Source organism: Methylobacterium symbioticum (genome assembly GCF_902141845.1).
GTDB lineage: Bacteria > Pseudomonadota > Alphaproteobacteria > Rhizobiales > Beijerinckiaceae > Methylobacterium > Methylobacterium symbioticum.
This window is the reverse complement of sequence record NZ_CABFPH010000038.1, coordinates 1-49342: the sequence shown is the minus strand read 5'-3', so window position 1 is coordinate 49342 and position 49342 is coordinate 1. Positions and strand designations below refer to the sequence as shown.

The following is a 49342-nucleotide window of genomic DNA, read 5'->3' as shown; positions in this document are numbered from 1 at the left end:
GCTGTTGCATGCGCCGCGCACCACTTCCGGGCGCCCTGTCCGCGGGCGGACGGGTCTTCACGGCGCACGGGCCGATCCGGCGCAGCAGTCCGTGAGGGCACCCGCATGAGGCCGCATTCTTCGCGCGCGAACCCAGCCTGACCGAGGAACAACCATGGCTACCGACACCCTCAATGGCCTGAAGGTCGCAATCCTGATCACGGACGGTTTCGAGCAGGTCGAGATGACCGAGCCGCGCCGGGCGCTCGACCAGGCCGGTGCTGAGACCCAGATCGTCTCGCCCAAGGACGGCGAGGTGAAAGCCTGGAACTTCACGGAGTGGGGCGACCGCTTCCCGGTGGACGTGCCCCTGAACAGGGCGCGACCCGAAGACTATGATGCCTTGCTGCTGCCGGGCGGCGTGATCAACCCCGACACACTTCGCGCGATTCCCGCAGCCGTCGCGTTCGCGAAGAGCTTCTTCGACGCGGGCAAGCCTGTCGCCTCGATCTGTCACGGCCCCTGGACCATCATCGAGGCGAGTGCTGCGCGCGGGCGACGCCTCACCTCCTGGCCCTCGCTCCGAACCGACCTCAGAAACGCAGGGGCCGATTGGGTGGATGAAGAGGTGGTGGTTGACGGGAACTTGGTCACCAGCCGCAAGCCCGATGACATACCGGCGTTCAATCGGGCGGTGATCACGCTGTACGCAGATGCACGCGGGGGCGTTCGGCCCGCATGAGCCGCGACAAACGCGACCGGGTCGCTCCACTCCGGTATCGCCGTCCGGCCCGCGGTTGACGCAGCCCGTCGCGCGAGCGAAGCGCTGCTCCTGCCGCCCCCTCCCCGGATGGCGCGTGCAACGGGAGGCGCCCGGCGGCGGTGCGCGATCACTCTGCGGCAGTCGCCCGTCTCCGCACCTCACCGAAAGTCCCGCGATAAGGCGGACCAAGGTCTGTGGCGGTCGGCTTGGCAGGCGTGCGGCTCATCCGGTCGGAGGTCCATGCTTACGGGGGAGCCCGCGAGCGGGCTTCCCGAGCGGCCCCCCTTGAGACCCGCGGAGGGCCGCGAAAGCCCCCACGGGTTGATCGCCCACAGCGGTCATCGATCGTCGAGATACTGCTGGAGGCGTTCGGCCGCCGGCCCGGACGAGGCCGGGTTCTGGCCTGTGATCAGCAGCCCGTCCCCAACCACGTAGGGCTGCCAGTCGGCGGCCTTCGAGAACACGCCGCCATTCCGCGTGAGCTCGTCCTCGACGAGGAAGGGGACGATGGCGGTCAGGCCGACCGCCTCCTCCTCGGTGTTCGTGAAGCCGGTAACGGCCTTGCCCTCGACGAGCGGCTTGCCGTCGGGTGCCTTGGCATGACGCAGCACGCCGGGGGCGTGGCACACGAGGGCGACGGGCTTGCCGGCCCGGAGCGTCATCTCGATCAGCCGGATCGAGGCAGGGTCCTCGGCCAGATCCCATAAGGGGCCGTGTCCGCCGGGATAGAACACCGCGTCGAAGCCCTCATGGGTGACGCCGTCGAGCCGGCTCGTGTTCGACAACGCGGCGTTGGCTTCGCCATCCGCCTCGAAGCGTCGGGTCGCGTCAGTCTGAGAGCCCGGTTCGCTGCTCTTGGGATCGAGCGGCGGACGCCCTCCCTTCGGCGACGCGAGGACCACCTCCGCGCCCGCATCCTTGAACACGTAATAGGGCGCGGCGAGCTCCTCCAGCCAGAACCCGGTCTTCCGGCCGGTGTCACCGAGCCGGTCGTGCGAGGTCAGCACCATCAGGATCTTCATCGTCGGTCTCCGGGGCCGGTCTCAACGTCGTTCGTTCTGGATGCCGTCATTGTCTTCTGGCGCGGATCGAGCCCGGCATCCGTGTCGACGCGGGGCCATCACGGATGCCGGGGGCGCTGGCCCTCGCCTTCCTGGGCGTCAAGCTCCTCTCGGAGGTACGGGGCCGTGCGGCTCGCCCGCGCGCTGGCCACCAGCTCGGGACGGCCGGCCGCAACGACAGTGCCACCCAGGTCTCCCGCTCCGGGCCCCACGTCGATGACGTGATCGGCCCCCGCGACGACGCGCATGTCGTGTTCGACCATGACGACCGTGTTGCCCGCATCGACCAAGCCGTTGAGCTGCAGCATGAGGCGATCCACGTCAGTCGGGTGCAACCCTGTCGTCGGCTCGTCGAGGACGTAGAGCGTGCCCCCGCGCTGCCCCCTCTGCAATTCTGTCGCGAGCTTGATGCGTTGGGCCTCTCCGCCGGAGAGCTCGGTCGCCGGCTGGCCCAGGCGCAAGTAGCCGAGGCCGAGATCCAGCAGCACGCCCAGCGGCCGCAGAACGGAAGGCTCGTCCGCGAAGACCTCGCAGGCGCGCTCGACGGTCAGGCCGAGCACGTCGGCGATGGTCAGCCCATTCCAGGTGACCTCCAGCGTCTCCGGCGCGTAGCGGGAACCGTGGCAGGTCGGGCAGGGGGCGTAGACGCTCGGCATGAACAGGAGTTCGACGCTGACGAAACCCTCGCCCTCACAGGCCGGGCAGCGGCCCTTCGCGACGTTGAAGGAGAAGCGGCCGGCGTCGTAGCGGCGCCGGCGTGCCTCGGGCGTGGCGGCAAACAGTTTGCGGACGGCATCGAACAGGCCAGTATAGGTCGCGAGGTTCGAGCGGGGCGTGCGCCCGATCGGCTTCTGATCGACCTTGACCAAGCGCCGGACCCCTTCCATGCCGCCGACGATGCGCCCCTCGCTTGGGCCTGGCGCGTCGTCGAGGGGATCCTCCGGCTCGTCGTTGGTGTCGACGGGTTTGCCGAGTCGGTCGCCGACGAGCTCCAGCAACGTTTGGCTGACGAGGCTCGATTTGCCGGAGCCCGAGATGCCCGTGACAGCGGTGAGACATCCCAGCGGGAACGAGGCCGAGACGCCGCGCAGGTTGTTGCGGACGATCCCCTCCAGGCGCAGCCATCCCGAAGGCTCGCGGCGCGGGCGCGGCGGCGGCTCGGCAAGTCCGAACAGGTGAAGGCGCGTGCGCGACGCCTCCACCTCGCGCAGCCCCTCCGGCGGGCCGCTATAGAGCACGGTGCCCCCGTGCTCGCCCGCCTCCGGGCCGACATCGACCAGCCAGTCGGCGCGACGCATCGTGCCGATGTCGTGCTCGACGACGAACAGGGAATTGCCCGAGGCGAGGAGCCCAGCAAGCGCATCGTGCATGGCATCGCCGTCGGCGGGGTGCAGCCCCGCGGTGGGCTCATCGAGCACATAGGCCACGCCGAAGAGTTGCGAGCGGAGCTGAGTGGCAAGGCGCAGGCGCTGCAACTCGCCCGACGACAGGGTCGTGGTCACCCGGTCCAGCGACAGGTAGCCGAGGCCCAGATCCGTCAGCGTCCCGATCCGTTCGATGAGATCGGCGGCGAGGCGCTGGGCGGCGAGCCGCTTCTCGATGGAGAGGTTTGGCGTCGCGCGCACGTCCGGTGCACCGGCATGGGCGGACGCCCCAGAGGCGGCACGCTGCGCTCGATCCCGCCGGCCCACTTCGCGATCGAGCGTCCCAGGGTCGGCGTTGGCGGCGGTCTCGTCATCGGGCAGCCGGTCCTCGGCGACCGGCCGCATCACCTCGGCGAGGCCGGACAGCGGCAGGCGCGACAAGTCGCCGATATCGAGCCCGGCGAAGGTGACCGAGAGTGCCTCGGGCTTCAGGCGCTTGCCGTGGCAGGCGGGGCAGTCCTCGCTGACGAGGTAGCGCGCGGCGCGGCGACGCATGAGCGCGCTCTGCGAGTTTGTGAAGGTGCCGAGCACGTGGCGGCGGGCGCTCGTGAACGTGCCCATGTAGCTCGGATCCAGGCGGCGCCGGCGGGCTGCCTGCGTCTGCTCCGGGGAGAGCCCGGCATAGACCGGCTCCTGTGGCTGGTCGTCCGTGAACAGGATCCAGTCCCTGAGCGCCCTCGGCAGATCCTTCCAGGGCGTGTCGACATCGACCCCCCGGCTCACCAGGATGTCCCGCAGGTTCTGCCCGCCCCAGGCTTGTGGCCAGGCTGCGACGGCGCGCTCGCGGATCGTCAGAGACGGATCAGGCACCATGGAGGCTTCCGTGGCCCGGTAGACCCGTCCGAGCCCGCCGCAGGACGGACAGGCGCCCTGAGGTGTGTTGGGCGAGAAGTCCTCCGCGTAGAGCATCGGCTGGCCCGGCGGGTAGGTGCCGGCGCGCGAATACATCATCCGCACGAGGCTCGACAGGGTGGTGACGCTGCCGACCGAGGAACGCGCGCTGGGTGTGCCGCGCTGCTGCTGCAGGGCGACGGCCGGAGGAAGCCCCTCGATGGCATCGACGTCGGGCACGCCGACTTGGTCGATCATCCGCCGCGCGTAGGGGGCGACCGACTCGAAGTAGCGACGCTGGGCCTCTGCGTAGAGCGTGCCGAAGGCGAGGGAGGACTTGCCGGAGCCGGAGACACCGGTGAACACCACCAGGACATCGCGCGGCAGCTCCACGTCGACGTCCCGCAGATTGTGCTCCCTGGCGCCCTTGACCGTGACGTAGCCCGGCCGTCCCGCCCCTGATCGCGCAATCCTGACCAGTTCTCTGGGCTTCGGCTGATCCATGGAGATCTCTCTCGACGCGCCCTTTCCCGCAGGACGCCGAGCGTTGCTGCGCCGACTAGAGGTTCAGCAGCGGGGGAGCTACCCCCCGCGGGATACTGTCGTCCGGCTGGAGCCGACCTCTCGCGCGACGAGGTGGATGGTCCGGAAGGGGCCAGGCGTTCGCACTCGCCTGGTCCAAGAGTCTCGCGATCGTCGCGCTCGGCTGCAGATTTCCCTTTTGCGGCCTCGGCCGCCCTCCGATGCACGCGCAGGTTGGTGCCATCGAGGAACACCGTGATACCGTCATCCGATGGGCCGGCTTGCGACGGTCGGCGGCTCCTAGGGCGCGAACACCGCGCGCACGCAGCCGTCCGTCTTGTGCTTGAACATGTCGTAGCCGTGCGGTCCGTCCTCCAGCGAGAAGCGGTGGGTGGCGAGGTAGGCCGGGTTGAGCTCGCCTTTCTGCGCATGCGCGAGCAGCCGGTCCATGTAGGCCTGCCCGTGCTGCTGGGCGCTGCGCACCGTCATGCCCTTGTTCATGATGACGCCCATCGGGAACTTGTCGATCAGCCCGTAGACCCCGAGCACCGACAGCGTGCCGCCCTTGCGGCAGGCCATGACGGCCTCGCGGAGCGCTTGGCCTCGGTCCGTCTCCAGGCGCAGCGCCTGCTTCACGCGGTCATAGGCGTATTGGGACCCGGTGCCGTGCGCCTCCATCCCGACGGCGTCGATGCAGGCATCCGGCCCGCGCCCGCCCGTCATCTCCTTCAACGCCTCCAGGACGCTGTGCACTTGCGTGTAGTCGATCGTCTCAGAGCCCGCGTGCTCGCGCGCCATCCGTAGCCGCTCGGGGAAGCGGTCGATCGCGATCACCCGCTCGGCGCCCATCAGGCGCGCGCTTTGCTGCGCCATCAGGCCCACGCCACCACAGCCCCAGACCGCGACCGTGTCGCCCGGCTGGATACCGCAGAAGTCGGCGCCCATGTAGCCCGTCGGTGCAGCATCGGAGAGGAACAGCGCCGTCTCGTCCGCGACACCATCGGGAACCTTGAAGCAGTCCACGTCGGCATGAGGCACGCGGATAAACTGCGCGTGGGATCCCGCATAACCCCCAAAGGCATGCGTATAACCATAGATGCCGGCTGTCGGATATCCGAGCAGCGGCTCTTGGAGTTCCGGCTTCGGGTGGGTGCAGTCGCAGAGTGAAAAGAGCTTCTGCTGGCAATACCAGCATTGACCACAGGCAATGAACGAGGGGACGACGACCCGGTCGCCCTTCTTCACCTGTTTCACCTCCGGCCCGACCTCGACAACCTCGCCCATGAACTCGTGGCCGATGACGTCGCCGGCTTTCATGCTCGGGATGTAGCCGTCGATGAAATGCAGGTCCGACCCGCAGGTGGTCGACAACCGGACCTTCAAGATGGCGTCGTGGGGGTTGACGATCTCGGGGTCCTTGACGGTTCCGACGCGCAGGTCGTTGACGCCGTTCCAGTAGAGCGCGCGCATGACTAGGCTCCTCAGCGGGGATCGCGCCGTGCCGCCGGCTGACGATCGGTGGTGGGAATCTCGCCTGTCAGGACAAGGCTCTTGAAAGCGTGCAGCGCTTTCGATGCGAGTTCCTTCGGCACGATGCCGTTGAAGAAGCGGGCGGCCACGTCGCCGAGCATGCCCCCGGGCGGATCGAAGCGGACGCGCAATGTGGCGATCGTGCCGCGACCGCCCGTCGCCGCGCGGAAGCGGACCTCGCACTCCGTCACGAGTGCGCCACCTCCGTCCGAGCTCATGCGGATCAGTTCGCCAGGCCGCTCTTCGGTGATCTGCATGACCCAGGTCCGGCTCTGGCCGAGCGGGCCGTCGGCACGCCACTCGCTCCGTCCGTCTCCGGCGGGGCGAATGTCGGCCAAGAACGCCATCATGCGTGGGAGGGTGGTCGGATCGCGCCAAGCCCGAAAGAGCTCTTCGGCGGAGCGCTCGATGGTGATGGAGTTCTCGACCTCGGGCTCCAGGCTCCAGCCGTTGGCAGCGCCGGTCCCTCCTGCGCGTCCTCGACCCGGCGGACCGAGCCGCTGCGCGCCGAGGACAGAAAGAGCAGCCACGCCTGTTGCAACGGCCAGCGCCCACCCGACGCCGCTGGAGCCGCGCCCGGCGTGCTCCTGCTCCGTTTGGCCGCGCGTTCTGCCGGTGCCATATCGATCAGCCATGGGTCATCCCCTTGGTCGGATTGCTGCGACGCACGGATTCGCGTGTTGGTCGGCGGCGGATCAAACCGCGCAGCCACCGGCTCCGACCAGCCGGACCGTTTCGCGGTTGGACAACGTCGGCTGGAGCACCTTCGCTTGTGGACCGCACAGGATGCGCAAGCCGTTGGTTCGCTCAAAGCTGCCTCAAGCGGAGGATGCACGCTGCGAGACTGCAGCGAGAGGCGGGGCGTGCCTCAGGTCGGGCGGTGTCTTGAAGTCCCGAGCAGCGCCCCGTGACCCCTGAACACCGCGCGGAAATCCACTGCGATCCCGGTAAGATCTTTTCCGGCCCACCCCACGGCTGTGTCGCGCCGTGCTGGCCTGGGCATCGATCAGGTCGATTGCCGTGATGCCGAGCAGCAGGGCCAGAGCGATCACGACATTGTCGCGCTTCGGGTTGTCCGACCGCAGCGCCGTCATCACCGTCGCGATGTCGAGACCATCGCCAGCGACCCGGCTCCAGAGGCCGAGATTCTTGTCGACCGACAGCGAGAGGATGCCGCTGCCGATCTCGCGAGCCCCGTAGACGCGCACCAAGGCTTCCTTGCCCTCCATCCCGAGCGCCCGCGTGATGCGCTGGGGAGCTAGGAGTTCGGTGAAACCAAGGCCCAGGCTGAACCAGCCGAGCCCCTTCGCGAGGCTGTCCGGTACGCCACGGGAGCTCGGCCCGGACCGGAGCACCTTCGGATCACCCTCGGAACGCGTGAGATTCGAGAGGCTCGCAATACTGGAGATGTTCGGCATGGTTTCTCTTTCTCTCGAAATGTCAGGGTTTGAGAACGACCTTGATGCAACTGTCCTGCTTGTCCCGGAACATCCGATACATCTCGGGTCCCTTGTCGAGGGAGACCTCGTGCGTGATGACGAAGGAGGGATCGATCTGCTCCTCCTCGATCCGACGCAGAAGGTCGGCGGTCCAGCGCTGGACGTGGGTCTGTCCCATGCGGAACGTGAGGCCCTTATTCATTGCGGCGCCCATCGGGATCTTGTCGGCCAAGCCGCCGTAGACGCCGGGAATCGAGATCAGGCCGCCGGGTCGGCATACATAGATCATCTCGCGCAGCACGTGCGGCCGGTCACTTTCGGCAAGGAGGATCTGCTTGGCGCGGTCATAGACTGTATCCGGCATACTTGGCGTCACGTGGCTTTCCATGCCAATGCAGTCGATACACTTCTCGGGGCCCTCGCCACCGGTCAGCTCATTGAGTCGTTCGACGACGTCCTCCGTCTTAAAATTGATGGTGATGGCGCCCCCTGCCTCGGCCATCTCCAGCCTCTCCGGCAGATGGTCGATGGCGACGACCTGCTGGGCTCCGAGGAGAACGGCTGAGCGGATCGTCATCTGGCCGACAGGCCCGCACCCCCAGATCGCCACGGTGTCGGTAGGCTGGATGTCGGCCTGCACGGCCGCCTGCCAACCGGTCGGGAAGATGTCTGAAAGGAAGAGCAGCTTTTCGTCTGGGATACCCATCGGCACCTTCTGCACCGTCGTGTCGGCGAATGGCACGCGTAGGTACTCGGCTTGGCCACCAGGATAGCCGCCGGTGAGGTGGGAGTAGCCGAACAGGCCCGCAGTGGTGTGGCCGAAGACCTTGTCTGCGAGGTGCTTCTTGCGGTTGCTCCGTTGGCACACGGAGAAGTAGCCGCGCTTGCATTGGTCGCACTCGCCGCAGACGATTGTAAAGGGCACCACGACCCGATCGCCCTTCTTCAGCTTGCTGTTAAGCCCGCGCCCGGTTTCGACGACCTCGCCCATGGTCTCATGACCCAAGACGTCGCCGGGGAGCATGGCGGGAATGAAGTTATGGAACAGGTGCAAGTCCGAACCACAAATCGCGCAGCTCGTGACTTTAACGATCACATCGCGCCCGTCTTCGATCTCCGGGTCGCTGACGGTATCACAGCGGATATCTTCCTTCCCATGCCAAACCAGGGCTTGCATTGCCGTCTACTCCCATCGGTTGAGAAGCGAGTGCTCAAGTCCGGGCGGCGCGTCGCTCCGGACTTGAGCACTCGCGGAGATGGTGGGTGGGATTGCAACGAAGCGAACCGAGCCGGGATGCGCCCCGTTCCTGCGGGCAATCCCCTAGGGAACCCCCGGCTTGAGCGGGTTCTTCCGGCCGTGTCATGCGCGTCGCGGGTCTGAAGGGCTCTCGGACCGCCCCCGAGACCGGCTGCGCCGACGGCGAGCCTTGACCTTCCCCTGAGCGCCCCGCCCGGCACGACCGCCGGGCGGGTCTTAGAGGCGGCAGGACGCAACCCGCCGTCGAGGCTTGGACTATCGCGTGCCTGATCCTGCGCTCTGGTCGCCGCTGCCTTGGCCGGGGGCCGCGTCGGACTTCGCCGAGCCGGCGTCCGTAGCGCCCGATCTGGAAGTGCCCGCGCCAACTGCGCCATTGAAGGACCCGGTCGTCTGCGGGTTCGGGTTGCCCGGCGTGTTCGCACGCGCCGTCATGCCGCCCATGAACTCGCCCCGCTCCCACCGCGACATTCCGACCGTGGCAAGCAGGTTCGTGGTCAGCGTGCCGGTGGGCTCAAGGCCCTGCGCTTGCTGGAAGTGCGTCGCGGCGATTGTCGTGTCATTGTTCCAATTGCCGTCGAGGTGGCCGGCCGCATAGCCCCGCTGATTCAGCACCTGCTGGATCTGGCGCACGCCGTCCGCATTCATCCAGATCGGCTCGCCGGGACTATCCGTGCGCTCCACCGCGATGCGCTGGTTGTCGACTTGCCGATCGCCTCCCGGGCCAGCCGCTTGTGTTGGCTGCGGCCGTGCCGCGTTGGCGGCTTGTGGGCCCGTGCCGTGACCAGCGGAGAAGATGGAATCGGTGAGGCCGAGCGCGGCGACGAGGCCGACTTCGAGCCGTCCCGTCGGCTCGAGCCCATGCGCCTGCTGGTAGCTGCGTGTCGCCTGAACGGTCGCGGGCCCCCAGCGTCCATCCACCTGCCCCGTATTCCAACCTTGCTGGTTCAGCGCCTGCTGAAGCTGCCTGACGCCGGCTGGGCTGACATAGAGCGGCGTGCCGCGGCTATCCGCGCGCTCGACGATGATACGCTGATTGTCGGCCTGCTTTGTCCCCTGATCGCCGCCTTGGCCGCCGCTCTGCCCACCCCGATTGCCGAAGACGATGTCCTGCTCGAGACCGAGACCGTAGACGAGCGGGATGGTGAGCGTACCGGTCGGCTCCATGTTCTGCGCCTGCTGGAAGCTGCGTGCCGCCGCCGCTGTCTGGGGATTCCAACGCCCGTCTACGGTACCCGTGCTATAGCCCTTCTGGGTCAAGGCCTGCTGGATCTGCCGCACGCCTGCCGAACTCACGAAGATCTGTGTCCCCTGTCCATCGGGCTGATCCTGGGTGACGCGTTGATTGCTGACAGACGATTGTTGAGCGTGTGCGTAACCACCGGCTAACGCCGCGACCATCGCGCTCACGAGGAAGATTTGTTTCAGTCTCATGAAGACCTCCTTGTATGGACATAGAGCGATACCACACCAGGATGCGCAAGTTTCCGCGGATGAACCCGTAGGAATTCTCCGGTATGAGCCGATTTCTTAGATCGAAGAATGAGTTATTGAAAAATCCGGTCGCATCCGCGTCGAACTAGGGGAGATGCCGGGATAGCGCAGCGAAGGCCCGACGTTGCCTTTCCGCGCTCGTAGCGGCCCGACCGGCCGCTGGTCCGGAGTGGTGCCATGATCGACGTCTTTTCAGATGCAGACCGCGATGCCTGCGCACGCGAAGCCGCGGAGGCTATCGAGGTTGTTCTCGATCAGCGGTGCCCCGACATGAAGATCGCCTTCTGGAGCGCCGTCGAGAGGCTCTATCGGCTGGATGCTCTGCCCGACGAGCCACTACCGGCAGCGCCAAGCCCAAGCCTGTACGCTCAGCCGCCCGCCCGGTCTCGATAGGAATTGTCCTAGGGACGTATCGCAGGAACGGGGTCCATAGCGGCGCATTCGCGACGAGGGGTGCCTGCGACGCATCGGGCCCTGCGATAGGTTTATGATGATGATGTCTGTCCTCGAACGCGCGTCAGGCGTCCTAGTGATGGGGGTTGTTCTCCTCGACATCTTCCTGACGGTTCTCTACGCCCGCATTGGCACCGGCCTGATCGCTGAGCGTGCCGCACATCTCACCTGGATGGCCTTTCGCCGCGCTGCCGAGGCAGCTGGGACGCAACGCGGGGTCGTGCTGTCCTTCTGCGGACCGGTCATCCTCCTCCTCTACGTCCTGCTCTGGGCCGTCGGGCTGACGCTCGGCGCCGGGCTCATCATCCATCCCGGTCTCGGGACGGGCGTGCAGGCAGGCAACGGTCCGACACCTACGGACATACTCACCGCACTCTACGCGGGGGGCAGCAGCATGGCGATCGTAGGGGCAAGCGACTTCAGGCCCGCGACCGATGCCTACCGACTGATCTACCTGGTGAATTCGCTGATCGGGATGTCGGTGACCTCGCTGGTCCTGACCTACGTGATGCAAGTCTACGGTGCCCTGCGACAGCGCAACGCGCTTGGCCTTCAGCTTCACATCCTGTCGGCGGAGACCTCGGATGCGGGTGAACTTCTGGCGCGGCTCGGACCGCGCGGGCAGTTTAGCGCCGGCTACAGCCATCTTATCGCGATAGGCGACGCGATGGCCGCGATGAAGGAGGCACACCATTTCTACCCGGTGCTGTTCTATTTCCGGTTCCAGCAACCGTACTATTCAGTCTCGGCGCAGGCTCACCTCGCCCTCGACACTGCGTCGCTGATCCGCAGCACGCTCGCGGGCGAGGATACGGCTTGGTTGAAGGAGGCTGCGGCGGTCGAGGCACTCTGGCGCGTGGCCCAGATGCTGGTCGTCACCCTCGAAACGACGTTCCTGACGGGTGATCCGCCATGCGCGAAGGCCGTCGATCCGCGCGAGCGGCAGCGCTGGCACGTCCATTGGGAGAGGGCCGTGTCCCGGCTTGCCGAGGCGGGCATTGCGATCGCCCCAGAGGAGGCGGCAGCGCAGTCCTATATCGACCTGCGCGCACAGTGGTGGCCGCACATCGCCCGACTTGCCCCGGCCATGGCCTATCGGAGCGAAGACCTCGAAGCGCGCTGATCGGAGGTGTCCTAAGGAACGGGCCGGATGTACGCGCCGCGTCGAGACAGGTGAATAGGGTCCCCATCTTGGAGCAAACCCAATGGAGACAGTTGTCCCGATCACCGTGATGGATCCCGCCATATCCGGGCGTGTTCGTCCACCGCGGCGCGCGGCTCGCGAAGAAGACGGCCCCATCTCAGCGCTGAGCCGCAAGCTCGATGGCTTCGCCCCGCTCGCGGAAACGGATAGAGCGGCGCTCGCTAGCCTGACCCGTTATGTCCGGTCCGTCGAGCGGCACACCGTTCTCGTTGAGCAGGAAGGCGTAACAGATCACGCCCTCATCGTCATTGCCGGGTTTGCCAGCCGGTCCAAGCGCCGCGCGTCCGGTCGGCGCCAGATCCTCGCCTACCTCATCCCTGGTGATCTCTGCGACCGCGGCGCGCTTCACGGATACCCCCTCGACCACGCGATCGAAGCGCTGACCCACTGCCGGATCGCCAAGGTGCCGCGCGCGGCCTATTTCGACCTGCTCGGTCAGCACCCTCGCATCGCGCTCGCGTTGCAGCGCGCGAAGCTCGCCGAAGAGGCGACAGCCCGTGAGTGGATGGTCAATATCGGCATGCGCTCGGGACCCGAGCGCATGGCCCATCTCCTGTGCGAACTGCTGGAACGCCTCGGGTCGATCGGTGCGGTGGCGGCTGGGCAATTCGATATGCCGTTGACCCAGATGGAGCTGGCCGACACCCTCGGCCTGTCGACCGTCCACGTGAACCGTGTTCTGCAAGCCCTGCGGCGCGACGGACTGATCACGCTGCGGAACCGTCGCCTGCAGATCCTCGCGCCGCGGCAATTGTGCGAGCTTGCCGAGTTCGAGGCGGGGTATCTCTAGAACATCATCCCGGGATGGGGCTGGCGGCCTTCGGATCGCTCCCCTCCCGGCTTCGGAGACGATGCACCAGTATTTGCCGCCGTCTCACGGTCCGGAGCGGCCTGAATTCTACCGTTCGCCGGACTGGACCGCCTCGCAGCCCTGCTCGGCGGGGCTCACCCCGGCGGCCGTCGCGATGAGGACGGCCTCTGGCAGGGTATGGGCGCCGAGCGTCTCCATGACCCGCGCCCGGTGAATCTCCACCGTGCGCGGACTCAAGCCCAGCGTGCGCGCGATGGTCTTGTTGGTGCCGCCTGCGAGCAATCCCTCCAGTACCGCGCGCTCGCGCCCCGACAGAGCTGCAATTCGATCCCGAGACTCGTCGTGTGCGCGTGTCCGCTGAGCAGCATCGCGGATTTCGGCGAGGGCTGTCCTCACCGCGAAGAGCAGCCCTTCCGATGTCCAGGGTGACTCAAGAAAATCGATCGCCCCCGCCTTCATAGCGCGAACACCGAAGCCGACATCGCCACCGCTCGCGCCAATCGCGACCACGGGCAGATGCGAACGGTAGGCCTTGAGCTCACTTGCAGCTACGAATCTGACGGCCTCCCCCAAGTCGAGCACGACGCAGCCTGGCATCAGAGAGCCTGCGATCTTGAGAAAGGCCTGATCGCTCGTGAAGGCCTGAACGGCGTACCCGCCGGCCTCCAGAGCACCGACGAGCTGATGCCGAGCGTCTGCCCGGCCCGCAACCACGTAGGCGCGCAGGCCGGTATCGATGCTGACATCCTGCGCGATCCCACCCACCAGGCGAATGCGGCCGTCCTCTGCCGGGACTGGGAAGAACGTATCGCGGATCCGGCGTACGGCCCCGTCCGACGCGCGCAGGATGCGGTACTCCAGAACCAGCGTCTCACCGCCGCCGACCCGCTCCAACGCTTGCGCCGCGGCGTCTCTGTCCTCCGGGTGGACGCTCGCGAGCCAGTTCGCGATATCCGGCATCTCTTCGGCCGGCATGCCCCAGACCTGCGTGAAGGCCGGACTGAGGTAATCGAGGCGCCCGCTCTCCAAGTCGGCGAGCCAGAGCACGTTCGCCGAATTTTCGGCATAGCGCCGGAATCGCGCCTCGCTTTCCCGCAGGGCCGCCTCGGCGCGCTTCTCCCGATCGACGTCCTGCGCCACCACGATGGCCTGCCGAATTCGTCCATCGCTTCCGCGGACCGGAATGCCGCTGATGCGCATCCAACACTCGTCGCCTTCCCCGGTCCTGTGCAGGAAACTCATGTTCTGCACGATTTCGCCCCGCATCGCGCGCGCGAAGGGGTAATCGTTCGGGCTCACAATCCGACCCTCCGAGTCGAAGCCGGTCCAGTGCGCCTGCACCTCTGAATCGAGGGAGGGTGGCCGGCCACTGGGAAGAAACTTCCGACACAGCGGATTGGTGAGCAGGGCCTGCCCGTCTGTCCCGAAGAGCCCGGCTCCAAAGGGGAGATGCTCGATCAGGGCATCGAAGCGCGCCTGTTGCGCCTCGATCTCGCGCAGGGCTGTTCGGAGCCGCTGCTCCGTGCGGATCCGGGCGGTTGTTTCGTGAACCTGACAGAGCACGCCCTGGACGCTGCCGCTTGCGTCCCGGATCGGCGAGTAGGCAAACGTCCAGAGACTCTGCTCCCGAGTGCCATGCCGATCCATCGTAACGGTGTAATCCTCCAGATAGCTTGCCTCACCCTGCAGGGCACGCTCCGCTACCGGTCCCACTTGATCCCAAGACTCCTCCCAGACGTCGGGGAAGGGGCGCCCGAGCGCCTCGGGCTTGATGCCAAGAATGGGCAGGTACGCGTCGTTGTAGAAGCTGATGAGGCCCGGTCCCCAAGCGAGGTAAGTGGGAAAGGCCGAGTTGAGCATGCTGCTCAGTGTGTATCGCAATGCGTCCGGCCACGCTTCGATCGGTCCGAGTGGAGTGGGCCTCCAGTCATGCTCACGGATGCGGGTCGCGACTTGCCCGCCACCTGTGAGAAAATCTCCGGGTTCCAAGTCGGCCTCCTAGGCTCGTGTCGAACCGGCGGATCGAGGTCGACCCTGGTGTCGGCTCGTCATCGTCCGTCACAGGATCGGATCCGAACACAGAGGCATAAAATCAAATAGGTTAGAAAGACGATCTTGGCATTGAAAAACGCGGTCTATGGCCAACCGCCCGATGAATGAGATCGTCTGCCAAGGTAAAGCAAGCTTGCTAAGCTTGGCATCGACCGTGATCTTGGTGATTAATTTCTTGAACTTAGATTGGAACTGTTTTCGAGCGCTCACCTGCTCAGACCTTGATCGCGCCGCGACGTAAGCGATTCGGCGCCCATCGCCTCGAAGCCTCGGATATTTCGAGCCGGGACAGGTTCGGCAACCAGATAGGGTTTGCTGAGAAGCAGATCACCGGGTTTCGACCAGATTGGCTACGATCGATTATCCTCTGGGCGTCTGGAGAGGTTGGATCTCCGCCGGTCTGCCTCCGAGACAGCGATCCATCGCACACCCGATGGGCTCTCAGATCGGCCCAGCTCCATCTTGCGGCGGCTCAGTCCGTCAAAGCCGAACAGTCGCCTACACATCGAGCTTTCCGGTGGGTCGCACACCAGCTGCGGTCGCAATGAGAACTGCTTCTGGCAGGGTGCGAGCACCAAGCACTTCCATGACTCGAGCCCGATGGATTTCAACCGTGCGCGGGCTCAGGCCCAGCGTCCGGGCGATGGTCTTGTTGGTGCCACCTGCGAGCAAGCCCTCAAGCACCTCGCGCTCGCGCATGGAAAGCGCCGCGATCCGGTTACGGGCTTCGTCCCACTCCCGAGTACGATCCGCCTCGGCATGAATCTCGGCAAGCGCAGTCCTCACTGCGAACAGCAGAGCTTCCGTTGTCCAAGGAGTCGCAAGGAAATCGACCACCCCCACCTTCATGGCTCGTACCCCGAGGCCAATGTCGCCCCTGCTCGAGCCGATCGCCACCACGGGTAGGTACGCGCGCGCAGCCTTCAGCTCGGCCGCAACGAACAGGTCCTCATCCTCCAAATCAAGGACGACACAGCCTGGCATCAGCGCCCCAGCCAGATCCAGGAAGGCTTGACCGCTCGCGAAGGCCTGCACCTCGTAGCCAGCGCTTCGTAGCGCGCCGATAAGGTCGCGCCGCGCGCTGTCACCGACCGCGATCACGTAGGTGCGCAGGCCGGCATCGGTGGTGACGTCCTGCGCAATCCCGCCCACAAGCCCGAGGCGCCCAATCTCTGCGGGGATCGGGAAGAAGGTATCACGGATGCGGCGCACTGCACGGTCCGAGGCGCGCTGGATGCGGTACTCGAACACCAGTGTCTCGCTATCGCCGGCACGCTGCAATGCACGCGCTGCGGCGTCGCGATCCTCTGGATGAACGCTTGCGAGCCAGCTCGCGATATCCGGCATGTCCTCGGCGGGCATACCCCAGACCTGCGTGAAAGCCGGGCTGAGATAGTCGAGCCGTCCGCTCTCCAGATCGGCGAGCCAGAGCACGTTCGCCGAATGCTCGGCGAAGCGTCGGAATCGCTCCTCGCTCTCATGCAAGGCGCGTTAGGCACGAGCGCGCTCCTCATTCTCCTGATGGCGCGAGATGATGATCGCGGCAGTCTGGGTGAGTGCGGCGGCCAGTTCGCGGTCGTGCGGCGTCGCTTCGCGCGGCTCGCGGAAGTACATGGCCAAGAAGCCGACCAGCGTTCCCGTTGCGGTCTCGACGGGAAAGGACCAGCAGCCGCGAAAATCGAACTCCCGCGCCATCCAACGCCATGGCGCCCATCGCGGCTCCTGCTCGACATCGGCCGTGAGGACCGGCTCCTTGAGCGCGGCCGCCAAGCCGCAGGATAGTGACTCGGCCGAGATCACGAAACCGTCCACGTGCCGGGCATAGGCCTCGGGCATGCCGACCACGTGCCGCAGCGTCTTGCCCGCGCCGTCTGCCATGTAGAAAGCGCACCTGCGCTCACTCTCGGCTTGCTCGATGGCTGTGAGGACGAGAATGCCGAGCGAAACCTCCAGCGGCGCACCGTTCATGGCAGCTCGGAACGCCTCGTTCTGCCCGGCGAGCCAGGCCTTGCTCTGGCGCAGCGCCGTACCGGCACGGGCCAGCTCGATCTCAGCCCAGGCGCGGTCGGCGAGAGCTTCGACGAAGGCAACCTCCTCGGGATGCCAGCGGCGTGCCGCAAGACCCTGGCTCGTGCTGAGGACCGCACGGAGTTTCCCGGCAACGAGGATGGGCACCGCAATGCCGGCCCGAAGCTCGCGCCCTGCCATCGCGATCTTCAACGATGCCGGGAAGCGCGGGTCGTCTTCGCTGTCATTGTACACGACCGAACGTCCGGCAAGGTGTTCTGCGCTGAAGAGTTCGTACGCATCGAAGTGCCAGCGCGTGGGATCGGCCTGCGTGCCGTCCGCGAGGAACACCCACTCGATGACAAACTCCCGCCGGTCCCAGTCGATGACGGCCCAGAGCGCGCGCTGGTTGCCGAGTTGCTCGATCAGAAGGCGACAAGCCGTTTGCGCGACCACGGCGGGATCGGAGACGCCTCGCACCGCGTCCGAGAAGCGCACGAGGAGTGCGTTGCGCTCTTCACGCCTCCGCAGGGCGGCACTCTCCGCCTTGGCGGCAGCCAAGCGGTGCTGGAGTTCTTCGATCCTCGCGTGGTCGTCCATTGCCCAAACAACGTTGGGACGAGCGACAACGTCACAGTCATGAGATACCCTTTTTTGAAATATCTTGCCGAGGTTGGCTCACCATCCCTGAGAGCCATTGCGTTCGTCCAGGACAGACGAGGCTTTCGACAATCGGCTTTCCATGGTCGCGAGCGGGCGTCACGAAGCCGTCCGCCCTTCCCTTGTCCCATCCAGAAGCGGTCGGGCCGATCGGGGGCCGTGCCACCGGCAACGGCTCTGATGGCTGCACCCAGGAGGGTTGCTCGCCTTCGGCCCTTTGGGTCAGGAAGGCTCGGCCGGGCCATCAAAAAAAATTCGGTCGCCCTGTGACCGGGGATGCTCCGGCGGCGAACAGCACGTCATGAGCTTTCGATCCGCCTTGAGGCTGATGGGCCGGCCGCACGATCCACCGGATCGCACGAAGGATCGTGCCGCGGACCCGGCAGCCCCCGACGCCTGGAGCGCGCTGATGGCGGCCGCGCAGGATGGGCACGGGGGTGCCTACCGCCGGTTGCTGAATGAGACGTCCGATTGGCTGCACCGGTACTTCCGGCGCCGACTGCCGCCCGGCGACGTCGACGATGCCGTGCAGGAGGCGCTCCTCGCGATCCACCGGCGACGCCACACGTTCGATCCCCGTCACCCCTTCGGCCCGTGGATGGCAGCGATCGCCAAGCGCAAATGGGTCGATCAGCTCCGCACCATCGCGCGCCGCCCAACCGAGGAACTGTCGGACGAGCTTGCGGTCGCCGATCACGAGACCGCGGTGACGAGTGCGACGACGCTGGCCAGCTTGCTCGTGCAGCTTCGGCCCGCACAGGCCCAAGCCATCATGATGGTCAAGCTGCAGGGCTACAGCATCGAGGACGCTTGTCGGGAAACGGGCCTGACAGCATCAGCCGTCAAGATGAACATCCATCGTGGGCTCGCGCGCCTGACCGCCCTGATCGAGGATGCCGATGACTTCCACTGACGCCCTGATCCTCACCCTGTCGACCAATCTGGGCCCCGTGCGGCGGCGCAGCGTGAGCCGCGAAATCGGTGCGCTCGTCGTGCTCGCCGCCGGTGAGCTGGCCCTCATCCTGATGGCCGGCGGTATGCGACCGGACATGGGTGGGGTGATCCTAGCTCCCTTCATGGCCTGGAAGATCGGCGGCCTCGCCCTTCTCGCAGGCGTGAGCTGCGCGGTCGCGATCCGGTCCTTCGCACCGCCGGCGGCCTCACGCCGCGACCTCGTGTACGCCTTGGTTCTCACCGTCTTCGTGATGGCCGCAGGTCTCTTCGTGACGACCGCCGCCGAGAGTGGCCAGCCGCTGATCGAGCGCTTGTCCCCGGCACGCGGTCTGGGTTGCGCGACCGCCATCGTCGTTCTGGCGTTGCCATTGATGAGCTTGCTTGCCGTGCTGATGCGCCGCGCGGCACCGGTTCATCCCAAGCGCAGCGCGCTGGCGTCGGGCCTTGCCGCAGCGACTTCCGGTGCGCTGGTCTTTACCGTCTGCTGCCCGGCAAACGATCCGCTCTACATCGTGGTCTGGTACTCGGCTGGGATCGCGGCCGTCGCAGCCGCGGCGCGATGGCTCCTGCCCCGCGGCTACCGCCTCTAGCCCCCGCGCGACCCGCTCGACCGCTCCTCTTCGTCTTCGACGCCTGGCCCGACGCCTTGTCGCGCTCGGGACCGTCGCCGCGCAACCTCCCTCGATCGCCCTTGAAAGGACGCCACCATGACCGCGACCACCTCGCTCTCCGACGCTATGATACTCCAGCCGACATCGTCGTCCTGGTTGAAACGATACTACGGCGCCCGAGCGCTGTTCTCGGTCGTGTGGGTCGCGCTCGCCTTCACGATCGGCAGGGGGGCGGGCGTCGGGATCGCCTTGCTCGTCGCCTATCCGCTCTGGGACTGCCTTGCGAACTATGTCGATGCCGTGCGCACCGGCGGCTTGCGCAGGAACCCCACACAGGCGCTCAACGTCCTCGTCAGCGCGGTCGTCACGCTCGCGGTCGTCGTTGCCATCGCCGTCCGTCCCGACCTCCATGCTGCTATCGGCGTGATTGGGATCTGGGCCGGCCTTTCAGGCCTCCTCCAGCTGTCGACCGGCATTCGCCGCTGGCGCGGCGCGCGTGGGCAGTGGCCCCAGATCCTGAGCGGCGCGCAGTCCATCCTTGCCGCTGCGCACATGATTGCGAGGGCGACCAGCCCGGGGTCGGTCGTCGGCGCGGCCGATATCGGGCTCTATGCTGCCTTCGGTGCCTTCTACTTCGCCGTCTCGGCCGCGACACTCCAATTCACGCGGTGAGCGCGTTCATTCCGAGCCATTGCCTCTTTGCACCGAAAGCATGACCGTGGAGCAATCGACGATGAACCGTAGAACGATGATCGCCGGCTCGTTAGCGACCGCAGCGTCCCTCGGGCTGCCGGCGCCGGCCCGGGCGAAGAGTGAGACGAGGCCCGCCCGCAACGTCGTGCTCGTGCACGGCCTCTTCGCGGACGGCTCCTGCTGGTCGGACGTGATCGGCCGCCTCCAATCGGCGGGCTTGAACGTGACGGCGGTCCAGAACCCGCTGACGAGGCTTGAGGCGGCGGCCGAGTCTGTTCGGCGCGTGCTCGCGCGGACCGAGGGACCGACCGTGCTGGCGGGCCACTCCTTCGCGGGCACGATCATCTCCGAGGTCGGGGACGCGGACAACGTGACCGCGCTCGTCTATATCGCGGCGCGCGCGCCCGATGCCGGCGAGGACTATGCCGCGTTGGGAAGCAGGTTTCCGGTCCCGCCCGCAACCGCCGGCATCATCTTCGACGGCGACGAGGGCCGCCTCAGCGAGGACGCCTTCCTGCGCGACTTCGCCGGCGACATTCCGTCCGCGCGCGCGCGGATCCTATACGCGGCGCAGCAGCCGTTTCGGAGGGCGCTGACGCAGGCGAGGACGACAAAGGCCGCCTGGCGCACGAAGCCGACCTACTACGCGGTGTCGAACGAAGACCGCACAATCGACCCCGATCTGCAGCGCTTCCTGGCCAAGCGCATGGACGCGCACGTCGTCGCGCTCGATGCAAGCCACCTGTCGCTGATCTCCCGGGCTTCTGACGTCGCCGACCTGATCGCGCTGGCCGCGCGGGGAAGCTGACCCGTGTGCGGCAGTCATCGTCCAGCCTCGGCTCCCGGACCGCTCCGCGCTGCCGTCGACGGGCCGAGACGGCTGCAGCGATCGTGGAGGTGCTCGGGCGACCTTGCATCACCACCGGCCGCAGATCATGCGGTCATGTTCACGAGATGGTCCGATACGGTCGAGATGAACGCACGAAGACGCTGAAGACGCCGTAGATCCCGGTGGTATCCCATCCAGATGTCTCGCGCTGGCGGCTGCGTCGGCAGTTCCAGCCTGCGGATACCCGGGATCTGATCGCCGACCACACGGGGCAGGACAGCGATGCCGACGCCTTGTCGGCACATGCGCCCTTGGACGTTGCGGTTGTTCGAGCGCAGGAGCGGTCTCGCGTTGGGGAAACTCGCGATGAGCCACGCGATGTCGGGGAAATGGCCCGTGGATGTGTCATGGGTGATCAGCCGGAAACCAGTCCCATCGCCGTATTGGGGATCAGGTGCCTCCTCGGCGATGTAGACGCCATATTCGAGCCTGACGAGCCGCCGCTGAACGACATCGGCAGTGTTGAACGGAACGATACGAAAGGCGACATCGGCCTCCCGCTGGGCGAGGTTGAACAGGCGCGTGCCGGTCAGGATTTCGACGTCGACGTTGGGGTAGGCCTTCGAGAAATCCGCCAGGATGGGAGGCAGGACATAGGCCCCGAACCAGTCCGCCGACGAGATGCGCAGACTGCCTTTGAGGTTCTGCTCCTGCCCCGCAAGCCGGCGCGCCATGGCCAGCGCGCCTTCTTCCATCTGCTCGGCCAGCGCGATGATCCCGTGGCCCTCTTCGGTCAGGACAAGACCGTCCGCGGTGCGCTGGAAGAGCGTGTGACCGATCGCCTGCTCGAATGCACGCAGACGCCTGCCGACGGTCGGATGGCTCGTCTGGAGCGAACGCGCGGCGCCGCCGAGCGTGCCGGACCGCGCGATGGCCAGGAAGATTCTGACGTCACTCCATTCCATCGCGGCACCCACACAAAACTGAACGATGAGAATACAATTATGTCGCTTCAGGAACAAATCTAATCATCTAGATTCCTGCCGTCGCCTGAAGGTGCATGGCTCAGCCCGATGGTCTAGAGATCGACCGACATGGACACGAGGTACGTCCGAGGGACGCCCTGGAAGGCGGTTCCGAACGAGGCCACGCTGCTCCAATAGGTCGTTCCGGTCACGTTCAACACGTTCGCTCGTTGGCCGGCCTGTTGCAGGCGAGCCACTACGCGAGGGACGTGAACAAGCTCCGCTGGCCAGCAACAGCATGCGGAAGCTGGAGCAGGCTTGACAGGCGACCCGCGCGAATCTCGTCGGGCCTAAATCCGGATCGGCGCACCGAGCGATCGGCGGTCGAATCGGACGAATGCGCCAACTTCTTCGCCGACGCAGAATACAATCCAGATTAATCCGAAACTGCTCCAACCGGCGCCGAGCCGCGTCCCCTCCCGCGCCGCGTCCTCATTCTCATTGGGCCGCCGGTAAGCGGACCTCCTGAAAGCCCGGCGAGGATCAGGCGTCGCCTTGATTGTACATTACTGAAGTTGTGAAAGACCAGACATCAATGCTGAGCGAATCCAGCTGCCATGTTGACCGCCAGGGCTAGCAGGCTGGTGTTGAAGAAATACGCATAGATCGTCTGTACCGTTACAATCCTGCGCATGTGCTTGGCGGTGATGTCGGTGTCGGACGTCTGCGACGTGGCTCCAATCGTCACTGAGAAGTAAAAGAAATCCCAGAAATCGGGGCTCTCGTCGCCATTGAAGTCCAGGCCGCCACGAGACTTGCCATCCTCCTCGCCGTAGAAGACGTGGGCGTAGTGGGTGGTGAATACGACCTGCACGAAGGTCCAGGCGCAGACGAGAGTGAGGACGGCCAGAGCGACGCGTGGAATACGGTAGGGGTCTTGCTCTTGCTCGCCGAACAGGAGCATCGCCACCGCCCCGCAACTCGCCGCCGCAGCTAGCACCGCGAAGATGGAGATTGTGAAGGCGCTGTCATCGAGCTGGGAGGCTTGGCGCCGCAGCGTCTCTCCGGATCCTCGAGTCGCCTGCAGGATGATCAGGGCGACATAGGCGGCCACACCAACGCACCAGCCGAGCAGGAGCCGCGGCCAGATCGTGGGAACCGGAAGGCCCAGGGCGATAGCGACAGCCAACACGAGGCAGATGAGAAGTCGCGGCCGGAGCCAGAACGCACGAGCGGTGCTGGGAAGGCGCATGCCTAGAACTCGACGCCAAAGCGAACCCGGACGGCATGCCGAGCGAACTGGTTCAGGTTGAAGGCCCGGCCCACGAAATCCGGATCGCGATCGTGTCCGAACACCTGCGTCGCGTAGGCCAGAGACAGGAAGCCTTTCTCCATGACCTGATAGTGCAGCACGGGCCCAGCGAACATAGCGTGGCCGAGGAAGCGGTTCAGGTAGGTGCCATCATAGGCCCGCAGGTATCGCAGCTCGGGTCCGACAAAGAGGCTGTCCGCGACCTTTGTCATCAACGTGCCTGAGATGGACAGGGTCGAGCTCCGGTCGACCTCGCCGCTCCCCTTGAGCCGTGCAACCTGCGGATCGTAGATCAGGTTGAGGCCGCCCCAGAGCTTGTCTGGCACGATCCGGGCATCGGCGATGAGGCGGGTCTCGACGCTGAACACATCGGCGCCTTGACCTTCAATCGGCGTGATGCGCGCGTATTGTGGCTCAACCTGAAGGGCGAGACTGAACGGCCGCTCGTCCGTCCGCTTGAAGAACTGGTACTTCAGCTCCAGCGAGCCTCCGTTGAAGGTGCCAAAAGTCTTATCAGGCACGCCCGCGATGTTGCGGTGGTCGCGCGCATCGAACAGAAGACCTGGCTCTATGCTGATGTTATCAGTCGGATCGTACTGGTAGCTGATCAGAGGCTGAGCCGAGCCGTAGCCCGAGCGACCTGGTCCGTCCCGGCGCTTGCTGAAGCGGCCGATCATGTCGACGAGAGCTTCCTGCTCGCCCTTCTTGCCTGTGTCTGTGCCCTCGGTGAAGCCGAAGAGGTTCTCGGTATCGACCTTGTCCGGTTCGCCGCCATTGTCTTGATCTGGTTTCGCAAGAGCTGAGGCTTGGAGCAGGATCAGGGCAGACATGACCGCGGCAGCGCGAGCTGCAGGTCTACGGATGTAGGCTGGGAAACGGCTTGGCATCTGAACCTCGGCTTGCGGATTTGCATAGCCGCGATCAGCTGTCCTGGGTGCGCCAGCAGAGGCACACCCCCACAGAATTGCGGAGCTGTCGGATTATTGGGGGATGCATACCGTGACCGAGCCTTTCGGTTAGGCATGCAGTGGCGTCGGCGAGGAAGATCTGAGACCCGGAAACCGCTGCCTCTGCAGCGATTGGCGCCGCTCTCGACGTGGGCACGGCCACGACAGAGAGCCGCGATTCAGATCAGAGTAGCAGTCCATCAAGCTGCTTGATTGCAGCCATCCAGGACGCCACTGCCAATGTGCGCAGGTTTGGCTGGCCGCTCAAACAAGCTCTGGTAGGCTATGGCCGGCGTCGATACTTGACCGCCCCCGTCCGCGATAACCACATCCGACATGCCGGCAGCCAGCAGCGTCATGGCCTGATCGAGGGCGCCGATCATCGACACATGCTGGAAGAACACCGGCCGCCCGTCGACGCGGGCACTAACAGTCAAGCTCACGGGAAATCCTGATTGTGTTGCGCATCATGATCGACGGCCTTCAGCTGAAGGCAAATGTTCGGCTGCAAGCGCTAAACGTCCATCTGCTGGCTCTTCGTGGCTGTTCGTTGGCGGATTTCAAGCCATTGTGAGCCGCAGCCGATATAAACGCTCGGTAGCACAGGTGCTGTCGTCTCAGACGCAGCCGTGCACGAGGTCGTGGATGAAGGCGAGCTTGGCGATGACCGCTGGGGCCGGCACGAAGGGATAGAGGTCGCGGTTGCCCATCGCCCGGTTCATCCCGTTCACAGCAAACACGAACGAGAACCACGCGGCCATGATCGGCACGACCGTTTGGGCCGCGCGGGGGCGCATTCAATGCATGCCGACATCGCGGCGCCCTCGTTCACGCGCGGGGAAAGCTGCATCCCGCAGGCGCTCGCCATCTCCAGCGTATCGACGCTAAGCAGGTAGCGGACCCAGGTCTCCGCGACCCGACAAGCTGCACGCCGACAAGGGCTACGATCATCGCCGTTGCCGGCGCGAGTGCCGGACGCGGCTCCGAGAGCAACGTGCGGCCTGGTCACCACCGTTGGATCGTCGAGCGCACGCTCGCGTGGCTCGCCCGCTTCCGCCGCCTCACCCTCCGATACGAGCGCCGCGCCGACCTCCACCTCGCCTCCCCCCTCGCCTGCGCCCTCATCTGCCAAGCTCAGGCCAAACGGCTTTTGTCCCTGACTCTTGCGAGTCTCTCCCAAAACGCCCGTTGCGCCGTCATGCGCAGAGGGCGATCTCCCGGTCGCCGGGAGTTTCGTGAGGTGCCCTAAGCCGGCCTGTCGAGCCGGTGCTCCCGGGACCGCGCCGATCAGCCGTCTTCGGATGTCCGCTCCGCACGCGCGCGCGCCTGGAGCGGCTGCCGGTTGAGACGGGCCGCGAGCTGGTCGGCGAACTTCGCTGCAGCCACGGAGAGCAGACGTCCGCGTAGCTGAGCAAGGTACACCGTCATCGGTGTGAGATCGCGGGCGTCGATTGGGCGGCTGCGCAGGCACGGGTCGTCCGGGATGCCGCTCGGGATCTGAAGGCTGACCAGATCCTCGCGCAGCACGAGGTTGCGCAGGAACTCCAGTGAGCCCGACTCGACCGCCGGGCGCAGCCCGACGCCGCGGCGGGCCAGCGCCTGCTCGATGTGGTGCCGGATCGCCAGCGAGCGGTCCGGCAAGGCCAGGGCGTGGGTGAGGCACTCGCGCAGCCGCACCGGACCATCCACCGCCGCCAGCGGGTGCCCGGCCCGCATCAGCGCGCAGAGCGGCTGGTGGCCGGAATAGAGCGGGTGCAGATCCGCCGAGGGAGGCGGCTCCAGCACGAGGGCGAGGTCCGCCTCGAAGGCGGTCAGGGCCGCCACCGCCTGGGCGTGATCACGGACCTGGACCGTGAAGCCCACCTGAGGATACCGCGCCCGGTAGGCCTCCACCTCCTCCGGCACCGTCTGCGTGACGAAGGCTTGGCTGCACGCGAGCGCCACGTGGCCGCGCCGCACGCCGGACAGGTCGGCGATCTGCGAGCGCACGCGGTCGAGGTCGGCAGCCTGATCGCGGATGTGCCGGGCGAGCAACTCGCCCGCCGCGTTGAGGCGCATCCCCTGCGGCAGCCGCTCGAAGATCGGGGTGCCCAGCTCGTACTCGACGTCCTGTATCTGACGGGTGAGGGCCGACGGCGTGATGTTGAGGCGCTCCGCCGCGCGCCGGATCGAGCCGGCCCGGGCGACCTCGGCCACGTAGGTCAGGATGCGCTGGTGCCTCACGAGGCCATGCTGAGCCTCTGTTTCGTAAAAGGCAACGGCTGCGTCGAAAATCAGCACTCGCCTGCAACACGCCCTCTGGATAGCCTTCGAGATATCGGGACCCTCAAGGAGCCGTCCGATGATCCACCGCCGCACCATCCTTTCCGGCCTTGGGGCCGGCCTCCTCGCTCCCATGGCGGGCCGTATCGCCTCGGCCCAGGCCAAGCCGGTGACGATCCGGATGGGATCTCTGAAGCTGATCCACTCGATCGCGCCCCACTTCTACGAGCGCTTCACCCCCGCGGGCGTGCTGGTGGAGGTTGTACCCTTCGAGAGCCCGACGGAGTGCAAGAACGCGGTTGTCACCAAGTCTGTCGATTTCGGCACGTTCGGGATCGCCGCAGCGACGCTCGGGGCCGCAGCGGGCGAGCCGCTCACGGTGATTGCCTCGACCTGCAACCGCGGCATGGCGGTGATCGCGAAGAAGGACTCCGACATCCGCGCGATCAAGGACCTCAGGGGCCGGCGGGTGGCGATCTGGCCGGGCAGCACCCAGGAGGTTTTCGTTCTGGAGCGGATGCGGATGGAGGGACTGTCCGTGAAGGACATCACCCCGGTGCGCATTTCGTTCTCGGAGATGCACATCGCCCTCGCCCGGGGCGACGTGGACGCCTACGTCGGCGCCGAGCCCGGTCCTGGCGTCAGCCTCGCCTCGGGCGTCGGGCAACTCGTGGAATATCCCTACGGCACCGAGATGGGCGCTCTGAACATGGTGTTCGGGGCCCACCGCGACACGCTCTCCGAGCGCCCAGCACTGGTGCGGACCATGCTGGAGATCCACCGCAAGGCCACGGATTTCGCGGCCAAGGACCGCGACGCGATGGTGGCGATGGCGGTGGCCAAGCTCGGCCAGAAGCGCGAGGCACTGGAGATCTCCGCGCCGAACGTCGAGCTGACGTGGAAGCTCGGGCCTGACGAAGTTCGGCAGGCCAGCGCCTACGCCCAGCACATGCTGGCGCTGAAGCAGATCCGCCGCCTGCCCGAGCCCGGCTTCATCGACACCCGCTTCGTCGATGCGATGAGGGACGCGTGAGCACCGGGGCCGAGGCAGGCATCCTGCCGATAGCGAAAGGGGCGCCCCGGGTCGTCCGTCCCTCTCTCGCCCGGCTGCGTGGGCCGGCGCTCGCCCTCGTGGTGCCGGTGGCGCTCGGCGTCGTCTGGCATCTCGCCACCGCGGGCCGGCCCTATAGTCTGATCCCGCCCCCCTCTGAGGTGTGGGCGGAGATGCGCGACCTCGCAGTCGGCGGCGTCAACGACGACGCGTTCAGCGGCACGCTGTGGACGCATCTCGCGGCCTCGCTCACCCGCGTCTATGGCGGCTTCGCCCTGGCCGCGGCGGCCGCCCTGCCGCTCGGCCTGCTGATCGGCCGCGTGCCCCTGGCGCGGGCGCTACTCGATCCCCTGCTGCAACTCCTGCGGCCGGTTCCTGTGACCGCGTGGCTGCCGCTGGCGATGATCCTGTTCGGTCTCGGTCCGCGCTCGGCCTTTTTCCTCGTATTCCTTGGCGCGTTCTACCCGATCCTCGTCAACACCGTGTTCGGCGTGCGCTCGGTCGAACCGCGGCTGTTCGAGGCAGCGGCCATGCTCGGCTGCACGGGCCCGGCGCAGTTCGCCCGGGTGGTTCTGCCGGCGGCGCTGCCCTCGATCTTCACGGGCCTGCGCCTCGGGCTCGGCTTTGCGTGGGTGGTGATCGTGGTCGGCGAGATGACCGGCGTCCAGACCGGCCTCGGCGCGATCATCATGGAGGCGCGCCAGCTCTCCCGCACCGAGATCGTGATCTGCGGCATGGCGGTGATCGGCGCCGCCGGCTTCGTCTCCGATTGGCTGGTGATGAGCCTCGGCCGCCGCCTGCTCGCCTGGAGCCCGTCCCATGGCTGACCCCACAGTCCCGATCCTCGATATGCGCGCGGTCTCGAAGACCTATCTGGCGAAGGGCCGTCCGATCGAGGCCTTGCGAGACGCCAATCTCACGGTCCGTCGCGGCGAGTTCGTCTGCCTGCTCGGCGCTTCCGGCTGCGGGAAGTCGACGCTGCTGCGGATCGCCGCCGGCTTCGAGGCGCCCACCGCCGGCGAGGCGCTGATGTGGGGCAAGCCGATCCCGGGGCCCGGCCCGAGCCGCGGGATGGTCTTCCAGGATTACGGCCTGTTCCCCTGGCTGACGGTCCGCGACAACATCGGCTTTGGCCCGAAGTCGCAGGGTCGCCCGGCGGACGAGGTACGCGACACGGCCGAGCGCTACATCGCCCTGGTCGGCCTCCAGAAGTTCGCCGACGCCCACCCGCATCAGCTCTCCGGCGGCATGAAGCAGCGGGTCGCCATCGCCCGGGTCCTCGCCAACGAGGCCGAGGTGGTGCTGATGGACGAGCCCTTCGGGGCGCTGGATGCCATGACCCGCGAGCGCCTCCAGGACGAGCTGCTCGACCTGTGGGCACGCACCGGGCTGACCGTCCTATTCGTCACCCACGCCATCGAGGAGGCGATCTTCCTGGCCGATCGCGTGGTGATGATGTCGCCCGGCCCCGGCCGAATCGAGGCGGTCCATGGGATCGACCTGCCGCGGCGTCGGGACGTGTCGAGCCCGGCCTTCAACGACCTGCGCCGGATGCTCGCGGCGCAGCTCCACAGCCACCACGCCCCCAAGGCCGCGTGAGGGATCCCATGGAGACCGCCCCCGACGACCCCCGCCGGCCCGAGAACCGGCTCGCCTACCGCGCCGCCGTGGACCGCCCCCGGCTCGCCCTCCCGGGCGGGCGACACGTGGCCGTCTGGCCGGTCGTGAACGTCGAGCACTGGCTGATCGACAACCCGATGCCACGCCAGATTCTCGTACCGCCGACGGCGGCAGGCCTGTTGCCGGACCTGCCGAACTGGGCGTGGCACGAGTACGGGATGCGGGTCGGGTTCTGGCGCTTCCTCGAAGCCTTCGCCGCCCGCGGGATCCGCCCGACCCTGTCGATCAACGGCTCGGTCTGCACCGCCTACCCGCGGGTGGCGGCCGCGGCGCGGGATGCCGGCTGGGAGTTCATGGCCCACGGCTTCCATCAGGTCCCGACCCACCGGGTCGCCGACGAGGCAGCGATGATCGCCCGCACCGTCGGGACGATCGCGGACTTCGTGGGCGTCGCTCCGCGCGGCTGGCTCGGCCCGGGCCTGACCGAAACGCTCGACACGCCCGACCATCTGCGCGCAGCCGGGCTCGAATACGTCGGGGACTTCGTGGTGGACGACCGGCCATGCCGGATCGCCACGTGCACGGGGCCGCTCGTGGCGCTGCCTTACTCGGTGGAGCTGAACGACATCCCCCTGCTGGCCATCCAGCACCACCGCGCCGACGAATTCGTGGAGCGGGCGCTCGCCAACCTCGACCGTCTCAGCGCGGAGGCCGCGGGCGACGGGCCCCTCAGCGGCGCGAAGGTGATGGGTTTCGCCATCCACCCGTACATCACCGGAGTCCCCCACCGGATCGGCCTGCTGGAGCGGCTCCTCGACGCGCTGCTGGCGCGGTCCGACGTCACGTTCATGCAGGGTGGCGAGATCCTCGACTGGTATCTCGGCACCGGCGACGACGCCTGAGGTCTCCCCCAGCAACGACCGGCCAGCACCCACCGCAGGAGCCGCCGTGCCCCCGTTCCCGACGATCCCCACACTGCATGCGGCCTATGCGGCCGGCCTCGACGCGCGCGATGCGGTGATAGAGGCCTACCGGCGCCTCGCGGCGGCCGACGATCCTGGTATCTTCATCTCTCTGGTGCCGGAGGCCGCGGCGATGGCGGCAGCCGCGGCGCTCGGCCCGTTCGACCCGGTCAAGAAGCCGCTCTGGGGCGTGCCCTTCGCGGTCAAGGACAACGTCGACGTGGCCGGGCTGCCGACCACCGCCGCCTGCCCAGGATTCGCCTACACCCCCGACGAGACCGCGCCCGCAGTCGCGCGCCTTCTCGCCGCCGGAGCAATTCTGATCGGCAAGACCAACCTCGACCAGTTCGCCACGGGGCTCGTCGGGCTGCGCACGCCCTACCCGGCGCCGCGCAATGCCTGCGATCCGACCTACGTGCCAGGCGGCTCCAGCAGCGGGTCGGCGGTGGCGGTCGCCCGCGGGATCGTTGCGTTCGCCGTCGGCACCGACACGGCGGGGTCGGGGCGCGTCCCGGCCGGCCTGAACAACATCGTCGGGCTCAAGCCCTCACTCGGAGCCGTGTCGAGCCGCGGCATGGTGCCGGCCTGCCGGACGCTGGATACTCTCTCGATCTTCGCCGGTACGGTCGCCGATGCCGATGCGGCCTTCCGGACCATGGCCGGCTACGACCCCCTCGACCCGTGGTCGCGGCCTCTGCCGGTGGCGCCCGCTCCGGCCGGGTTGCCCTCCGGCGTGCGCCTCGGGGTGCCAGATGCCGGGGGGCGCCGCTTCGGCGGCGATCCGCTCTCGGAGGTGGCCTTTGACGCAACACTCGGCGAACTCGAAGCGATCGTAGGCCCCGGCTTGCCGGTCGATCTCGCACCGATGTTCGCGGTCGCGGACCTGCTCTACGATGGCCCGTGGGTCGCCGAGCGCTACGCCGCGATCCGTGCGGTGATGGAAGACCGTCCCGAGATCCTGCACCCGACCACCCGAGCGGTGATCGCGGGCGCCGTCGTTCACACGGCCGCCGATGCCTTCGCCGGCCTGTACCGGCTGGCCGAGCGGCGCCGCGCCGCGGAAACGGTCTGGGGATCGGTGGACGTGCTGGCCGTTCCGACCTTTCCGCGACCTCGCACTGCCGCGGACGTCGAAGCCGATCCGATCGGGCCGAACGCCGAACTCGGCACCTACACCAACTTCGTGAACCTGCTCGACTGGTGCGCCTTGGCAGTGCCGGGGTTTCCACGCACCGACGGCTTCCCGTCAGGCGTCACCTTGCTCGGCCCGCGGGGCCACGATGGCCTGCTGGCAGCGGTCGGCGCACGCCTTCACGCGGCCTGCGGGCCGACCGTCGGCGTGACCACCGCGGCTGTGCCGTCTGCGAAGATTGGGCCGTCCAGGGCTCGGCCCGGCGAGATCGAGATCGCCGTCGTTGGCGCACACCTGTCGGGGCTCCCCCTCAACCGCGAGCTGACGGAGCGCGGCGCCCGCTTCCTGAGGGCTGTGACGACTGAGCCGAGATACAAGCTGTACGCATTACCCGGCGGTCCCCCGACACGGCCCGGCTTGCTGCGCACCGCGGACGGCAGGGGCGGGACGATCGACACCGAGGTCTGGGCTTTGCCGACCGCTGGCTTCGGGGATTTCGTGTCCGGCATCCCGGCGCCGCTCGGCATCGGCACGCTGCACCTGTCCGACGGCACCCGGCCGAAGGGCTTTCTCGTCGAGGCGGCGGGCGTCGCGGGGGCCGAGGAGATCACGCATCTCGGCAGCTGGCGCCGCTACGTCGCAGACCGCGCGGCCTGACGCCCACCGCCGGCAGATGCTGATCCGACCAAAACCAAGCTCTTTCGGGATCAAGCAAGCCGGACTTCACTTGCTGCGACCGAAAAAAGGAATCACTGCGATCGACAGGCCTCTATTTGGTTGAGCGCTAAGAGTAATTGATACTCTTGCTGATTTGGCGTTGTGCACTACGGGTCATGTCTTACACGGACGACCGCCATCGGCATTGAGCCTGAAGCTTCGGAATGTCGTCGTCGGGCCTTTGACGCCTGTCCGCCTGTTCGACGTCCGAGAACAGCCTCTGTCTGTGCGCATAAGGCCGGGCTTCGGGCGGCAGCTTCGCGCTCCATCTCGGCCATTCGGTAGCCATCGCCGGGTCATCGGCGCTCCGTTCCCGCTGATCCATGGAACAGGACGTGCCCACGCATCCGGCGGCGCTTGCCAGCGGAACCGTCGCCGGAAGGGCTACGATGCCTGAACCAGCCACTACGACCGCGAGGCACCGCCGCCTTGAGGTTCACCGACATCGCCACCATGGCGATGCTCCCTCGCATCAGCCCTTCGCGACCTTCACTTGGTCGAGCGCCTCGCGAAGGCCTTTCGCGAGCTTGCCCGCGTCGTCGTTGGCCCAGAAGTGCATGAAGAACAACCGCGGCTCGTCAGCGAGCATATGGTTGTGCGGGGCGACGACCTCGACGCCGTTGCCTCGCAGAGCCTTGATGACCGGGTTCACCTCGTCGGCGTTCGGCACGAAGTCCCCGGTGATGGCCGCCTTGCCGTCGCCGGTCGGCTGGAAGTTGATGGCGATCGCCGAGCCCATGGCCTCCGGCACCACCATGCCGTGGTCCTTCGGGGCTTCCGAGCGCGGCACGCTCACGGCGTAGACGCCGCCATTGATCCTGCCCTGGCGCCCGATGGCCGCGTCTATGGCCGCCGTGTTGAGGTCGAGCGTCTGGTCAGGCGCGGTCGCCTTCGCCGGCACCGGGCCCTCGCCGACCAGGGCTGGTCCGGGTGACCCGGGCGGCGAGGTGCCACCGACGGTCGCGCCGCCGAAGGGCGTCCGGCTGGCGCCCAGCGCCCCCGCCAGGACGGTGGCGAGCTTGCCGGGATCTCCATGCCCGGAGACGTGCATGTAGAGGGTGCTCGGCGAGGCCCGCAGCAGGTGGTTGTGGATGGCAGTGATCTCGCCCCCTTTCTGGACGAGGTGCTTCATCACCGGGTGACCTCGTCCTCGGTCAGGACGAGTTACCCATGACCATGACCCCGTTCCCGCCCCCATGCCGCACGAAGGCCAGCTAGGAGCCAAGGGCGAGGGACGGCGTCAGGGTCACGCCGTCGAGGGTGATCTTGATGTCGGTCCGGGGCAGCCCCACGCGGTAGACCCCGCCCGGCATCGCGGTCCCGGGCTTCCCGAGACCCGTGGCGATGGCGTCCTGCCAGGGCTCCGCGGCCGACGCGCCGGTCGCGAGGGCGCCCATTACGGCGATGGATGCAAGCAAGCGGCGCATGGTCGTCTCCTCGGTCGCGGCTCTCGTTCCTCAGGGCCGATGTGCTGGCCCCTGCAGCACGCTCTCGTCGGGCAGGGTACCGTCTCCGCGCCGGAACTCGACCCGGTTGCCGGCCATCCAGACCTGGACGCAGGGCGGGGCATCCAGGCAGCGCCCGTCGCCCTCGATCCGCCAGCGCGCGTCGGGCGCCCGCCCGAGCGACACGACACGCGTGCGACCGCTCGGAACGAAGCGGTAGGCCCAGTGCACCGCGTCGGTGACCTCCTTGCCGAGCAGGCGCGCCCGGATCTCGGGGGAGGTCAGGTGGCGGAACGCCTCGCCGGCGTGTGCAGACCCTTTGGGCACGGTGAGGACGGCTACGACCGTGGCGAGGCGTCCGGCGACCATCACACCAGCCCCAGCATGTGCAGGGCGACGCCTGCCGCGGCGCAGGCCGCCAGCGTCTGGACCATGCCGACCTTGAACCGGAACACCGCCAGCACCGCCGTGGCCGCCAGGGCAAGCGCCCATGGGTTGAGGCTCGACAGGACCGGCACGTCGAAGCGGACCGGCCCGACTGCGAACGGTCGCGACTCGGCGAAGAGGGTGTGCAGGGCAAACCAGACCGCGAGGTTGAGGATCACGCCGACCACGGAGGCGGTGATGGCCGAGAGCGCGCCCGCGAGCGCCCGGTCGCCGCGCAGGCGCTCGACGTAAGGGGCGCCGGCGAAGATCCAGAGGAAGCAGGGCGCGAAGGTCACCCAGGTGGTGAGGAGCCCGCCGAGCGTGCCGGCCAGCAGGGGCGGCAGCGAGCCCGGTGCTCGATACGCGGCCAGAAAGCCCACGAACTGCGTGACCATGATCAGCGGGCCGGGGGTCGTCTCGGCCATGCCGAGCCCGTCCAGCATCTCGCCGGGCTTGAGCCAGCCGTAATGCTCTACCGCCTGCTGGGCGACGTAGGAGAGCACCGCGTAGGCGCCCCCGAAGGTGACCATCGCCATCTTCGAGAAGAACACCGCGATCTGGCTGAAGACGTCGTCCGTTCCGAAGGCGAGCAGGATGGCGGCGACCGGCACCAGCCAGAGCGCGCCCCAGGTCAGCAGCATCCGCAGTGTGTGCCCGGCGACGGCCCGCTCCTGCGGGAGCTCGTGGTCATCGAGCAGGAAGGGGCCCTCGACGACCTTGCCGCCGCCCCCGTGCCCGCCGGCCTTGAACTGCGGCAGGCCGGCCCGCCCGCCGAGATAGCCGATCACGCCGGCCGCCAGCACGATGAGGGGGAAGGGCACGTCGAGGAAGAAGATCGCCACGAAGGCCGCAGCCGCGAGCCCGATCATGACCGGCCCCTTGAGTGCCCGCCGGCCGATGCGGATCACAGCCTGCAGCACGATGGCCAGCACCGCGGCCTTCAGCCCGAAAAACAGGCCGGCGACGAAGCCGACATTGCCGTAGAGCGCATAGACCCAGCTCAGGGCCATGATGGCGACGACGCCCGGCAGCACGAACAGCCCGCCCGCGACGAGGCCGCCGCGGGTGCCGTGCATCAGCCAGCCGACATAGGTGGCGAGCTGCTGGGCCTCGGGGCCGGGCAGCAGGGTGCAGAAGTTGAGCGCGTGCAGGAAGCGGTTCTCGGAGATCCAGCGCCGCTCCTCCACGAGGATGCGGTGCATCACCGCGATCTGCCCGGCCGGCCCGCCGAAGGACAGCGCGGCGATGCGGGCCCAGACCCGCACGGCCTCGGCCAGGGTCACGGGCAGCGGCGCTTCCTGGGCGACCATGCCTGCCTCCTGCGCGGTCTGGATACCTGCGGTCACGGCCATAGTCAGGCTTTCTCCCTGGGCTTGTTGGTGGGCCAGTTGTGGGTCTCCTCCGTGGCGTCCCGGCACCAGCGGTAGAAGGCGTCGTAGAGGAGCATCCCGGCGTCGAGCTGGGCGAGGTCATCGGCGTAGATGCGCGACAGGCCGAGCGAGGCCGCGAGCAGGCCGGCCGCCTCCGGCGCGAGGTCGGGCCGGGCGGTGTCGGCCCCGCGCACCAGCGTAGCGAGGTGCAGGAGCGGCGGCGTGGCCAGGCCGAGCTCCTCGACCATGACGTCGAAGGTGCATAGTTCGCCTCGGTGGCTCCAGAAGGCGCCAGGATCATCGATGTCGAAGGCGGCACCCCCGAACCGTTCGACAACCGCGTTCACCTCGGGCGTTGGCACGAACAGAAAGACCGCGTCCGGGTCGACGAAGCGGCGGATGAGCCAGGGGCAGGCGATGCGGTCGACCTTGGGCCGGGCGCGGGTGACCCAGACGGTGCGGCCATGCGTGTCGCGGGGCGGCAGCTTCGCCTCGGGCACCAGCGGCAGGCCGGCGGCTTCCCAGGCGTCGAAGCCGCCATCCAGCGCCTCCGCCGCTACGCCGGCTTGGCGAAGATAGGCTGCGGCGCCATGGCTGAGGTCGCGCCCGTGCCGGCAGACGACCACGGCGCTCCGCCCGCCCCAGTTGGCGGACCAGTGCGCGATGTCGCTGACGGACCGGCGCACACTGCCGGGGACCAGCCGCGGGTCGTCACGGAAGGCGTCCTCCGTGCGGATGTCGACCACCAGGGGGCAGCCGGCAGTGCCGACGAGACGAGCAAGCTTATCGATGGAAATGGAGTTGGGCGTAGGCATGGCGCGTCCTTGCATCGAATGCAGGTTGGACGCGATTCTTCAGCCGGAGCCTCGTCGGGAGATCGCTTCCCGAGGGGCCTATTCATCGCGCCGGCACGTGCCCTGTCAAGCGTCTCCAGACCGGAGCGGGCTTGTTTCCACGCGGGAGACCTGTGCGACCCGGCGCGGCAGTTCGCGAGCGAGGGCGGTCTTCCTGTAGGGCGCCATCTTTCGCCAGGCGCGGATCTCCGGGACCGTGCGGCCGCAGCCGAGGCACCAGCCGGTACGCCCGTCCCACTGGCAAACCCCGATGCAGGGGTCGTCCTTCTTCATGATAGGGCTTCCTCCGACCGCGAGCGGCTTATGCTCGACAATTTATAGGGTACCCCCCTATATATCGGATCAGACGCGAAAGCCGACCCATGGCCCACACGATCAAGGACAAGACCAAGCTGCTGGCGCGTGTGCGCCGGCTCAAGGGACAGGCAGAAGCCGTCGAGCGGGCCCTGGAGGCCGAGCTCGGCTGCGCCGACGTCCTGATGCTGGTCGCCTCGATGCGCGGGGCCATCAACGGCCTGACCGCCGAGCTGATGGAAGACCACATCCGCCACCACGTCGTGAACCCGGATGCCGAGCCGGACGCCGACCGCGCCCGGGGCACCGCTGAGCTGATCGAGGTGGTGCGGACCTATCTCAAATAGCGTGCGCCCATGGCCTCTTTGACCGACCTGCTGCAGCAGGGGACCGCGCACGCTTGGCTGTTCGTGCCGAGCGCGATCCTGCTCGGTGCCCTGCACGGCCTGGAGCCCGGCCATTCCAAGACGATGATGGCGGCCTTCATCATCGCGGTCCGGGGCACGGTCACCCAAGCGGTCCTGCTCGGGCTGGCCGCCACGCTCTCGCACACGGCCGTCGTGTGGGCCATCGCGTTGGGCGGGCAATATCTCGGGCAGGAGTGGGGCGGCGAGGCGAGCGAGCCGTACCTCCAGTTGGCGTCCGCCGTCGTCATCGTCGGCATCGCGTTCTGGATGGCCTGGCGGACTTGGCGCGAGCAGCACCACGACCATCATCACCATGATGAGCACCGGCACGTGGTCACGCGGGACGGCCTGCTGATGCTGGAGGTGTTCGACGACGGCGTGCCGCCCCGCTGGCGCATCCGCTCCGAGGGCGGGCCGCTGCCCGCCCCTGGCGCTGTGACGGTCGAGACGGTCCGACCGGAGGGGGCCGTGCAATCGTTCGGGTTCGCCCTACGCGACGGCTACCTGGAGAGCCTGGACGAGATCCCTGAGCCGCACGCCTTCACCGCGCGCGTTCGCCTCGACGGCACGGCGGGCCCGGAGATGTACGAGGTCGCGTTCGAGGAGCAGGACCACTCGAACCTGGGCGACGAGGACGATGCCCATGCCCGCGCACATGCCGACGACATCCGCCGCCGTTTCGCGGGCCGAACGGTGACCACGGGGCAGATCGTGCTGTTCGGCCTGACGGGCGGCCTGATCCCGTGCCCGGCAGCCATCACGGTTCTGCTGTTGTGCATCCAGCTCAAGCAATTCAGCCTCGGCTTTGCGCTGGTCGTCTGCTTCAGCGTCGGCTTGGCGCTCACGATGGTCTCGGCCGGGGTGCTTGCGGCGCTCGGCGTGCGGCACATAGCGACCCGCTGGTCCGGCTTCAGCAGCTTCGCTCGGAAAGCGCCCTACGCCTCCGCGGCCCTGATCGTACTGGTCGGCCTCTATACCGGCTGGCTCGGTTGGCAGAGCCTCCACCACAACGCCGCGGCGCATGCAGCCGGTGCCGTCGTGTCGTTCCGTTCATCGTAGGGCCGGCCGTGACGAACCTGATGGTCGTCCGTGGCGGCCGGCTACACGGCGACCGATCCTGTGCTCGCCAGCCCGAGTCGCTGAACGACTCTATGCCCTAGAGGCAGAACGCCTCGACACGCCGACGCTTTCCACAGGCTCTCACCGCGGGGATGAATGAGATTTCGGCGCACGCCAACCCGCTGTGAGCGAATACATTCTTCAGGCTGGGTGTAAATGGCGGAGACGGAGGGAATTTCCGAAGGAGTGGCGTAATCCATTGTCCTGCATACAAGTCGCTGCTTCCGCTGGACTTTCGGGACAGGCCGCGGGACATATCGGGGACAAATCGACGTTCGCAGGTGGTTCCCGTGCCCCGAAAGCCCGACCCGAAAAACGGCTATCTGGAGCTGCACGACGGCTACTACCGGGTCACCATGGGCGTTCCGGTCAAGCTTCGCCCCCTGCTCGGCTACCGCCTCAAGCAGGCGCTCGGGACCAAGTCGTTGCTTTCCGCCAACGTGCTCAAGCGGCCGATCGTCAAGGAATTCAAGGCCCGGATAGACAAGGCCTGGACGACGCTCGGCGATCAGCCGCGCTCCGAACAGGCGGAGGCCCTGAAATGGGCAGGGATTATATCGGATGCTCGACAAAGGAACGATCCGGATCTCGACGCCATCCTCGCGGCAGTGAAGCTGCGTACGTATGAAATCAGGCTCGACGGTGCGACGACGCGCTATGTCGATGTCGACGATGGAGAGTCGTTAGAGCAACACGAGGAAGCCGTGCCGCATGAGGATGCGCTCCGGCGTTCGGCGGACTTCGCAGCCGTCGCTCTCGCGACGGCGACACCCATTGCCGCCCACCATGCGGACTTCATCAAGCGCACCAAGATCAAGGAGCGGTCGCTCAAGGACGATACCCGGGCATTGCAAATCCTGCTTAAGTGGTGCGTCGAGCGCGGTATCGAGCCTTACTTGGAGCGGATCACAACCAAGGTAGCCGTTCGTTTCGTGGACGAGATCGAAGATTACACGGGCCTTGGATGGGCCTCGTGCACCAAGTATATCGGCAGATTGAGGGCCTACTGGAAGCATTTGGTCAAGAGGACGCCGATCGAGACGAATGTTTGGGTCGGCCTGAGCCTGAACAAACCGACGACGGAGCCGGACGAGGAGGAACGGCCTTTCACGGAGGCCGAAGTGCAGCGCCTCTTCATGGGCACGTCCGACCGGGCCATGCTCGACGTCATGCTCGTGGCGGCCCTGACAGGCGCTCGGCTCGATGCGGTGATCGATCTGCGGGTCGGCGAGTGCATCGACGGGTGGTTCACCTTCAAGCCGCAGAAGAAGGAGAAGACATTCCGAGACGTGCCGATACACCCGGATCTGCGCGAGGTCGTCGTCCGGCGTGCGGAAGGAAAGAGCTTCGACGAGGATCTGTTTCCCGAATGGCCCGGCCCCAGGGCGAAGGGATCGGTCCGGGAGCGATCTTCGTACTTCTCGAAGCGGTTCACCAAGTACCGTCGGGACCTGGGCGTCGACGACGTGGTCGAGGGCAGGCGCCGCTCGCTCGTCAATTTCCATTCCTTCCGACGCTGGTTCATCACCAAAGCGGAGCGGGCGGGCGTCGACGGCGACCTGCTCGCGGCGATCGTCGGCCATAAGCGCTCCGGCCTTACCCTGGGCCGCTACAGCGCGGGGCCGGAGATGAAGGCGGCGAAGATCGCGGTCGCGAAGGTCAGGTTGCCGCCGCTGGACGGCAGTCCCGTCGTCGAGGCGCGGCCGCTGATGCCGCGACGGCGCAGGATCGCGCCGCCATGACGGCCCGCGGATGGTCCGGCGACCGATGTGCCGGATGCCGCACTGGCTCGCACGCGGAGCGGCCGGCGAGCGCCGCGAGACGCAGAGCCGCGTCGCGACGGCAACAACTTGTAGCTGGTAAGAAGACGGCCGCTACGGTCTACTGCCGTTCCTGGTGCGTCGACGGAGAACGGCACCTCGCATTCACCTCGGCCGGCTTCTTGTCCGAACTCCCGGCGCATGACCTTGGGCCGGAGGCAGAGCCAAGAACCTGCAACGGCATACGGATGCTGCCCTTACGTGACGAGGCCGCCCTCGATCTCATTGTCAGCGCTCCCGTGGCGGTGGGACCGGGCGCCGGACGGACCACGATCCGTAAGCCTTCGGAGTCCGTCGCCGCGGGATGGTCTCGGCTTTCGTGGATCGGTCCGCTGCCATCGAATCCGAGTTCGCCGAGCCCATGAGCTGCCGCTACGCGCCATTCTCGCGAAGCGGAGCCATGCTCGCCTATGTCGAACGGGGATCGCCCGAGGTGTTCCAGGGCAATGTGGAGACCGCGCTGGGAGCGCCTCTCCACCGATACGAGCCGTTCGCGTGCCGCCACCACCGCATTTCCGATCATGGCAGGCAGGTACCTGCGGGCAGGGCCTTCCCGGCCGACTTTCAATGCCACCATTTGGCGATGACGTTCCCCTGAACCGCCCCCGTCCCGCAGCGAGGTGCGTTTTCGCAAGGTCCGTCAAAGGGATGATCGTAGGCCGACCCGCGTCCATCTGCGCGGGAACCCGCTTTCGCCGCTCTTGACACCGATCCCTCCGACCCCGGACTGAGTCGGCAGCCGGGGTCCTCGCGTCGATTGTCGCCGACCGCGGCTCCCCGGCCGTGGGCGCGGGGTCCCTCTACGTCCGAGCATAGCATACCGGCGGCGTCGATACCCGCGCAGCCAAGGCCAGCCCTGTCCGCCCTCCTGCCTCCAGCAGGCTCGTCGACCTAACCTCGAGCTTTCGCGGGGTCTTGGTTCGGTCCGATCGACCGATCCTTCCGGATGCCCCATGCATCTTCGTCATCGATCTCGGCTGCGTGCTCCGGCGCATCTACGACCGCGAACGCGTCCGCGCGACGCATCCTAGAAGCGCTGCCGTGCAGTCTCCGCTGTCGTCGCGCTCGAGTCGCCGGCTGGAATGCCGCGGGTCCGACGCCGCAGTCAGAAGATGACCGCCCGCCTGATCGGGTGGGTGCTGTCGAAGGTGTTCTCGAACAGCTTCAGAAGTTCACGCGTGAAATGATGGCCTTCGTTCTTGAGCTCTCGGAAGATCGCGTCGTCTCGTTGTTCGCGTCTCAAGCCCTTCAGATGCTCGCGGATTTCGGGGCGCTCGAACTTGTCCAGAAAGTAATTGTAGCTCGCCATGACGCCGGCAAGCCGCTCCTTGCCGCAGATCTGCTCCATTCGATCAATAACGGGCATCTCAAAATACTCGGCAAGAAGTCCGACTTTGCCGTCCCGAGTTCTGTCCGCGGCCATGGCGACGCTGAACAGGCCGCTTGCGTAGAGAAGTTTCCGCGAAAAGACGAGCTTTATGTTGCGGATGCCCCAGGGTTTTGGCTTCGTCGTTTCGACCGTCTTGAACTCGTAGTCGGTCGCCATCGTGCGGTAGTAGCGGATCACGTCGTTCAGAAGGAACAGCGCGAGTTGATGGTCCGTCATTTGGTCCGAAATGTAGCGCTCGAGGATCTCGCGCCGAACCTTTCGTAGCTCGTCCGCATTGAAGAGGGCCTCGCCCTCGAGCAGAAAGAGCATGCGTCGGGTTATGTTGTGGTTCGTGTCGTGCTCGCCGCCGATGTTCAGCAGGAGCGAGGAACGGTTCACCACGTCCCCGAAGGCTCCGCCGGCCGATGGTTCGACGGGCACGATACCGGACAGAGCGTGATGCACGCTCCCGATCCATGAAAGATCTGCTTTGACCGTCTCGGGGTCGTCGAAGTTCGTGTTCGTCTGCGTGATCACGAAGAAGTCGAGGTCCGAGGCTTCGGACGCTTCGCGACGTGCGTAGGAGCCGCAGGTCAGAACGACGTCCGTTGAGGGCGGTATGCCTGCCAGACTTCCACGAAGTTCGCTTAGCTTCTGGTTCGAAAATTCGCAACTACGCTGATATGCCGTCTTCATCGAATAGATCTCGGATGACATTCGTTGGTTGTGATCGGTGATCGTCTCCGATTTTCAAGATCTGATCTGTCTTGTTTTGCTTGTATCGGCAACGATCCTGACGCAGGAAGAAGTCGGCCTCTTCGTCGATGAAGAAACTTCGCCGTCTGAACGCGATGGAGCGTCCGACCCGGTCGGCAGCCTCGTCTCTGAAATCCCGGCGCACGAGCAGCTCCCGCAGACCGGGCATCTTCCTGAACGCTGCGGCCTCGTCGGTGAAGTAGTCGTCCCGGGTGAAGCTGGCGATATGGTCTCGCATGCTCTGCTGACATGCCGCATCGGCGAGAACGCCGAGTTCGGCGTTGATCAGTTGCGCATATACCAGATGCTTGAAGCTCCAAAAGGCATCGACGAGTTGCCGATCGACGTCGTCGGCGCGCCGGACGGCGGCGCGCACGACCGCTTGAGGGTCTGGAGTGGCGACGCTGCTCCTCACGTAGGAGTGCGTGCGCAAGATGCCTTCGATGGTGTCGAAGTTGATTGGCCCTGCGAAGAAGCCGTCGAAACGGTCGTCCTCGCCTCCGATCAGCGCGACGAGACGATCGGCATCCACGTCGTGCTGGCGGATGAGGTCGGAGATTTCGCGGCCGATGGCGGCGCGGCCGTATATGATTTCCTCGGTCGCCTTGTGATGGCCAAGTCCGAAATGCTCGACGAAGACGGGTTCTAGAGAATGCGAAAGCGGCGCATGACCGATGTCGTGCAGAAGCGCCGCCGCGCAGGACAGTCTTCGTTCATCGGGAGTGAGATCACGCAGATCCGCGTGGAGCGCCGCGAGGTAGGCGACGCCGACGCTATGTTCGTAGCGCGAGTACCGCGTTCGACTGCCGTTGGGCGATCGGACGAGCACGTAGTCGATCCCGCCCAGGAAGCGGACACCCTTCAGTCGCCTGAACGCCCGGCTCGCCATGATGCCGTCGACAAGGGCATCCCCGAACTGCGCGCCGTCGGCATCCAAGGGGCTCGCAAAGTCGTATCTGGCCTTGCTGCTCGACACCGATTCGCCCGTCGACCTCGCCACGGTCCCGAAACGGACCCATGATCACGCTTCTACGCCGGCGTGCGCTCAAAGCCCATGCCTTTCGGTCCGGAGCGCCGGACCGCCGCAGACCTCATGGGAACTGGTCGCGAGGCGAGCCAGTGGCACGACGAACGACGCGCTGGATGTCTGGCTGTCCGATGCCGGCGCAGCACCTGCTTGACGGTATTGGGCAGTCCCAGCCCGTCCAGATCGCATCGGAACGGCATCGTTTTCCTCCAGCCCCCATCGAAGCCGGCGTGGCGTCGTCCGGGATTGAGGTTCGAGGATTCAGCACTACGGCCTGCATCCGCCACCTTACCGAAGGCCTGCGGCGGTGGCCGAGCTGCAACCCGAAGCGTGTTTCGTGCCCGTATCGCGATCCATGCGCCGTGGCGACTGCCAGGGCGTGCGGCAACGGCGGGCAGCGTCGGGGAATTGCGACCGAGGGCTGGCCATGCGGTGTGCTCAGGCACTGCACTGGGTGCGCGTCGACAGGCTGTGTTGCGCGGGCCCTGCGCCGCGAACGGAGATCGAGGTAGTCGGCAAGGCGTCTCGTCGCCAACCGGTCGTCCATGTCTTCGAATGCCGGTCGCAGCGCCAGAGCCGCCGCTGATGGTCCCCGCTCCGGAGGATCACGATATCCGCCAGTCCTCGACGCCGCGCCGAACCCAGCAGCACGTGGCGTGGGCGGATCGTGGATCCTTCGCATGCGGTTTCCTCTCCCCCGGCCGACCGGTGGGCCCGGCGCAGGCGGCCGCGATCCGTCGCGTGCACGGGGCCGCCCGGGCTCCAGGCCCACCGCCAGGTGACAGCGCCTTCGCTGCGACGTTGCCTCCACCCGCCAACGCATCGATGCCGCCATGCCTGCGAGCGTGGCCAGGATCGATCCCGCTCGTTGTCGATTGTCAGAAATTGCGATATGGGTTTCTGACAGGAGACCGGCATGAAGCCTCTGTCCCACAGCGTGCGCGCCGCCCTCAGGCGGAAGCGCGAAGGCTCGGTCATCACCGCCGAGAGCCTCTCGAAGCTCGGAACGCGATCCGCGATCGACCAGACGCTGTCACGACTGGCCGCCAAGGGCGAGATCATGCGGATCGCCCGCGGCGCCTACGTCGTGCCGCGAAAAGGCGAGTTCGGATCCTTTCCACCTTCGGCCGAGCGGGTCGTACGTTCCATGGCGAAGCGCATGCGCAAGCCGATCGTTCCTGACGGAGGGGTTGCCGCCAATCGGTTCGGTCTGACGACGCAGCAACCGATCCGGAGGGTCTACCTCACCTCCGGCCGATCGAGTTCGCTCGCGCTCGGATCCAACCCGGTCGAGCTACGGCATGTACCGAAATGGCAGACCGTCCTACCCGGCGAGCCCGCCGGCGAGGCCGTCCGCGCCATGGCGTATCTCGGCAAGGAACAGGCGAAGGAGGCGGCATCGCGCCTCAAGGAGCGGCTCGAGCCGTCCCAATGGGAGAAGCTCAACAGGATCGCGCCGAAACTGCCCAAGTGGGTCGGGTCGGCCATAGCGGAAGTCGAACTGCGTGGGTGAACAGTTCCTGCGGATGAGTTCCGCCCGGAAGCGCGACGCTCTCGGCGCAGCCTCGGAACTTCTGGGACGACCAGCGGACATCCTCCAGAAGGACGTCATGGTCGTCTGGGCGCTCTCGGCCATCTACGGCAGCGGTCACGGCGCACACCTTTCCTTCAAAGGCGGAACTTCGCTTTCGAAGGTGTACGGCGTGATCGACCGCTTCTCCGAGGACGTGGACCTCACCTACGACATCAGACGGTTCCTGCCGGACTTCGACATCACGCCGGATGGGATTCCGCCGTCCAAGAGCCAGGGTCGGAAGTGGACGGAGGAAGTTCGCGACAAGCTTCCTGCTTGGATCCAGGACGAACTGGTGCCCTTGTTCTCGGCTGCCGCCGAGCGGGATGGAATCGAGATCCGGTGCCGACAGGAGGGCAAGGAAAAGCTGTTCCTCGAGTATGAGCCCGTGGTCGAGGGCAGTTCATATGTCCCTCAAGCCGTCATGTTGGAGTTCGGGGCGCGGTCGACCGGAGAGCCCACCGAGACGGCGAACGTGACCTGCGACGCCGCGAGCGCGATTGCCGGCCTCGACTTCCCAACGGCTCAGGTGAGAGCGATGACCATCGGACGAACCTTCTGGGAGAAGGCCACGGCTGCGCATGTCTACTCCATCCAAGAAAGCCTGAAGGGCGACCGCTTCTCGCGCCACTGGCACGACCTTCACTGCATCGCAGGCTCGGAGCGCATCGATAGAATCGTCGCCGATCGAGATCTGGCGAGAAAGGTGGCGACACATAAAAGCTTCTTCTTCGCCGAGAAGGACGGGAACGGAGGCTGGGTCGACTACACAGCTGCGGTTTCCGGGGGACTGCGGCTCGTTCCTGTCGGCGAGCCTCTCGGCAAGCTGGCCGAAGACTACGCCCGCATGGCCGAAGCAGGCATGACGTCCCGCAAGGCTCCGTCTTTCGACACGGTCATGGAGACATGTGCCGACCTGGAGAAGGCAATCAACGCCTAGCCAAGCGAACACTCGACGGTCCGGCCCCGGCCGGGACGCCGAACCCCTTGCCGAGTCCGCGGCAAGCCATCTCTCCGAGGACCTGACACGAGGGGCAGGCCCTCTCTGCCCTCGTGCGGAGCCGCCGCGCCGTCCGCCGCCAGCGGCGTTCCGGCCCGCCTGCCCACACCTTGCGCCGTAACGGCCCGGTCCCGCAGGTCCGCGGGGTGCGGACTGTGGACCTGTGTGATCGACCGCTGCGGAAGCGCCTCCAGGCTACGGTCTTCAGGTTCCGCGAAGCCGTTGCGCGGCAGCCCTCCCGGATTGCTTCCGGACGCGCCACGTCCACGGATCAGACGGCCGGATATAGCCGATTGCGCAGCGTCGGCGCCTGCGTCCTCGACCGGCAGTCCGCGGCCCCGCTCCCGAGCATCACCTGCAAGACCGAGATCGCATCGCCTGTCGACCGGAACGAATGTGACTTAAAGTCCGTCGCCTTATCGTCCACAGCCGCGCTCGATGCGCGCGTGAAACGAACCCACCCAGGCACTCTCCGGGAGATCCTCGCAACGAACGTGCGGCGGATCCGGGCCGAGAAAGGTCTCAGCCAGGACGCGCTCGCGGACCTCTGCGAGATCGACCGCACCTACATCAGCGGTATCGAGCGCGGACTGAGGAATCTCTCGATCGACACCCTGGAACGGCTGGCCCGAGGGTTGCGGCTCGAGCCTTGGCAACTCATACGGCGACCGGACGCCGACCGCTGACCCTTGTCCGCAGGTGCGCGGAACGGCCCGATCCGCAGCGAACTGGCGCGAGATCCCCATCGGCCTTCGCGTTCGCATCGATCAGACTGATCTCGCCGTCCGCATTGCAAGCGAACCTTATCCCTCCCGCCTGGAGCGCTGCCAGTACCGCTCGAACGTTGCGTTGCCGGGTCCGACATCCACCCGTCTCGAGCATGGCGATCGTCCGACGCACGACACGGGCTTTCCGGGCGAGTTCGTCCTGGGTCCAGTCCAAGAGCACGCGCGCGGCGCGGAAGTGGCGCGCCCTCAAAAAATCCAAGACTTCGCTTGCATCTGCGACCAATGTGCACTACCGTCTACAAGTGCAGTCAGGAAATCGGCACAGTCGCGCCTGCGCCGAAAACTGACCTTGATGGCCGGCGGGATCGGATCGCCATCCGATACCTTCAAGATCGGCTGCATACGCGGTTTCGTCAAGCGAGATGAGCCGCGCCGTTCCTTCATGAAGGAACGCGCACGTCCGGCATGACTTCGTGCGGCGTAGCGGAACCCATCCGATCGACACACGCAGATGCGCGGTCGCCGCACGGCGGCCGAGATCGACGGCGTTCGCATGTCTGTGCATCGCTCCTTTCCGCGTCGACGCGGCGCGATCCCGTCCCCCTTCCGCCGGCGGACGTGGCGCGGCGGGATCAACGCGAGGCGCCTCGGCTGCGAGGCATCGGTACTCGCAACGGTCCACGGCGCGATCCGTCTCGGGCTCGACCGGGATCTCTGCACCCAGCTCGCGCGGGCCGGTCTCGAACAGGACGCGGTCACCGCGGTCCTCTTTCGCGGATCGGGCCGGGAGTACGGCGTGATCCTTCCGACCCATCGCACCTGGAGGCACTCGCGGCTGCGCGGCCTCGCGTTCTCGGTCGGCCGCCGTGCTTCGGCGGCCGGCCGACTTGTGCTCGTCGTTCCGCCGGTCGAAGTGCAAAGGCAGCCGCGGCTCGCGAACGCCCACCGCATTTTCGATGGGAAGGTGGTTCCGGCCTGCGGGGACGCGGACGCGGTGAAGCGCTGCATCGAGGAGCATGGCGGCGAGGCTCCGCTCGCGTCCTGCGAAGCCTCGCTCGCCGGTCAGTTGGCGAGGGAACGCGTCTTCGGCCTCGCGTTCGGAGGGCATCTCGAGATCGATCTCGCGACCGAGTTCACGGACCGCAGCGCCGTTCGACTCAGGCAGCCCTGCTGGACGTTCGACTGGGATGCGCTCGGTTGGGCGGTCATCCCGATGCCGTCGTCCGATCCCTCCGCGCGGTCGGAAGCTGCGGCTGCGGAAGCCCGTCCGCACTAGCAGGCGGCAGGATGCCGTCCGCGACGGATCATCCGCCTCCGTCCCCCGCCAACATCGTCATTGGAGCCCACGCCATGGTCGGCAGCGGCATCGTCGTCGAGTTCCCCACCGGTCGTCCGTTCGGCTGCCGACCGCTCGGCAGGTCGAGGAACAGGAGCGTCGTCGGCATCGTGCGGAGCCTCTGCGGCCGCCGCGTCCGTACGGGCGCGGATCCGGATGCACCGCTCCCGATCAAGCTGAGCGAGCTCGCGGGCCTCGCCGACGAGACCGTCGGGCGGCTCGCCGCACTCGCCCACGAGGGCGTCATCACCGCCGCGTCGGCGGCGAGGCTCGCCATTCGGCACGCGGACGAATGTAGCGATCCGCGGCCTCGCCGCGAATCGGAAGCGGGCAGGTCAGCGAAGTATGAGCTGACGCTCTTGGGCGATCCGTTCGGGCGTTTCGCATTCCGCTTCCGTGGGCGGACGGGCTGGGTTCTGTGCGCCCCTTCGACCGGCATCGACTTCCTTGCGGAACTCCGCATCCACGAACGGGTCCAGGCATGCCTGTTGATCGGTTGCGGAACCGGAGGAAGGACCGCCGTCCGCATTCTGACTTCCGCGGATTGGAGCCGACGCCTTCTCGGCGTTGGAATCGGGCGCAGCGGCAGCGGCCACGTCCTGCTTCTCGGCGGACTCCCGCTCCGGGGGGCCGGGCGGTCCCATGCTCTGACCACGATCGAACAGGCCGTGCGTCGGGGCGGCAACACCGAGTTGGTTCTATCGCGTCTGAAGATGGACGCCGGTTCCGGACGCCCGGGTCCGGTCCCGGATTCCGCCCGCGAGGTGTTGACGCTGATCGAGTTGGTCTTTCCCGGTCTGGTCGAGGCTCCCGCCGCGGAGGGAGGATCTTCGCGATGAGCTCGGAGAAGCGCAGCCGTGCACGGCTGGAGGAACGCCGGACCGGCACGGGCCGTCCGAGCGGGACGGAGATCGTTCGGGATCTGCTCGGCCGCCTTTCCATGCGGCATGCGTCGGAAGACGAACTTGCCGCATTCTGCGACGATCCGGTTCTCTGCGATGCGGAAGTCGTCGGTGCGGCCGTCCTGTTCGGGTTCGGCCTCGCGTCGCGCCCCGATCTTCTCCGAAGGATCGAGAGCGGCGCGCCGATCGTGGTCGTCGAAGTCCCGCGTGCGGACTGGATCGACCCGATGGCGAAGGCATTCGACGCCTGCTTCGCATCGTCGCCGCCGTCGAAAGGGTACTGGCGCAAGGACCGTCCGGTGATCGGAAGCGGGGCGGGACCGATCGTGGTGACCCCCGGTTCCGGAAGCAACCATCCCGGTGCCAGGGGCGACACCCGCACGGCGCAGGCCTTCCGCGAGCACCGTCCCCTGATCGGCGTCGCGACGCCGGCGCGTGCGGAACTGCCGAGCGATCTGCTGCGGGCCTGCGAGGAACGGCTCGTCGTCGTCGGCTTCGATCCGGAAGCGGTGGAACTCCTCGTCGAGCACGTGGTCGGCTCCACTCCGGGCAGACGCATTGCGGCGGACGTCGCGTCCGCGATCGAACCCGCGGACATCCGGATCGCAATTCATCCTGCCCGCGGTGCCGATGGGGCTCTCGACCGGCTCGAAGCGGTCGTACAGGCACGCGTACTGCATCGCCGGGCTGCGGACGGGCCTCGTCTGGCGGATCTCGCAGGCTACGGCCAAGCCGCCGAATGGGGCTTGGCTGCGGCTTCGGATCTATCGGCCTACGCGAAGAGCGCGGTGCCATGGTCGGCCTGCGAGACGGCAGCTCTCCTGGTCGGCCTGCCCGGCACGGGAAAGACGTCGTTCGCCCATGCGCTCGCCCGCCAAGCGGGAGTTCCTCTGATCGCCGGCTCGCTCGCCCAGTGGCAGTCAGCCGGCGAAGGCCATCTTGGAACGACGCTTCGGGCGATGCGTCATTTCTTCGACGCAGCCAGCAAAGCCGCTCCATGCGTCGCCCTGATCGACGAGCTCGACTCCTTCGGCGACCGACGGCGTTTCGCCGGTCACAACCGAGAATACTCCGTCCAGGTGGTGAACGGCCTTCTGGAGTGTCTCGACGAAGGCGGCCGTGCCGGGGTCCTTCTGGTCGGAACCACGAACGATCGCGATCGGATCGATCCGGCGATCCTCCGATCGGGCCGTTTCGACCGATGCATCGCGATCTCCCTCCCCTCGCGCTCCGACCTCGCCGCGATCCTGCGCCACCACCTCGGCCCGGATCTCGCCGGCGCCGACTTGGACGAAGCGGCCGGCCGCGCCGTCGGCGGCACCGGGGCCGACTGCGCCGCCTGGGTGCGCCGCGCCCGCAGCCGGGCCCGACGCGCG

The 49342-nt window shown here is 66.9% G+C and carries 45 protein-coding genes and 2 pseudogenes; 23 read left to right on the top strand and 24 right to left on the bottom strand.

The window, feature by feature from the left end; all coding sequences use genetic code 11:
- The first annotated feature begins 154 nt into the window (after positions 1-154).
- Positions 155-721, top strand: coding sequence for a type 1 glutamine amidotransferase domain-containing protein (locus tag MET9862_RS14535; protein WP_142583650.1), 567 nt, complete (start codon positions 155-157; stop codon positions 719-721).
- 359 nt (positions 722-1080) lie between these two features.
- Here the strand turns inward: MET9862_RS14535 and MET9862_RS14530 are convergent, their stop codons facing one another.
- The 7 genes from MET9862_RS14530 to MET9862_RS14495 all read right to left on the bottom strand — a co-directional run bounded on the left by MET9862_RS14530 (position 1081) and on the right by MET9862_RS14495 (position 10238).
- Entirely contained in the window at positions 1081-1764 is a 684-nt protein-coding gene (locus tag MET9862_RS14530; RefSeq protein ID WP_142583649.1) for a type 1 glutamine amidotransferase domain-containing protein, read from the bottom strand.
- 98 nt (positions 1765-1862) lie between these two features.
- On the bottom strand, positions 1863-4562 hold the full coding sequence (locus MET9862_RS14525; protein WP_142583648.1) for an excinuclease ABC subunit UvrA: 2700 nt from the start codon (positions 4560-4562) through the stop codon (positions 1863-1865).
- A gap of 318 nt (positions 4563-4880) precedes the next feature.
- Positions 4881-6050: a zinc-dependent alcohol dehydrogenase gene (locus MET9862_RS14515; RefSeq protein WP_142583647.1), complete on the bottom strand. Its 1170-nt coding sequence runs from the start codon at positions 6048-6050 to the stop codon at positions 4881-4883.
- Positions 6051-6061: 11 nt separating this feature from the next.
- Positions 6062-6745 carry an SRPBCC family protein gene (locus MET9862_RS14510; protein WP_142583646.1) on the bottom strand — a complete coding sequence of 228 codons (684 nt, stop codon included), beginning with the start codon at positions 6743-6745 and terminating at the stop codon, positions 6062-6064.
- Between the two features lie 183 nt (positions 6746-6928).
- Positions 6929-7528 (bottom strand): hypothetical protein, encoded by a 600-nt coding sequence (locus MET9862_RS14505; RefSeq protein WP_185156871.1) that lies wholly within the window; start codon positions 7526-7528, stop codon positions 6929-6931.
- Between the two features lie 22 nt (positions 7529-7550).
- Positions 7551-8726: a zinc-dependent alcohol dehydrogenase gene (locus MET9862_RS14500; RefSeq protein ID WP_142583645.1), complete on the bottom strand. Its 1176-nt coding sequence runs from the start codon at positions 8724-8726 to the stop codon at positions 7551-7553.
- Between the two features lie 336 nt (positions 8727-9062).
- Positions 9063-10238 (bottom strand): peptidoglycan-binding domain-containing protein, encoded by a 1176-nt coding sequence (locus MET9862_RS14495; protein WP_142583644.1) that lies wholly within the window; start codon positions 10236-10238, stop codon positions 9063-9065.
- Between the two features lie 237 nt (positions 10239-10475).
- On the opposite strand from MET9862_RS14495, the gene MET9862_RS14490 reads away from it, so the two are divergent.
- From MET9862_RS14490 to MET9862_RS14480, 3 genes are all read left to right on the top strand, one after another.
- Positions 10476-10691, top strand: a complete 216-nt coding sequence (locus MET9862_RS14490) for a hypothetical protein (protein ID WP_142583643.1) — start codon at positions 10476-10478, stop codon at positions 10689-10691.
- A gap of 100 nt (positions 10692-10791) precedes the next feature.
- Entirely contained in the window at positions 10792-11874 is a 1083-nt protein-coding gene (locus tag MET9862_RS14485) for a two pore domain potassium channel family protein (protein WP_142583655.1), read from the top strand.
- 82 nt (positions 11875-11956) lie between these two features.
- Positions 11957-12745: a Crp/Fnr family transcriptional regulator gene (locus MET9862_RS14480; protein WP_142583642.1), complete on the top strand. Its 789-nt coding sequence runs from the start codon at positions 11957-11959 to the stop codon at positions 12743-12745.
- A 108-nt stretch (positions 12746-12853) separates the two neighbouring features.
- Here the strand turns inward: MET9862_RS14480 and MET9862_RS14475 are convergent, their stop codons facing one another.
- The 3 genes from MET9862_RS14475 to MET9862_RS14465 form a co-directional block, all read right to left on the bottom strand.
- Complete coding sequence (locus tag MET9862_RS14475) at positions 12854-14626, bottom strand: PAS domain S-box protein (RefSeq protein WP_244612725.1); 1773 nt, start codon at positions 14624-14626, stop codon at positions 12854-12856.
- A gap of 690 nt (positions 14627-15316) precedes the next feature.
- On the bottom strand, positions 15317-16303 hold the full coding sequence (locus MET9862_RS14470; protein ID WP_142583640.1) for a LuxR C-terminal-related transcriptional regulator: 987 nt from the start codon (positions 16301-16303) through the stop codon (positions 15317-15319).
- A 6-nt stretch (positions 16304-16309) separates the two neighbouring features.
- Complete coding sequence (locus MET9862_RS14465) at positions 16310-17425, bottom strand: GAF domain-containing protein (RefSeq protein ID WP_142583639.1); 1116 nt, start codon at positions 17423-17425, stop codon at positions 16310-16312.
- Positions 17426-17786: 361 nt separating this feature from the next.
- Between MET9862_RS14465 and MET9862_RS14460 the strand changes: the two genes are divergently transcribed.
- The 4 genes from MET9862_RS14460 (at position 17787) to MET9862_RS14445 (ending at position 20551) form a co-directional block, all read left to right on the top strand.
- On the top strand, positions 17787-18398 hold the full coding sequence (locus tag MET9862_RS14460; protein WP_244612724.1) for a sigma-70 family RNA polymerase sigma factor: 612 nt from the start codon (positions 17787-17789) through the stop codon (positions 18396-18398).
- Positions 18385-19029: an NrsF family protein gene (locus MET9862_RS14455; protein WP_142583638.1), complete on the top strand. Its 645-nt coding sequence runs from the start codon at positions 18385-18387 to the stop codon at positions 19027-19029. The genes MET9862_RS14460 and MET9862_RS14455 overlap by 14 nt, the downstream gene beginning before the upstream one ends.
- Positions 19030-19146: 117 nt before the next feature.
- Entirely contained in the window at positions 19147-19722 is a 576-nt protein-coding gene (locus MET9862_RS14450; protein WP_244612723.1) for a DUF308 domain-containing protein, read from the top strand.
- A 76-nt stretch (positions 19723-19798) separates the two neighbouring features.
- Positions 19799-20551: an alpha/beta fold hydrolase gene (locus tag MET9862_RS14445; protein ID WP_244612722.1), complete on the top strand. Its 753-nt coding sequence runs from the start codon at positions 19799-19801 to the stop codon at positions 20549-20551.
- 125 nt (positions 20552-20676) lie between these two features.
- Here MET9862_RS14445 and MET9862_RS14440 read toward each other — a convergent pair whose 3' ends face one another.
- The 5 genes from MET9862_RS14440 to MET9862_RS14415 all read right to left on the bottom strand — a co-directional run bounded on the left by MET9862_RS14440 (position 20677) and on the right by MET9862_RS14415 (position 24593).
- Positions 20677-21537, bottom strand: coding sequence for a LysR family transcriptional regulator (locus MET9862_RS14440; RefSeq protein WP_142583637.1), 861 nt, complete (start codon positions 21535-21537; stop codon positions 20677-20679).
- A gap of 592 nt (positions 21538-22129) precedes the next feature.
- Positions 22130-22789 carry a DUF1345 domain-containing protein gene (locus tag MET9862_RS14430; protein ID WP_142583636.1) on the bottom strand — a complete coding sequence of 220 codons (660 nt, stop codon included), beginning with the start codon at positions 22787-22789 and terminating at the stop codon, positions 22130-22132.
- 2 nt (positions 22790-22791) lie between these two features.
- Complete coding sequence (locus tag MET9862_RS14425) at positions 22792-23679, bottom strand: DUF6662 family protein (RefSeq protein WP_142583635.1); 888 nt, start codon at positions 23677-23679, stop codon at positions 22792-22794.
- A 317-nt stretch (positions 23680-23996) separates the two neighbouring features.
- Complete coding sequence (locus MET9862_RS14420) at positions 23997-24239, bottom strand: hypothetical protein (protein ID WP_185156870.1); 243 nt, start codon at positions 24237-24239, stop codon at positions 23997-23999.
- Positions 24240-24413: 174 nt separating this feature from the next.
- Positions 24414-24593, bottom strand: coding sequence for a putative zinc-binding metallopeptidase (locus MET9862_RS14415; RefSeq protein WP_142583634.1), 180 nt, complete (start codon positions 24591-24593; stop codon positions 24414-24416).
- Positions 24594-24708: 115 nt separating this feature from the next.
- On the opposite strand from MET9862_RS14415, the pseudogene MET9862_RS14410 reads away from it, so the two are divergent.
- Positions 24709-24956 (top strand): annotated as a pseudogene (locus MET9862_RS14410) (IS5/IS1182 family transposase); the annotation flags it as partial.
- Positions 24957-25083: 127 nt separating this feature from the next.
- Here MET9862_RS14410 and MET9862_RS14405 read toward each other — a convergent pair.
- On the bottom strand, positions 25084-26019 hold the full coding sequence (locus tag MET9862_RS14405) for a LysR family transcriptional regulator (RefSeq protein ID WP_142583633.1): 936 nt from the start codon (positions 26017-26019) through the stop codon (positions 25084-25086).
- A 118-nt stretch (positions 26020-26137) separates the two neighbouring features.
- On the opposite strand from MET9862_RS14405, the gene MET9862_RS14400 reads away from it, so the two are divergent.
- Genes MET9862_RS14400 through atzF form a run of 5 tightly spaced genes read left to right on the top strand, consistent with a single transcriptional unit; the run spans position 26138 to position 31480 of the window.
- The gene (locus tag MET9862_RS14400) at positions 26138-27091 is read left to right on the top strand and encodes an ABC transporter substrate-binding protein (protein ID WP_142583632.1); all 954 of its coding nucleotides are present in this window, start codon (positions 26138-26140) and stop codon (positions 27089-27091) included.
- Positions 27088-27936 (top strand): ABC transporter permease, encoded by an 849-nt coding sequence (locus tag MET9862_RS14395; RefSeq protein WP_142583631.1) that lies wholly within the window; start codon positions 27088-27090, stop codon positions 27934-27936. The genes MET9862_RS14400 and MET9862_RS14395 overlap by 4 nt, the downstream gene beginning before the upstream one ends.
- Positions 27929-28708 (top strand): ABC transporter ATP-binding protein, encoded by a 780-nt coding sequence (locus MET9862_RS14390; protein ID WP_142583630.1) that lies wholly within the window; start codon positions 27929-27931, stop codon positions 28706-28708. Before MET9862_RS14395 ends, MET9862_RS14390 begins: the two co-directional genes overlap by 8 nt.
- 8 nt (positions 28709-28716) lie before the next feature.
- Complete coding sequence (locus MET9862_RS14385) at positions 28717-29631, top strand: polysaccharide deacetylase family protein (protein WP_142583629.1); 915 nt, start codon at positions 28717-28719, stop codon at positions 29629-29631.
- 46 nt (positions 29632-29677) lie between these two features.
- Positions 29678-31480 (top strand): allophanate hydrolase, encoded by a 1803-nt coding sequence (gene atzF / locus MET9862_RS14380; protein ID WP_142583628.1) that lies wholly within the window; start codon positions 29678-29680, stop codon positions 31478-31480.
- A gap of 532 nt (positions 31481-32012) precedes the next feature.
- Here atzF and MET9862_RS14375 read toward each other — a convergent pair.
- The 5 genes and pseudogenes from MET9862_RS14375 to MET9862_RS14355 all read right to left on the bottom strand — a co-directional run bounded on the left by MET9862_RS14375 (position 32013) and on the right by MET9862_RS14355 (position 35908).
- Positions 32013-32967: pseudogene (locus MET9862_RS14375) on the bottom strand (LppY/LpqO family protein).
- Between the two features lie 30 nt (positions 32968-32997).
- Complete coding sequence (locus MET9862_RS14370; RefSeq protein WP_142583627.1) at positions 32998-33354, bottom strand: hypothetical protein; 357 nt, start codon at positions 33352-33354, stop codon at positions 32998-33000.
- Positions 33354-34763: a chromate efflux transporter gene (gene chrA / locus MET9862_RS14365; protein ID WP_142583626.1), complete on the bottom strand. Its 1410-nt coding sequence runs from the start codon at positions 34761-34763 to the stop codon at positions 33354-33356. Before chrA ends, MET9862_RS14370 begins: the two co-directional genes overlap by 1 nt.
- Before the next feature lie 2 nt (positions 34764-34765).
- Positions 34766-35596, bottom strand: a complete 831-nt coding sequence (locus tag MET9862_RS14360; RefSeq protein WP_142583625.1) for a chromate resistance protein ChrB domain-containing protein — start codon at positions 35594-35596, stop codon at positions 34766-34768.
- Positions 35597-35701: 105 nt separating this feature from the next.
- Positions 35702-35908, bottom strand: coding sequence for a DUF1289 domain-containing protein (locus MET9862_RS14355; protein WP_142583624.1), 207 nt, complete (start codon positions 35906-35908; stop codon positions 35702-35704).
- A gap of 89 nt (positions 35909-35997) precedes the next feature.
- On the opposite strand from MET9862_RS14355, the gene MET9862_RS14350 reads away from it, so the two are divergent.
- From MET9862_RS14350 to MET9862_RS14340, 3 genes are all read left to right on the top strand, one after another.
- Positions 35998-36276, top strand: coding sequence for a metal/formaldehyde-sensitive transcriptional repressor (locus MET9862_RS14350; protein ID WP_142583623.1), 279 nt, complete (start codon positions 35998-36000; stop codon positions 36274-36276).
- A 9-nt stretch (positions 36277-36285) separates the two neighbouring features.
- Positions 36286-37395 (top strand): nickel/cobalt efflux transporter, encoded by a 1110-nt coding sequence (locus MET9862_RS14345; protein ID WP_142583622.1) that lies wholly within the window; start codon positions 36286-36288, stop codon positions 37393-37395.
- Positions 37396-37745: 350 nt separating this feature from the next.
- Positions 37746-39197 carry a site-specific integrase gene (locus MET9862_RS14340; RefSeq protein WP_142583621.1) on the top strand — a complete coding sequence of 484 codons (1452 nt, stop codon included), beginning with the start codon at positions 37746-37748 and terminating at the stop codon, positions 39195-39197.
- A gap of 1183 nt (positions 39198-40380) precedes the next feature.
- Here the strand turns inward: MET9862_RS14340 and MET9862_RS14330 are convergent.
- Positions 40381-41340 (bottom strand): hypothetical protein, encoded by a 960-nt coding sequence (locus tag MET9862_RS14330; RefSeq protein WP_142583619.1) that lies wholly within the window; start codon positions 41338-41340, stop codon positions 40381-40383.
- Positions 41318-42376 (bottom strand): HD domain-containing protein, encoded by a 1059-nt coding sequence (locus tag MET9862_RS14325; protein ID WP_142583618.1) that lies wholly within the window; start codon positions 42374-42376, stop codon positions 41318-41320. The genes MET9862_RS14330 and MET9862_RS14325 overlap by 23 nt, the downstream gene beginning before the upstream one ends.
- Before the next feature lie 967 nt (positions 42377-43343).
- Between MET9862_RS14325 and MET9862_RS14320 the strand changes: the two genes are divergently transcribed.
- The 3 genes from MET9862_RS14320 (at position 43344) to MET9862_RS30585 (ending at position 45686) form a co-directional block, all read left to right on the top strand.
- On the top strand, positions 43344-43940 hold the full coding sequence (locus tag MET9862_RS14320; RefSeq protein ID WP_142583617.1) for a DUF6088 family protein: 597 nt from the start codon (positions 43344-43346) through the stop codon (positions 43938-43940).
- Complete coding sequence (locus MET9862_RS14315; RefSeq protein ID WP_142583616.1) at positions 43933-44940, top strand: nucleotidyl transferase AbiEii/AbiGii toxin family protein; 1008 nt, start codon at positions 43933-43935, stop codon at positions 44938-44940. The genes MET9862_RS14320 and MET9862_RS14315 overlap by 8 nt, the downstream gene beginning before the upstream one ends.
- Positions 44941-45293: 353 nt before the next feature.
- Positions 45294-45686, top strand: a complete 393-nt coding sequence (locus MET9862_RS30585; protein WP_306438903.1) for a helix-turn-helix domain-containing protein — start codon at positions 45294-45296, stop codon at positions 45684-45686.
- Here MET9862_RS30585 and MET9862_RS30640 read toward each other — a convergent pair.
- Positions 45658-45948 carry a hypothetical protein gene (locus tag MET9862_RS30640; protein ID WP_353890179.1) on the bottom strand — a complete coding sequence of 97 codons (291 nt, stop codon included), beginning with the start codon at positions 45946-45948 and terminating at the stop codon, positions 45658-45660. The genes MET9862_RS30585 and MET9862_RS30640 overlap by 29 nt on opposite strands.
- Before the next feature lie 291 nt (positions 45949-46239).
- Between MET9862_RS30640 and MET9862_RS14300 the strand changes: the two genes are divergently transcribed.
- The 3 genes from MET9862_RS14300 to MET9862_RS14290 all read left to right on the top strand — a co-directional run.
- On the top strand, positions 46240-47004 hold the full coding sequence (locus tag MET9862_RS14300; RefSeq protein ID WP_142583614.1) for a hypothetical protein: 765 nt from the start codon (positions 46240-46242) through the stop codon (positions 47002-47004).
- Positions 47005-47078: 74 nt separating this feature from the next.
- Positions 47079-47903 (top strand): hypothetical protein, encoded by an 825-nt coding sequence (locus MET9862_RS14295; protein ID WP_142583613.1) that lies wholly within the window; start codon positions 47079-47081, stop codon positions 47901-47903.
- Positions 47900-49342: AAA family ATPase (locus MET9862_RS14290; protein ID WP_142583612.1), on the top strand; the 1443-nt coding region annotated here is incomplete at its 3' end. The genes MET9862_RS14295 and MET9862_RS14290, both read left to right, overlap by 4 nt.

Excerpts from the sequence above, each read along its gene's own strand:
- MET9862_RS14390 (WP_142583630.1), top strand. The coding sequence starts at position 27,929 with ATGGCTGACCCCACAGTCCCGATCCTCGATATGCGCGCGGTCTCGAAG.
- MET9862_RS14425 (WP_142583635.1), bottom strand. The coding sequence starts at position 23,679 with ATGTCTGCCCTGATCCTGCTCCAAGCCTCAGCTCTTGCGAAACCAGAT.
- MET9862_RS14330 (WP_142583619.1), bottom strand. The coding sequence starts at position 41,340 with ATGAAGACGGCATATCAGCGTAGTTGCGAATTTTCGAACCAGAAGCTA.
- chrA (WP_142583626.1), bottom strand. The coding sequence starts at position 34,763 with ATGGCCGTGACCGCAGGTATCCAGACCGCGCAGGAGGCAGGCATGGTC.
- MET9862_RS14295 (WP_142583613.1), top strand. The coding sequence starts at position 47,079 with ATGGTCGGCAGCGGCATCGTCGTCGAGTTCCCCACCGGTCGTCCGTTC.
- MET9862_RS14320 (WP_142583617.1), top strand. The coding sequence starts at position 43,344 with ATGAAGCCTCTGTCCCACAGCGTGCGCGCCGCCCTCAGGCGGAAGCGC.
- MET9862_RS14300 (WP_142583614.1), top strand. The coding sequence starts at position 46,240 with ATGCGCGGTCGCCGCACGGCGGCCGAGATCGACGGCGTTCGCATGTCT.
- MET9862_RS14475 (WP_244612725.1), bottom strand. The coding sequence starts at position 14,626 with ATGCTCAACTCGGCCTTTCCCACTTACCTCGCTTGGGGACCGGGCCTC.
- MET9862_RS14480 (WP_142583642.1), top strand. The coding sequence starts at position 11,957 with ATGGAGACAGTTGTCCCGATCACCGTGATGGATCCCGCCATATCCGGG.
- MET9862_RS14445 (WP_244612722.1), top strand. The coding sequence starts at position 19,799 with ATGATCGCCGGCTCGTTAGCGACCGCAGCGTCCCTCGGGCTGCCGGCG.
- MET9862_RS14430 (WP_142583636.1), bottom strand. The coding sequence starts at position 22,789 with ATGCGCCTTCCCAGCACCGCTCGTGCGTTCTGGCTCCGGCCGCGACTT.
- MET9862_RS14505 (WP_185156871.1), bottom strand. The coding sequence starts at position 7,528 with ATGCCGAACATCTCCAGTATTGCGAGCCTCTCGAATCTCACGCGTTCC.
- MET9862_RS14500 (WP_142583645.1), bottom strand. The coding sequence starts at position 8,726 with ATGCAAGCCCTGGTTTGGCATGGGAAGGAAGATATCCGCTGTGATACC.
- MET9862_RS14515 (WP_142583647.1), bottom strand. The coding sequence starts at position 6,050 with ATGCGCGCGCTCTACTGGAACGGCGTCAACGACCTGCGCGTCGGAACC.
- MET9862_RS14465 (WP_142583639.1), bottom strand. The coding sequence starts at position 17,425 with ATGGACGACCACGCGAGGATCGAAGAACTCCAGCACCGCTTGGCTGCC.
- MET9862_RS14400 (WP_142583632.1), top strand. The coding sequence starts at position 26,138 with ATGATCCACCGCCGCACCATCCTTTCCGGCCTTGGGGCCGGCCTCCTC.
- MET9862_RS14530 (WP_142583649.1), bottom strand. The coding sequence starts at position 1,764 with ATGAAGATCCTGATGGTGCTGACCTCGCACGACCGGCTCGGTGACACC.
- MET9862_RS14455 (WP_142583638.1), top strand. The coding sequence starts at position 18,385 with ATGACTTCCACTGACGCCCTGATCCTCACCCTGTCGACCAATCTGGGC.
- MET9862_RS14490 (WP_142583643.1), top strand. The coding sequence starts at position 10,476 with ATGATCGACGTCTTTTCAGATGCAGACCGCGATGCCTGCGCACGCGAA.
- MET9862_RS14360 (WP_142583625.1), bottom strand. The coding sequence starts at position 35,596 with ATGCCTACGCCCAACTCCATTTCCATCGATAAGCTTGCTCGTCTCGTC.
- MET9862_RS14525 (WP_142583648.1), bottom strand. The coding sequence starts at position 4,562 with ATGGATCAGCCGAAGCCCAGAGAACTGGTCAGGATTGCGCGATCAGGG.
- MET9862_RS14355 (WP_142583624.1), bottom strand. The coding sequence starts at position 35,908 with ATGAAGAAGGACGACCCCTGCATCGGGGTTTGCCAGTGGGACGGGCGT.
- MET9862_RS14450 (WP_244612723.1), top strand. The coding sequence starts at position 19,147 with ATGACCGCGACCACCTCGCTCTCCGACGCTATGATACTCCAGCCGACA.
- MET9862_RS14460 (WP_244612724.1), top strand. The coding sequence starts at position 17,787 with ATGAGCTTTCGATCCGCCTTGAGGCTGATGGGCCGGCCGCACGATCCA.
- MET9862_RS14345 (WP_142583622.1), top strand. The coding sequence starts at position 36,286 with ATGGCCTCTTTGACCGACCTGCTGCAGCAGGGGACCGCGCACGCTTGG.
- MET9862_RS14510 (WP_142583646.1), bottom strand. The coding sequence starts at position 6,745 with ATGGCTGATCGATATGGCACCGGCAGAACGCGCGGCCAAACGGAGCAG.
- MET9862_RS14485 (WP_142583655.1), top strand. The coding sequence starts at position 10,792 with ATGATGTCTGTCCTCGAACGCGCGTCAGGCGTCCTAGTGATGGGGGTT.
- MET9862_RS14350 (WP_142583623.1), top strand. The coding sequence starts at position 35,998 with ATGGCCCACACGATCAAGGACAAGACCAAGCTGCTGGCGCGTGTGCGC.
- MET9862_RS14535 (WP_142583650.1), top strand. The coding sequence starts at position 155 with ATGGCTACCGACACCCTCAATGGCCTGAAGGTCGCAATCCTGATCACG.
- MET9862_RS14440 (WP_142583637.1), bottom strand. The coding sequence starts at position 21,537 with ATGGAATGGAGTGACGTCAGAATCTTCCTGGCCATCGCGCGGTCCGGC.
- MET9862_RS14495 (WP_142583644.1), bottom strand. The coding sequence starts at position 10,238 with ATGAGACTGAAACAAATCTTCCTCGTGAGCGCGATGGTCGCGGCGTTA.
- MET9862_RS14370 (WP_142583627.1), bottom strand. The coding sequence starts at position 33,354 with ATGGTCGCCGGACGCCTCGCCACGGTCGTAGCCGTCCTCACCGTGCCC.
- MET9862_RS14415 (WP_142583634.1), bottom strand. The coding sequence starts at position 24,593 with ATGCGCCCCCGCGCGGCCCAAACGGTCGTGCCGATCATGGCCGCGTGG.
- MET9862_RS14385 (WP_142583629.1), top strand. The coding sequence starts at position 28,717 with ATGGAGACCGCCCCCGACGACCCCCGCCGGCCCGAGAACCGGCTCGCC.